A 46,800-nucleotide genomic window follows, 5' to 3' on the forward strand; every position below is an offset into this window, starting at 1 on the left:
TGTGTGGCGGATCCCTCGGTCGCTGCGGTGTCTGGGGCACGCTGCGGGTACTCCGTGGCCGCTCCGTCGGGATGACTGGTGGCGCATCGGCAGGCGGGGCGCGCGTGCAGGTGAAGCCCCGGGCGGGTCGCGACAGCGGCCCGAGCCGGGGCTTTCCGCTTTCCGAGCGGCGGGTTCACCCGCTCTCGGGCGTCGGGGCATTCTGATACTCCGGTGCGCTTCGAGTGGTGTGTGGCGGATCCCTCGGTCGCTGCGGTGTCTGGGGCACGCTGCGGGTACTCCGTGGCCGCTCCGTCGGGATGACTGGTGGCGCATCGGCAGGCGGGGCGCGCGTGCAGGTGAAGCCCCGGGCGGGACGCGACAGCGGCCCGAGCCGGGGCTTTCCGCTTTCCGAGCGGCGGGTTCACCCGCTCTCGGGCGTCGGGGCTCCTGATACTCCGGTGCGCTTCGAGTGGTGTGTGGCGGATCCCTCGGTCGCTGCGGTGTCTGGGGCACGCTGAGGGTACTCCGTGGCCGCTCCGTCGGGATGACATCGTACTTCGGCAGGTGCGGCGTGCGTGCAGGTGAAGCCTTCCCGCAGTTTGGTAGGCTTTCCGCCCTTGTGTGGCGGGTTCACCCGCTCCTGACCCCTCAGTCGCTGATCGCGCGCCAGACGGCTTCCGTGTCCGACAGGTCGGCGAACAGGTGGTCGGGGCCGCAGGCGGCCAGTTCCTCCATCGTGTGCCCGCCCGTGGCCACCGCCACGGTGCGCACGCCCAGGTGCGCGCCGCAGGAGATGTCGAACGGCGTGTCGCCCACGATCACCACCTCCTTGCCCTGGTAGCCGATGCCCGTCAACTCGCGGGCGCGCTGGATGGCGATGGCGGGGAGCTCCGGCCGCTGCCAGTGGTCCGAGCCGTACGCCCCCACCCGAAAGCGGCCGAAGGGAAGCCCCGCCGCCTCTACCTTTAGCCGCGCGCCCTCCACCACGTTCCCCGTCAGCAGCCCCAGCACGGTTTCCGGGTGGTACGCGTGGATGCGGTCCAGCAGCGCGGGAACGCCGGGCAGCGCCTTCACCCGGCCGGTGATGTCGTGGCGCAGGCCCTCGACGTACATGGGCCACAGCGCCTCCAACCCGGCCTCGATCTCCGCCTCGCCCACCCCCACGCCGCCCAGCAGCTCGCGGACGATCTGCGGATCGGTGCGCCCGCCCATCCGGTATCCGTCCAGCCGCCCCGTCTGGCCGTACACCTTCACCATGGCGGTGGCGATGGCACGGCGGCCCGCGCCGCCCGCGTCGAGCAGGGTCCCGTCGATGTCGAAAAGAATCAGCCGCCGCATCCGTATCCCGTGAAAAAGGTTGCGGCGCCCGCCACGCACGCCCCGCGCCGCGCCCGCGGCACGTATCTTTCCACACTTCTGTCGCTTGTGCCGGACCCCATCGATGCATGGACGACAATGGACCAGGACCGCCGCCAGAAGCAGCACGGCCTTGCCCTCGCCACCAGCGGCCTGGCGCTGGCGCTGGCGGTGATCGCCATGCTCGATGTCATGGAGTACGCCCACATCGCGACGACCGAATGGGCGCTGCTGGTGGCCGTGGCGGGGGTGGTGCTGGGGTCCGTGTGGGTGCTCCTGGAGCGCGGCGGGCGGCTGTGGCGCGGGTGGGATCCCCACTTCGTGCTGGTTCCCTCGCTGGCCACCGCCCTGCTGCTGAGCGCCATGGTCCGCACGGCGCCCGAGGTGCGGATGCTGGTGCTGGTGGTGTGGCCGGTGGTGCTGATCTTTTGCGCCGGGTACATCGGCTTTCGCGCGGCCGCGCTGCTGAGCGCGCTGATGACGGCCGGCTACCTGGGCGCCGTGGTGTGGGCCGGGCTCCCCGGCACGCGGCTGGGGGTGGAGGCGCTGGTGGGCGGCGTGTTCCTGGTGACGTCGCTGTACGCCTGCGTGGTGCTGTCGCGCATCCGCAAGCAGCGGCTGGAGCTGGCGGCCGCCCGCGCCGAGCTGTCGCGGCTGGCGCTGACCGACTCGCTGACGGGGCTGGCCAACCGGCGCCACTTCGACCACGTGGTGGCCGCCGAAACGTCGCGGCGCGAGCGGCACGGCGGCGCGCTGAGCCTGGCCATCCTGGACGTGGACCACTTCAAGCACTTCAACGACCGCTTCGGCCACCCCGCGGGCGACACGGCGCTGCAGGAGTTCGCCCGCATGCTGCGCGAGCACGTGCGCGTGCACGACACCGTGGCGAGGGTGGGGGGCGAGGAGTTCGCCGTGGTGATGGTGGGCGCCGACGCCGACACGGCCTGCGCCGTGGCCGAGCGGCTGCGCCGGTTCATGGCGATGCACCGCTTCAGCGGCGGGGCGCACCTGACGGTGAGCATCGGCGTGGCCACCGCGCCCGACGACGGCTCCGACGCATCGGACCTGGTGCGCTCCGCCGACCGCGCGCTGTACATGGCCAAGGCCGCCGGCCGCGACACCGTGGTAGCCGCGGCCGAAGAAGAGGCGAACGCGCTGGCCTCGCGGCCGGGCTGACCGTCAGGCCGCCGGCGCCACGCCCACGGCCCCGGAGCCCACCCGCTGCATGGCCACGTAGGCCTGCCACAGGATGGTGCCCGGGTCGCCGTTCCCCGCGGGCACCGCCACGCCGATGCTGGCGCTCAGCGGCACGGCCCCGCCCTGCACCGCCGACGCCAGCTCCCGCTGAATGCGCTCGGCGACGGCCTGGGCGTCTTCCGCGGCGTGCAGCCCGTCGAGCAGCACGGTGAACTCGCCGCCTCCCGCGTACCCCACCGTGTCGATCTCCCGCAGGCTCACCCCCAGGCGCCGCGCCAGCTCGGGCACGTGCGCCTCCTTGTCGTCCGACGTCCGCACGTACAGCACCCCGAACAGCAGCTTGTGCCGGCGGTAGCGCGCGGCGGCGTGGCGCAGCCGGTCCCAGAACAGGATGCGGCTGGCCAGCCCGGTGCGCGGGTCCAGCAGCACGTCGGCCAGCTCCGACCACGTCCGCGAGAACGCTTCGCGGGCGGCCGCGGACTCGGGCTCCGTGGGGGCGGGGGGCGCCTGCGCGGCCAGCGCCCGCAGCACCTCGTCCACGTTCTGCTGCGCCTGGCTCACCAGGCGCTGGCGGATTTCGGCGGCCTGCGAGGCGATCGGGTCGTCGGGGCCGGTGGTTGGGTGGGGCTCGGTCACGAGTGCGGCTTGGGACGGGGGAGCAAAACCGGCGCATCCTGTTGCGTGTGCCGTCATACTGGGACGGCGGACCCATCTGCGCAAACTCGTGGGCGTCGGGAAACGATGAGGCCCGGCCGGGAGCATCCCCGGCCGGGCCGTCCGTCTTCCACGTTTACCGCTCAGGGCGTCAGGTACACGTACCCGATGACCCCCTGGTGCTGGTAGCCGTACCAGTTCGCGGCGTAGTTCGCCTCGTTCCAGTCCACCGTCTCCACGTACTTCACGCGGGGATTGCGGCGGATGGCCTCCACCGCGGCGGCCGGCAACGTGGCCGAGAAGCCCTTGAATGGCCGCGAGTGCGTAAGGACAACAACCCCCCCTGCTCTATTGTGAGGCACGATGCTGAACAATGTTTCACCAAAACAGGGCAACAACCTGTCCCCGGCGCAAAGGGCAAATTCGTAAGTCTATGCAAAAGGGTTGTTTGCGCCTGTGCCCCCATTCGGTACACGCCATGCCTTACTGGATGCCAGCCGCGGCGCACGGCGCGCCGCCGATGGTCCCCCAACCCCTCCAGGAGTACGCATGCGCAGGACTTTCGCTTTCGCCGCCTTTGCCGCCACTCTCGCGGCCTGCGGTGACCAGACCAGCCCGGTGGCCCCCGCCGGCCCCGTGAACCTGTTGCAGGACAACAGCATCATCCCCGGACGCTACATCGTCACCGTCAGCGACGACGTCGATCCGCTTCCCATCGCGCAGCAGTACGGCATTCGCCCCGACTACGTGTACGAGAGCGTGCTCACGGGCTTCGCGGGCAACATCAGCAGCGTGGCGCTTCAGGCGCTGAAGCTGGACGGCCGCGTGCGCATGATCGAGCCCGACGGCCGGACCACCGCGTACAGCACCACGCAGACGGGCGCCACCTGGGGGCTGGACCGCATCGACCAGCGGGCGCTTCCCCTGAGCACCACGTACAGCTACACCAGCACCGGCGCGGGCGTCACGGCGTACATCGTGGACACCGGCATCCGCTACGACCACGCCGAGTTCGGCGGCCGCGCCACCTTCGGCGTGGACGTGATGGCGGACAGTGCCACCATGCGCGGCGGCGACTGCAACGGGCACGGAACCCACGTGGCCGGCACGGTGGGCGGCTCCACCTACGGCGTCGCCAAGAACGTGTCGCTGGTGGCGGTTCGGGTGCTCGACTGCGCCGGCAGCGGCTCGTTCTCGGGCATCATCGCCGGCATGGACTGGATTGCGCAGAACGGGCGGCTTCCGGCGGTGGCCAACATGTCCATCGGCGGGCTGGTTCCGCAGCGCAGCGCCTCGGTCGACCAGGCCACCAGCAACCTGATCGCCGCCGGCGTCACGCTGGCGCTGGCCGCGGGCAACGGCGTTCCCAACGGCGGCGTGGGCATCGACGCCTGCAACGGCTCGCCGGGCGGGCACCCGCTGGCCATCACCGTGGGCGCCAGCGACAAGACCGACACCCGCACCGTGTGGAGCAACTTCGGCAGCTGCGTGACCCTCTTCGCCCCGGGCAGCGGCATCATGTCGGCCGACTTCGCCAGCGCGACGGGCGCCAAGTCGCTGAGCGGCACCTCGATGGCGTCGCCGCACGTGGCGGGCGTGGCGGCCCTGTACCTTCAGGGTGCGCCGGGTGCCTCGCCGGCGACCGTCAAGCAGGCGCTGTTCGACGCCAGCACCAAGACGGTCGTGCAGCTTTCGCTGAGCACCAACAACCACGTGGCGTACAGCCTGGTGCCCACCCCGGTGATTCCGCCCACCGAAACGGGCTCCACCCCCTGCACGCCCAAGAACAAGAACAAGGGCACCTGCAAGTAGGCCTCTGGCCGGTTGCGGGATGAGCGAAAGGGGCCGGCGCGATGCGCCGGCCCCTCGTTCGTGCGCGAGTGCGTGAGTGCGTCAGTGCGTCAGTGCGTCAGTGCGGAACGGCTACAGCGCGTTCAGCTCGGTGAAGAGCTTGCGGGCCACGCTGCGCCAGTCGTAGTGGTCGCGGGCCACGCGGTACAGCACGTCCTTGTGGCGCTCGCCCATCTCCAGCGCCAAGGGCACGTGGCGGACGATGTCGGCCACCGTGCGCTCCGGGGCCGCGTCCAGCTTCATCGCCTCGGCGTCCTCCGCCGGAAGCGCCTGGGCCACCGAGTCGATGCTGGCCTTCATCCCCGCGAAGTAGGTGCCAAGGGGAAACGCGCCCGACGCCAGCGCTTCCAGGAACACCAGCGGCCCGGCCTCCTTGACCACGGAGGGGAAGACGGCCGCGTCGCAGCAGGGAAAGAGGTGGTGCAGCTCGCGGTGCGTCAGGTAGCCCGTGAACAGCACCGTATCCGGCCGCAGGTGCTTTTTTGCGGCGGCGTAGTACGCGTCCAGCTCCCCGCGCTCGCGCAGCTGCTCCAGGTACAGCGCCACCTGCGTCAGCTCTTCGCCCTCCGACTCCCCCTCCGGCGACCCCTCCAGCAAGCGGCCGTGCGCCACGATCAGGTCCACCAGGGCGCGCTCTCCCTCGCGCAGGGCCCAGAGCAACGCCTCCAGCACCTCGCGCAGAGGGCCGTGGCCCACGACGATCACCCGCAGGTCCGGGCGCTTTTCCAGGATCAGCGGCAGGGCGGCGACCACGCTTTGGATCCCCTTGCTGCTGATCAGCCGGCCGACGAAGAGCAGCGTGGGGTCGCGCGCCCAGTCCACCGCGTTCAGCCTGGCCTCCAGCCCCTCGTCCGGCGTCTTGCCCTCGTACCGCTGCGCATCCGCCATCACGGCGCGCAGCTCGTCCACCGTCATGTCGCCGCGCAGCCGGCCCAGCATTTCCGTTTCCTGCGCGGGAACGCGGCCGTGCTTCATCCCGGCCAGCGCCTCCGCCAGCCGGGCGACGTTGCCGGGGCGCTCCGACCGCCCGATGGGCTCGAACTGGCTGGTGTCCACGCCCAGGTGAAGCTCGGAGAACTTCGCTTCGAGGTCCGGTACCGCGCCCAGGATGCCGCGCACCCGGTCGCGCATCTCGCCGCCGATGGCGAACACGCGCCGCGCGGAGGTGAACGCGCCCAGCGCCAGCCGGTGGAACCGCTCGTCGCGCTTCACGGCGAACTCCAGCGCGCTTCCGTGCGGCATCACCGCGAAGGGAACGCCCGTCTCCTCGCTCACCCTTTGCGCCACCACCGACATCAGCACCGCGTGGTTGGCGTGGATGGCCGTGATGCCGTTCTCGGCGACGATGCGGCGCAGCGCGCGGACGTTGCGGTCCACGTACGCCTCCACCGCCTCGTCGTCCAGGTCCACCATGGGCACCACGTTGGGGAACTCCTCGTACTTGTCCCACACGTACACCGGCAGGGTGTCGCCCAGCACCGGCTTGTGAAGCACGCAGCACCCCGGGTGCTCCGCGTCCGCCCGGTAGAACGTCTCACCGGGCTCGTCGCCCCGGTAGCGGCGCGCCTCGGTGATGAACGGGTAGCGCTCGGGGTGGTTCTCCTGCGCCATCAGGTGAACGTTGTGCCCCTCCCGGCACAGCGACTCCACGATGGAGCGCGTCCACAGGTTGCTTCCCGAGCCTTCCAGCAGGTATCCGTGAAGGATGCAGATCATCGTAAGCCTCGTGCAGGGTGGGATGGAACGCGGCGCACGGTCGCAAGGACGCGGCCAGAGCCCGAACCCCGGGACCGCTGGCGGCGCACGCCTTGCTTGTGGGGCGGTGCAAACCCTGGAAAGGAGCGATGATGCTGCAACGGTGGATCGGAACGACGCTGGCCGTAGCGCTGCTGGCGACGGCGGGATGCACGGTCAAGGACGGCTCGGACGACAATGCCTCGGGCGACGCGGCGGCGTCCGCGCCCGCGCAGCCACAGGCGCAGGCACCGGCCCAGCCGGCGCCCCCGCCCATGCCGCCGCCAGACCTGCGGCTGGAGGTGAACGTCGGCGAGCGCAAGCTGTACGTGTACCGCAGCGACCAGGTGGTCGGCACCTACTCCATCGCCGTGGGCACCGAGGAGTGGCCCACGCGCACGGGTGAGTGGACCGTCGGCCAGGTGGTGTTCAACCCGCGCTGGACGCCGCCCACGGACGAGGAGTGGGCCAAGGACGAAGAGGTGGCGGAGCCGGGCGACGCCGACAACCCTCTCGGCCGCATTCAGATGGTGTACGATCCGCCGCGCTCCATCCACGGCACCAACGAGCCGGAATCGCTGGGGACGGCGGCGTCGCACGGCTCCATCCGCATCTCCAACGCCGACGGGCTGCGGGTGGCGCGCATGGTCATGCAGTCCGGCGGCGCGGCCAAGGACGACGCCTGGATCGAGCGCGTCCAGGCCAATCGCACGGAGCGGGTGGAGGTGGCCATCCCCAACCCCATCCCCATCCGCGTGATCTCCGGCGGCGACACGGAGAGCTCGTACCGGCCGGGGGAGAGCAGCAAGGGAAAGAGCGGGTCGGGCGAGCGGGAGAAGGACGACAGCGGCTCGCGTGAGAAGGAGAAGGAAAAGAGCGGCTCCGGCGAAAAGTCGGACGCGGCCTGACGCACGACTGGGGGGCGTGGGTGGAGGGCGCTTCCGCGACGGCGGAGGCGCCCTTCTTCGTTTCCCCCTTCTGGTATGCGTCGTGCCCCGGCCGGCGGGCGTGGCGCTGGGCGGATGGCAACCGGGAGGGGTGGATGGCTGGTCCGGACGCGGTGGTGGTGGGATCGGGCCCCAACGGGCTGGCGGCGGCCATCGCACTGGCGCAGGCGGGGCGGCGCGTGGTGGTGCGCGAGGCGGCGGATACCATCGGCGGGGGGATGCGCACCGAGGAGCTGACGCTTCCCGGCTTTCACCACGACGTGTGCTCCACCGTGCACCCGCTGGGCGTGTCGTCGCCCTTCTTCCGCGCGCTGCCGCTGGCCGAGCACGGGCTGGAGTGGGTGCACTCGCCAGCCTGCCTGGCGCACCCGCAGGACGACGGCACGGTGGCCATGCTCGAGCGGTCGATGGAGGAGACCGGCGCCACGCTGGGACCCGACGCGCGCGCGTGGAAGAAGCTGATGAACCCGTGGGTGCGCCGCTGGCTGGTGCTGGCGGAAGACGTGCTGGGGCCGCTGGAGTTTCCGGACCACCCGCTGCTGCTGGCGCGCTTTGGCGTGTACGGCATCCGGCCGGCGTACGGGCTGGCGAAGCGCCGGTTCCAGGGCGAGCTGGCGCGCGCGCTGTTCGCGGGAAACGCCGCGCACAGCATGGTGCCGCTCACCCGCTCGCCCACGGCCGCCTTCGGGCTGACCCTCGTTGCCGCGGGGCATGCGGTGGGGTGGCCCATCGCGCGCGGCGGCTCGCGGAGCATCGCGAACGCACTGGCCTCGTACCTCCGCTCGCTCGGCGGAGAAATCGTCACGGGCGCGCCGGTGGACAACGTCGACGAGTTCCAAGGGGTGCCGCTGGTGCTGCTGGACCTGACGCCCCGGCAGGTGCTGCGGGTGGCGGGGCACCGCCTGTCGGGGCGCTACCGGCGGGCGCTGGAGCGGTTTCGCTACGGCGCGGGTTCGTTCAAGATCGACTGGGCGCTCAGCGCGCCCATCCCCTGGCGCAACCCGGAGTGCGCGCGCGCGGCCACGGTGCACCTGGGGGGCACGCTCGACGAGATCGCAGCCTCGGAGCACGCGCCGCTGGAGGGAAAGGTTCCCGAAAAGCCGTTCGTGCTGCTGGTGCAGCCGACGCTGTTCGACCCGTCGCGCGCGCCGGAGGGAAAGCAGATCGCCTGGGCGTACTGCCACGTGCCGTTCGGCTGCGACGTCGACATGACCGAGGCCATCGAAGACCAGGTGGAGCGCTACGCACCCGGGTTCCGCGACGTGGTGCTGCGCCGGAACGTGATGCCGCCCTCCGCGCTGGAGCGGCACAACCCCAACCTGGTGGGCGGCGACATCAGCGCGGGCGCCATGACGCTGCGCCAGGTGTTCTTCCGCCCGGCGCCGCGAAAGATCCCGTATTCCACGCCGGTGCCCGGGCTGTACCTGTGCTCGGCCTCCACGCCGCCGGGCGGAGCGGTCCACGGGATGTGCGGCTACTACGCCGCCGAGGCCGCGCTGAAGCACCCCATCACCGCGCCCGACCACCCGTAGAGGCCCCTCCCCCGCCCCTCCCCGCACAAACTGCGTGCGGAGAGGGGATAACTTCGATCGGGGTTCGATTGGATCGGCGCAGACCTGGCCGCAACGCCGGGGCGTCTCGAACGAGGCCGGCGCATGCCCCGGCTGCCCTCTCCCCCGGCCCCTCTCCCGCAAGCGGGAGAGGGGAGAATCCGATCGCGCTTCGGCAGGCGCGGCGCGCGCCGCGGCGCCGTTTGCGGGCACTCCGCTTCTCGTCTACCTTCCGCACCCGACACACGCTCTCCTCGGCGCCCCCCTCGGTGTCCTCGGTGCCCTCCGTGTGCGGCCATCGTCTCCATCTCCCGATGAGCAAGAAGAAGCGAGCCCCCGCGCCGCCGAAAGCACCGCCCGCAGCCGAACCGCCGCCTCTCTCGCCGGGGATGCGGCGGCTGTTCACCGCCATCACCCTCGCGCTGCCGATTCTCCTGCTCCTGCTGCTGGAGTTGGGGCTGCGCGTGGCGGGATATGGGGAAAGCCATCCCCTCTTCGTACCGGCGGAGGGGCGCCCGGAGTTCATGCACCCCAACCCCGACGTCGCCAGGCGCTACTTTCCCAAGGGCACCATCGTCCCACTGCCGCACCTGGACTTCTTTCGCGCGGAGCGCCGGCCGGAAACGTTCCGCATCATCTTCCAGGGCGAGTCGTCCGCGGCCGGGTTTCCGTACCGGCACGGCGGGGCGCCCTCGCGGATGCTTCAGCAGCGGCTGCAAGCCACCTTTCCCGACCGCGACATCGAGGTGGTGAACACCGCGCTCACCGCCGTCAACTCGTACACGCTGCTGGACCTGGCCGGGGAGGTCATCGCCCAGCGCCCCGACGCGGTGATGATCTACACCGGGCACAACGAGTACTACGGCGTGTTCGGCGTGGGATCGTCGCAGTCCGCCGGGCGCGCGCGGTGGCTGACGAAGGCGTACCTGCGGCTGCGGCACCTGCGCATCGCCCAATGGATGGGGAGCCTGTTCGGCCGGGGCGCCGCGCCCGCGGGGGAGGGCGGCGAGCCGCGCACGGTCATGGAGCTGATGGCCGGCGACCAGCGCATTCCCCTGGGCTCCGCGCGCTATCGGGAGGGCGTCGAGCAGTTCCGCGCCAACCTGCGCGAACTGCTGGGCCGCTACCGGGCCGCGGACATCCCCGTGTTCATCGGCACCGTGGCGAGCAACGAGCGCGACCAGCCGCCCTTCGTCAGCGGCCTGGCGCCGGGCACGGACTCGGCCGCATGGGGACGCGCGTACCGGGCCGGGCTACAGGCGATGCGGCGGGGCGACCCTGCGGGGGCGGAGCGGGCGCTCCGCGAGGCGGTTCGGATGGACAGCACCGCCGCGGACGCGTTGTACGCGCTGGGGCGGGTCTACGACGGCCGGGGCGATGCCGCCCGGGCGCGCGCTCACTACCGCGCCGCCAAGGAAGCCGACCAGCTCCGCTTCCGCGCGCCGGAAGCGCTGAACCAGGTGATTCGCGAGGAGGCCGCCCGCCACGGGGCGACGGTGGTGGAAACGCAGCGCGCGCTGGAGCGGGCCGCGCCCGGGGGATCCATCGGAGGCACGCTGATGCTGGAGCACCTTCACCCTAACGTGGACGGCTACTTCCTGATCGCCGATGCGTTCTACGAGGCGTTGAGGGCGCGGCGGATGATCGGGCCGTGGACCCGCCCCGTTCCGGCGGCGGAAGCGCGGCGCGCCGTTCCGGTGACGGCGGCGGACTCGCTGGTGGGGGTGTTCCGGGCAGACCGCGTGCGCTCGGGATGGCCGTTCCGTCCACGGGGCACCCGGGCGACGCCGATTGTCGACACGCTGCACCCGCGCACGCCCGAAGAGCAGCTGGCGCAGGCGATGGTGCGCGGTACGCTTCCCTGGCCGGAAGCGATGGACCGCCTGCGGGGCCACTACGAGCAGACCGGCCAGTGGGAGCAGGCCCTGCACGTGGCCCGCGCGCTGGCGCAGGAGTACCGCACCGAGCCGCGTCCGCTGCTGGACGGCGGGCGCATCGCCTACACGCTGGGCCGCTACGACGAGGCGCTGGGCTGGTTCCAGGACGCCAACGCCCGCGAGGAGAGCCCGGAAAGCCTGCGGCTGATCGGCATCATCCTGCTGCGGAAGAACGACCACGCGGCCGCGCTGGCTCACCTTCGCCGCGCGGCCATGCTGGATCCCGGCGACCCGCGCCTTGCGCAGGCGCTCCGCGCCGCCGAAGCCCTGCGCCGCCTGGAGCAGCAGCGCACCCGCACCCCCGGCGACGCCGGTCTACTGTACAACCTCGCCACCGCCTACGCGCTCACTTACCAGTACGAAAAGGCGAAGTCCACCCTCGCCGACCTCCGCCGCGTCAGCCCGGCGCATCCAGGCGCGGACCGGCTCCAGGCTCAGCTCCCGCCCTGACTATCCCCCTGGAGCGTGGCGCGGTATGCCTGCCGAGGTGCCGTGGGCCGGCCAGGGATCGTGTACGCCAGCTCTCCATCCCTCACCATTGGCGCGAGGTACTGTTCCACGATGTACGCCTGCTCGCGCTGCAGCAGCTTCGCGAGTGCTTCGGAGGTCAGCGGACGCCACACGCAAAGCCGGTAGATCAGCGACCGCATCTCCGGTTGCGCAGTCCGCCGCTTCAAGGTGCTGATTTCCGCCGCCAGTTCCCGGGGAAGCTCTCCGGATTCCGCTCCAGCTCTCCGGACTCCGCTCCCAGCCCCCCGGATTCCGCTCTCGCCCAGGTGGTAGACCGGCTCTGCTTCCTCCAGAGTTCCGGCCCTCGCGACCTGGACCCAGTGCGTTCACCCAGGCGCCTTGGACAGCCAGTCGTGGGCCCAGGTGCCCAGCGCGTCCACGGCCGCCGCCAGCGCGCGGCCCTTGTCGGTCAGCGCATACTCCACCCGCACCGGCGTGTCGGGGATCACGCTGCGCTCCACGATTCCCTCTGCCTCCAGCTCGCGCAGCCGCTCCGAGAGCATCCGGTCGGTGATCTCGGGTATGGCCGCGCGCAGCCCCGCGAACCGGCAGCGCTGGTTCAGCAGGACGTAGACGATGGCGCCCGTCCAGCGCCGGCCGACCAGCTCGACGGCGCGGTGAAAGTGCGGGCATAGACGAGTGGCGTCGCTCATGGCTGCCAGGATAGACGAAGGGCGCAGTTGACGCAATCAACTTCTTTTTGTATAGTTACTACGGGAAAGATATCACACGAGTTCCACCGGGAGCAAGCCATGAGCACCACCACCGACCTGTTGAACGTGCGAGACGCGGCCGTGCAGCGCCGCTCCATCCGCGCGTTCGAACCGCTGCCCATTCCGCGCGAGGACCTCGACGGCATCCTGGACGTGGTTCGCCTGGCGCCCTCGGCGTTCAACGTGCAGCCCTGGCGCTTCGTCATCGTCGAAGCACCCGAGCTCAAGGCGCAGCTCGCGGCGGCGGCCTTCAACCAGCGGCAGGTGCATTCCGCCCCCGCGGTGATCGTGCTGTACAGCGACATGCAGGACGCGCTGGCCACGCTCGACGAGACGATCCACCCCGGGATGAACGCCGTGCAGCGGGCCACCACGCGGCAGACCATCCTGCGCTCGTTCCAGGCACAGAGCCCGGACGAGCGCGAGGCGTGGGGAGCAGCGCAGGCGCACATCGCCCTGGGCTACCTGCTGCTGGCGGCCGAGGCGCACGGCTACCAGACCTCGCCCATGGCCGGGTTCGACGCCGAAGCGGTCAAGCGCCTGCTGAACCTGCCGGAAAACGCGCGCGTCCCGGCGCTGGTCGCCATCGGCCGCGGCACCGAGGAAGGCTTCCCTCACCACCGGCACGCGCTGGAGCGCATCGCCCGCGCCGCCTGACGCGCGGAACGAGCACCGACGAACAAGGAACCGTGATGAAGGTCGAGATCTATTCGGACGTGGCGTGCCCCTGGTGCTACATCGGCAAGCGGCGCTTCGAGCGCGCGCTGGCGGCGTTTCACGGGGCCGACGAGGTGGAGGTCGTCTACCGGCCCTACCAGCTGAACCCCGATGCCCCCGCCACCGCCTTTCCGCTGCAGCAGTACCTGGCGCAGCGGTTCGGGCCGCAGGGCGCGCAGATGGCGCGGCAGGTGACGGAGACGGCGCGCGGCGAAGGCATCGTCATGGACTTCGATGCCGCGATGGCCGCAAACACGCTGGATGCGCACCGGCTGCTTCGCTTGGCGGAGCGCGAATACGGCGGCGGCGTGCAGCAGGCGCTCAAGGAAGCGCTCCTGGAGGCGCACTTCGGCCAGGGCGCCGACATCGGCGACGCCGGCGTGCTGGAGACGCTGGCCACGGGCGCGGGGATGGACGGCGGGCGGGTGCGGGGCTACCTGGCGAGCGGCGAGGGCCGGCGCGAGGTGAAGGACGAGATCGCGCAGGCCCAGCGCCTGGGGATCACCGCCGTCCCCACCTTCGTCATCGACGGCCGCTACGCCGTGCAGGGCGCGCAGCCGGCGTCGGCGTTCCTGCAGGTGCTGGAGCAGGTGGCCGGCGAGGCGAAGGAGGCCGGCGCGGGTGCCGGGGGCGAGCGCTGCGCCGAGGGGAGCTGCGCGCCCTAGAAACGACGCGAACCTTCCCTTCTCGGGTCCCGGGGCTGGCCGCAGCCCCGGGACACGCGCGTGCAGGCGCTCCCCAAGGGCCCTGGCGGTTGCGAAATTGGGCTGCACCCGATTATGTTGGACGGTCCACCTCCTTAACGAGCGTTCGAACCAGCCTTCTACACCACCACCCCCGTCCACGAAAGGAGCTTCCGTCGTGCCTCACCCCCGCGCGGCGCTTCGCCGCGCAAAACGTTTTTCACGTTGTCCAGGAGAATCCCTGAGATGAGAACCATTCGTTGGCTGCTGGCATTGGTGGCGCTGTGCGCCTCACCGATGCTCGCGCTTGCGCAGGACGCAACGACCGTGTCGGGGCGCGTCACCGACACCGACGGCGACCCGCAGGCCGGAGTCCTCGTGCGTATCGCCGAACTGAACGTCGGCAACACCTCGGGCCCCGACGGCTCGTACCGCATCACCATTCCGGGCTCCGCCGTGCGCGCGGGGCAGAGCGTGACCATCACCGCCACCCGCCAGGGCCTTTCCACGGTTTCGCGCAGCCTTACGCTGGCGCCCGGGGGCAACCTGACGCAGAACTTCCAGATGGCCTCGTCGGTCCTGGAGCTCGACGCCCTGGTGGTTACCGCGCTCGGCATCACCCGCGAGGAGCGGGCGGTCACGACCTCCACCGCCACGCTCGACGCCTCGCAGATCACCGACGCGCCCGAGACGAACATCGTCAACGCGCTGGCGGGCGAAGTGGCGGGCGTGCAGACCACCAACGCCGGCCCCGCCGGCGGCTCGGCCCGCATCGTCATCCGCGGCGCCACCTCGCTTTCGGGCGACAACCAGCCGCTGTTCGTCATCGACGGCGTGCCCATCGACAACTCGGCGCCCTCGCTCGGCGGGTACGGCGGGTTCGACTACGGCAACGCCGCGCAGGACATCAACCCGAACGACATCGCCAACGTCACGGTGCTGAAGGGTCCCAACGCCGCGGCCCTCTACGGGTCGCGCGCCGCCAACGGCGTGATCCTGATCACCACCAAGTCGGGCCGCGGCATCGACGGCACCCAGCTCAGCTACACCAGCAACGTCACCTGGGAAGACCCGCTTCGCCTGCCCTCGTACCAGAACCAGTACGGCCAGGGCTCGCAGGGCGCGTTCGAGTTCGTAGACGGCGCGGGCGCCGGCACGGCCGACGGCGTCGACGAGAGCTGGGGCCCGGCCTGCGACGGCCGCCAGATCACCCAGTTCTTCAGCAACGGACAGCCGGCTCCCTTCGTCTGCCATCCCGACAACGTGGCGAACTTCTTCCGCACCGGCATGACGGTGCAGAACAACCTGGCCCTGTCGGCCGCCAGCGAGCGCGCGAACGTGCGCCTGTCGATCGGCCACATGAACCAGCAGGCCATGTACCCCGGCCAGGAGCTGAGCCGCTACACCATCGGCCTGAACGGCGGCACCCAGATCAACAACCGCCTGCGCGCCGAGGCCTCGGCCAACTACATCCGGGGCGAGGGCGCCAACCGCCCGGGCACCGGCTACGCGGCCACCAACCCCATGCAGCAGTTCGTGTGGTTCGGCCGTACGGTGGACACCCGCCTCCTTCGCGACTACATGACGGAGGACGGCGAGATGTACAACTGGAACTACAACTACCACACCAATCCGTACTGGCTGGCGCTGCACAACCGCAACGAGGACGACCGCAACCGCCTCATCGGCAACGTGTCGCTCAGCTACGGCCTCACCGACTGGCTGACGGCCACGGCCCGCACCGGCACCGACTGGTACCAGGACCACCGCAAGCGGATGTTCCACGCGGACAACATCAACTTCCCGGACGACACGTACGGCGAAGACGTGATCACCCGCAATGAAACGAACACCGACGCCTTCCTGACCGCCGACCGCGACCTGAGCAGCACCTTCTCGCTGGCGGCCACCCTGGGCGGCAACTACCGGTCGTCCGCCGACGAGTTCAACCTCGTCACCGTGGAGCGGCTGACCATTCCGGGGCTGTTCAAGGCCACCAACGCGGCGTCGCCCGTCGACGCGCAGAACCTGGTGTACCGCGTGGGCACCCGCTCGGTGTACGGCTCGGCCCAGCTGGGCTTCCGCGACCTGGCCTTCCTGGAAGTCACCGGGCGCAACGACTGGTCGTCGACCCTTCCCGACGGGAACAACTCGTACTTCTACCCGTCGGTTTCGGCCAGCCTGATCGTGTCGGACGCGGTGGACCTTTCCCGGACCCCGGTGAACCTCTTCAAGGTGCGCGCGGGATGGGCGCAGGTGGGCGACGACGCCGAACCCTATCAGCTGCAGGGAACCTACTCGGCTGAAACCCCGTTCAGCGGCACGCCGGCGTACTCGATGGGCAACTTCATCCCCAACGCCGGCCTGATGCCCGAGCTCACCGAGGCGTGGGAAGTGGGCGCGGACCTGAAGTTCTTCGACAACCGCCTGGGCTTCGAGGCCACGTACTACGACCAGGTCACCCGCAACCAGATCCTGCGGGCCGACATCTCGGGCGCCAGCGGCTTCCTGCAGCAGGCGGTGAACGCCGGCGCCATCTCCAACAAGGGCTTCGAGCTCCGCGCGACGGCCACCCCCATCAACGGGTCGAACGGCTTCCGCTGGTCGATGGCCGCCAACTACTCGCGCAACCGCAGCAAGGTCGAGACCCTGTTCGGCGACCTGGCCACGTACCAGCTGGGTTCGTACTGGGGCGTGACCACCGAGGCGCGCGTGGGCGACCCGTACGGCTCGATGTACGGCGAGGGCTACAAGCGCAACGCCGAAGGCAAGATCGTCGTCGGCGAAGACGGCATTCCCCTGGAAGCCGACGAGCGCGTGTACCTGGGCAACTACTCGCCCGACTGGCTGGGCTCGCTCACCAACACGTTCAGCTTCCGCGGCATGGAGCTGAGCTTCATGTTCGACACCCGCGTCGGCGGCGAGATCTTCTCGGTGACGAACATGTTCGGCAACTTCGCCGGCGTGCTCGACACCTCGCTCCCGGGCCGCGAGCAGGGGCCCTGCGAGCCGGGCCTCGTCTTCGACGGCGTGACCGAATCCGACGCGCCGAACACCACCCCGGTGTGCCCGGAGGATTTCTGGCTCATGGCGTACTTCATGGACGAGCCGCACATCTTCGACGCCAGCTACACCAAGCTGCGCGAGGCTCGGTTCAGCTTCAACGTTCCGCAGTCGCTGGTGTCGCGCACGCCGCTGGGCAAGGTGAACGTGGGCATCGTGGGCCGCAACCTGTGGCTGTGGACCAAGACGCCGCACATCGACCCGGAGACCGCGTTCGACGCCGGCAACTCGCAGGGCTTCGAGTTCGGCCAGCTGCCGACCGGCCGGAGCATCGGTCTGAACATCACCATCACTCCGTGACCGGCCCCCGACCTGAAAGAGCGAAGACCATGAAGAATTCCATCCTGGTCCGCCTCGCCCCCATGCTCGCCCTGACCCTGGGCGCCGCGGCGTGCGACGGCCTGACCGACCTGAACCAAGATCCGAACGCCCCGACCGAGGTTCCCGCCAGGTTCCTGCTGACCGACGGCCAGCAGGACGCGGCGGACCGGCTGCTCGGGTCCAGCTTCAACTTCGGCTACGGCGAGGTGCTGGTGCAGCACCTGGCCCAGATCCAGTACGCCGAGGAAGACCTGTACCTGTATCGCTCCTCGGACACCGACTTCCTGTTCCGCGAGGCGTATTCCGGCTACCTGATGGACTTCCACAGGGCCGCCGAGCTGGGCGCGGAAGAAGGCGAGCCCAACGTGCAGGCCGCCGGCCTGATCATGAAGTCGTGGGCGATGCAGAACCTGACGGACATGTGGGGCGACCTGCCGTACTCCGAGGCCTTCCAGGGGATCGCGGGCGGGGTGATCACGCCCAAGTACGACACGCAGGCGCAGATCTACGACAAGATGCTCGCCGACGTGACCACGGCGGCCGGGCTGATCAAGACGGGTGAGAACCCGCTGGGGGCCCAGGACCTGATCTACGGCGGGAACGGGGCCAAGTGGCAGAAGTTCGCCAACTCCCTGCGGCTGCGCATGGCCATGCGCATCGCGGACGCGAACCCCACCAAGGCCCGCGCCGAGTTCGTGGCGGCGCTGGCCGGACCGGGCGGGGTGTTCACCGACGCGGCCGACAACGCGCAGATCTGCTACACCTCGACCACCCGCAACCCGTGGTTCACCTACTGGCAGACCCGGCCCGGTGACTACCGGGCGGGCCGCGTGCTGGTCGACACCATGAAGTCGCTTTCCGACCCGCGGCTTTCCGCGTACGCGCAGCCGATCACCGCCGAAAAGACGTACGGCGGCCGGACGCTCGCCGCGGGCGAAAAGCACTTCGAGGGGCTGCCGGCCGGGCTGGCCGCGAACGACTACGGCTTCACCCAGGTTTCGCAGCCGGGCGCGGCGCTGCTTGCCCAGACCGCCTGCCTGCCGGTGATGACGTACGAGGAGGTGCTCTTCCTGCGGGCCGAAGCGGCGGCTCGCGGCTTCACCGCCGACAACGCCAAGACGATGTACGACGCCGCGGTCACCGCGTCGATGGTCCGCTGGGGTGCCACCACCGCCGAGGCCCAGGCCTACCTGGCTCAGCCCCGGGTGATGTGGAACGCCACCAACTCGCGCGCGCTGATCGGCCTGCAGAAGTGGCTCGCGCTCTACGGGCAGGGCCTCGAGGCCTACGCCGAAGTGCGGCGCCTGGACAACCCGGTGCTCCGTCCGGGACCCAACGCCGTGCTTACGACCAGCATTCCCGCACGGTACCCGTATCCGTACTCGGAGGAGACGTTCAACGCCACGAACCTGCAGGAGGCGATGACGCGCCAGGGCATCACGGGCGCGGCCAACGAGCAGACCGCCAAGCTGTGGTGGGACAAGAACTGATGTGACCGGCCGGCCGGGGACTTCCGCCAGGAAGGCCCCGCGCCGAGTCTTTCTCCAGGGGCGCGCGCGGTTTCGCGCGCGCCCTTCTACCTTCCCCCCGAAGGGAGTCATCCATGCGCATTCTCGCGTTCTCCGCGCTGCTCCTGGCCGCCTGCGGCCCGGCGTCGTCCAATGGACGGACCGTCACCGTGGAGTCGAGCGTTCCCGTAACGACGCGCGTTTCCACCGCGGGCGGCGACTTCAGCATCTCGACCAACACCGAAATCCGCGTTTCGTCGCAAGTGGTCGCGCTGCCCCTGGAGGCGGCCTGGGGGGCGCTGCCGGCCGTGTACCGCGAGCTGGGAATTCGCGGCGAGGTCATGGACACCGGCGGCCGCCTGTTCGGGGTTCGGTCGCAAACCGAGAGCGGCCGGCTGGCCGGCGTGCGGATGTCGACGTACTTCGACTGCGGCAGCGGGGCCGGCGGGCTGCCGATCGCGAACACCTACCGGGTGGAGTTCGCCGCCGTCAGCCACGTTCGGGCGGTGGGCGACCGCAGCGAGGTTTCGACCACCGTGTCGGCCGAGGCGACGTCGCAGACGGTGAGCGGGCCTTCGACCCGGTGCAGGACCACCGGCGAGCTGGAAAAGCGCATCGCCGGGCTCGTGGCCCAGCGCGCCGCGGGCGGCTCCGGCGGGCGGTAGCTCGCCGCCGCACGCCCCGCACGTACGTAGAACCGCCGCCCGGCCTCGATGGCCGGGCGGCGGTTTCCGTTCAGGTGGCGGCGGTTGCCCGCAGGGGTCAGCGCTGGGCGATTTCGGAGGACCCCACCAGGAACACCAGGATCAGGCCGTCGGCCGAGTTCACGTACCCCGGACGGCTGGTGACGCCCGAGGGATAGATCTCTACCCGGCTCACGTCGACCGCGAGGAAATCGTTGAGGACGCAGGTGTTGGTGGCGTGCATCCCGTTGACGTAGATGCTGGGTGTGGCCGCGCCGTGGAACCGCTTCTTCCCCCGCATGGTGATTTCGGGGCAGCCCGGCGTTTCCCGGATTTCCATGGGGCCGGCGGCGGACTGCATGACGCTGAGCAGCGTTCCGGCGCGGCGGGTGAGCTGCGCCTCCTCGATGACCAGCATGCGGCGGGAGTGGGACGCCGGCCGGCCGGCGTCCCTCCCGGACGCGTTGTGGGCACAACCGTAGAGCAGCGGGAATGCGACGAGGCAGCCGAACAACGTTCTGAACCTCATGGTACCACCTCCTCATCCGGGGGACAGGGGCGACGCCCCGGCTTGAACGGCACTTCGCGGGCCAGGGCGGGCGGTTTTGCAATGTGCGTTCGGCGCGGCGCCCGGGGCAAGCTTCGTGTTCGGCGGGGAGCCGGGCGCCGAAACAGGACCGGGGCGGCTTTCGTACGGATTGCGGGGGATGGGCGCGGGATGGGTCAAATGACCGGCGCGCGTCCGCCCCTGGTGCCGCAGCTTTGGAGCACGACACGCGGCACCACGTACCCTGATCCGGAAGCCGAACCATGTTCTCGATTCGCCGGGCCGTCCCCGGGCTGCTGATTTCGCTGCTGGCCACCGTCCCTGCCCGCGCGCAGGGAGCCATGGACATCGTGGTCAACATCCCCGCCGGCCGGCTGGAGGTGTTCCAGGGCGGGGAGCGCATCCGCTCGTACCCCGTGTCGGTGGGCACGCCGCGGCACGCCACGCCCACGGGCGAGGCGGCGATCCGGCGGATGGTGTGGAACCCGTCGTGGACCCCGCCCGACGCGGCGTGGGCGCGCGACGAGCGGCCCGCGGCACCCGGATGGAGCAACCCGATGGGCCGGGTGAAGATCCACCTGTTCCGCGACTACTACGTGCACGGCACGCCGGCGCGCAACGAGCACGCGCTGGGCCGGCCGGCCTCGCACGGCTGCATCCGCATGCGCAACGCCGACGTGATGGAGCTGGCGCGCCTGGTGCTGCGGGCCGACGGGGCGCCGGTGAGCGACCAGGCCGTGCAGCGCCTGGCCGACAACCCGCGCCAGACGCGCGAGATCGCCCTGTCCGGCCGCGTTCGGGTGCGCATCGAGTACCGGCTGAACGAAGTGCGGGGTGGCGCGCTGACCCTGCACCCCGACGTGTACCGCCGCGGCGGCGCGCTGCCGCCCCTGCTTCCCGTGCCGCCCCTTGCCGGTGTGCGCGCCGAGGAGCGGGTCGCGCTGATGCGCTGACGGAACGGCATCACGCAGAGGGGGCGGAGGTGAAAAGAGAGGACGCAGAGGAATGATCCCTCTGCGTCCTCTCCGTTTTCTCTGCGCCCTCTGCGTGATGCTTTTCTATCGCAGGCCCAGGACGTCGGTGCCCTGTTCGAAGACCACGTCCACCGGGATTCCCGCGGTGGCCAGGCGGTCCAGGTCGGACTGCAGCTCGGGGCCGATCTGCCCGTACCGCGCCATGAAGGCCTGCACGCCCGCGTAGTCGCCGTCGCCCTGGAAGCGCAGGATCTGCTCGGAGAGCGCGTTCATCGCCTGGCGCATGCGGACGGGGTCTACGCGGTAGGTGCCCGTGGCCGCGTCGCGCGCAAAGGCGCCGCGCTCCTTGAAGTAGTTGAAGCGCGCCACGTTGGCCCGCCCGTGCGCGCTGGCCGCGCCGAAGCGCACCGAACGGAAGATGCTGGCCAGGAAGGTGGTGTAGCTGTCCATGGCGTCGCCCTGCAGCTCGCCCATCTCCTGCAGCTGCACCTGCATGTACAGCCCCAGCACGTCGGCCTTGCCCTCCTCGAGCGCGCTGGCCTGCTCCTTCAGCGCCTCGCGCACGGTGCCGCGGCCATCGATGGTGTTCTTGATCCCCAGGCCGTGCGCCACCTCGTGGAACATGGTGTTCCCGAAGAAGGCGTCGAAGGTGATGTGCCGCCGCTGGTCCGGCGCGATCAGCATGGTGGCGATGGGCACCAGGATGCGGTCGAACTTGGCGCGCATGGCGTTCTTCAGCTGAAGCCGCCGCGTGCCCTTCTGCAGCTGCACCTGCTCGTCGTTGGGCAGGTTGATGGCGATGGTCTTGGAGCCCGCGTTGGCCTCGCCCGCGTAGTACAGCACGTCGTACGCGTTCAGGTCGCTGTCCGTCCCCGGGGTTTCGCGCTTGTACGCATCGGGTACGGGAAGGCCGCGCTGCAGGGCCGGCAGCAGCGCCGCATAGCGCGACAGCCGCTGGCTCCACTCCAGGTCCTTCACCAGCACGTACGCCTCGTACGAGGCCTTGTATCCATACAGCGCGTCCTCGTACGTCTCGATGGGCCCGATCACCACGTCGAGCGTGTTGTTCTTCATGTCCAGCCAGGCCAGGTCGCTGGGCTGGTAGTCGTCCGTCAGCAGCGCGGCGGCGCGAAGCTCCAGGTAGCGCCGGAAGCCCGGGTCCTCGGCCAGGGCGGCGGCCTGCCGCAGCCGGGCCGCCGCGCGCTCCATGTTCGCCCGGAAGGCCCGACTGTAGGGCACCGCCGTCAGCCGCCCGCCCGCGTCGCGCCGCACCAGCGTGTACAGCCCGCGCAGCGAGTCGGCCCGGGCGCCGCCCCCCGCCACGGCCGCTTCGAACTGCTCCTTGGTCATGTCCGCCGGATACACGTTGGCGCCCTCGGGCTTGGGGCCCACGCCGGGGAGGAACGGCGCGTTCCCCGCCAGCCGGTCCCACGGCCCGTAGTTGATCTCCGCGTAGCGCCGCACCCGCGGGTCCCGGATGCTCGCCACCAGCGAGTCCAGGTTGCCGTACGTCTGCTGGCGCCACACGGCGTCCATCTCGCGGGCCGCGTCGATCAGCAGCGGAATGATCTGCCTGTCGCGGGCGCTCAGCGGCAGGTCGGTCGTCAGGCGCACCGACGTGTACTGCGCCAGCTTGCGGTCGATGGAATCGCCGGCGGGGGCGCTGGGTCCCGCCATGTCCCCCGGGGCCGGCGCCGGCGGGGTCTGCACCGCCGCGGGAGCGCAGGCCGCTGCGGCCATCAGCGCCAGCGCGGCGGTTGGATTGCGGATCTGCATGATGATGCCTCGATCGGTGGATGTTCGGAGCGGTCCGGATTTTCCGCCGTACGACCAACTCCGGGCAAAATCGTCTGGTGGAACGGGATCGGCAACGGCCGGCTACGCCACACCGTCACGGAGAGGCTGGCCGTCGCGGCCGAAGTTGTCGGCGTTTTCCTCGATCTTGTCCAGCACCGCCTCGGGGTGCACGTCCTGGGCAAGCTCGTGGAGCTCGGGGTCGGCCGCCTCTTCGATCCCCAGCTTTTCCGCCATCCGATGGACCAGCGCCAGCATCCGCGAGATCTCGTGCTCGGCCAGCAGGCTCACCTGCAGGTCCAGGTCGGCGCGCTGGTCGGCCAGCTCGGCCATGCGGTTCTGGCTGATCAGCACGAAGGTGGAAAGGAAGATGGCTTCCACCGAGGCCACCATCGCCAGGATGACGAACGACGGGTCGAACCGCGGCAGCCCCGGCACCAGCCCCACGTTCACGACGATCCACGTGCCGAACAGCAGCAGGTGGATGTACACGAACCGCATGCTGCCCGTGAAGCCCGTGATGCGGTCGGCCACGCGTTCCGAGGTGCTCTTGCGGCGGTCTTCGGCGGCGCGGCGGGCCACCAGCGCCCGCACGTTGCGGTCTACCACCCGCGCCAGGCCGCGCTGCCGTTCCAGACGCGCGGCCGCGTCGTCCTGCTCTGCCTGATCCACCATCCGATTGCCTCTCGTTCGCGGGTTTTCCGGGCCGCGGGGGGAGGGCAAATCGCGAACCAACTCTGGATTCAGGGCTTCACCGCGCCCGTCCCGCCGCCGCACCCACGGCCGCGCCGAGGAGGGCACCCGCGACCATCGACCAGTGCACGGCGACGGCGCGCCATCCCTGCGTCCACAGCACCGGGGGATAGTGGACGGCGGCGAGCGTGGCGAGGATCCCGAGGGAATGCCCGATGGTGGCGCCCCAGAAGACGGCCCGCGCGCCGGGCGTCCGCCGGCGCAGGCGGTGGCCCAGCCACAGCAGGGCGACGGGAACGAGGAACAGGCCCGCCAGCAGTCCCGCGATCATCCGCGGCTCCGGGGATAGAGCCAGAGCCAGTAGCCGCTGATCACCAGGATGGCCAGCCCCACGGCGGCCAGGTCGCTCAGCAATATCCCCTGGTCGCCGAATATCTCTCCCGAGTGCAGCTTCTCCAGGAACACGTCGTTGCGCTCGCCCGCGTGCAGCACCCGCCCGGTCGCCAGGTCCACCGTCACCTCGTGCACGGCGCGGTCGTCGAAGCGCACCTTCACGAAGCCGTCGCCCGGCCGCACGTCCATGCGGTCGATCCCCGCCGCCGCCACCTCCGCGGGAACGGCGCCCTCCGCGCGCCGCGCCAGCTCGGCGATGGGGAGCGAGGCGCCCAGCTCGCCCGCCTGCGGGTTCTGCACCTCGGGCATCAGCCCCAGCGGGCGCTTGTGGTTCAGCAGCACGCCGGTGATGCAGATGATCAGCACGATGCCCGTGGTGGCGACGCCCAGCCACAGGTGCGAGTAGAACATCCACCGGGCCCACCCCCGCCTTCCGCCCTTGGGCCGGGGCTCGGCGGGCCCCGTCCTCGCCGTCTTCGTCGTTTGCATCCGCGATGTTCCACTGAACGAGTATACGGAATACGCGCCGTGCGCGATGGCAAGAAAGCTGCGGCGGCGCGGGCACCCCCCGGCGCCGCGCCGGGGGGCCTTCTCCGCAGTCCGGCACCGAACCCCCTGGATCCATGCACCGACTTCGCAGTGCAGTCGTCGCGCTCGCCCTGCTGGCCGCTCCCGAGCTCGCGGCGCAGGTGGAGCGCAACACGCCCCCCCCCACCGACACCGTGCGCTACCGCGGGGTGGCGTGGCGCAACCTGGGCCCCAACCGCGGCGGCCGCTCCATCGCCGTGGCCGGCAGCACCGCCCGGCCGCTGGAATACTACTTCGGCGCCACGGGCGGCGGCCTGTGGAAGACCACCGACGCCGGCACCACCTGGAGCCCCGTCACCGACGGAAAGCTGGGCAGCAGCAGCATCGGCGCGGTAGAAGTGTGCCAGCAGAACCCCGACGTGGTGTACCTGGGTACGGGCGAGACGCAGCTGCGCGGCAACATCCAGGCGGGCGACGGCGTGTACAGGAGCACCGACGCCGGCAAGACGTGGACGCACGTGGGGCTGCGCGAGTCGCGGAACATCGGCCGCATCCGCATCCATCCCACCAACTGCGACATCGCGTACGCGGCGGCGTTCGGCCACTACAGCGGGCCCAACGCCGAGCGCGGCATCTACCGCACCACGGACGGCGGACAGACCTGGACGCGCGTGCTGCACCGCGACGAGCGCACGGGCGGCGTCGACATCTCCATCGACGTCCAGAACCCCGACGTCGTGTACGCCGCCCTCTGGGAAGCGTGGCGAAACCAGTGGGGAATGTCCAGCGGCGGTCCCGGCAGCGGCCTCTTCCGCAGCGACGACGGCGGCGCCAACTGGACGGAGCTCACCCGCACGCCCGGCATGCCCCGGGAGGGCCTCGTCGGCAAGATCGGCGTCTCCGTGTCCCCGGCGGACCCCACCCGCGTGTACGCCATCGTGGAGCACGACTCGGGCGGCGTGTTCCGCTCCGACGACCGGGGTGCCACCTGGGAGCGGGTGAACACCGAGCGCAAGCTGCGGCAGCGCGCCTTCTACTACACCCGCCTGCTGGCCGACCCCAAGGACAAGGACCGCGTGTACGTGATGAACGTGGGCTTCTTCCGCTCGGACGACGGCGGCAAGACGTTCCCCACCACCATCCGCACTCCGCACAGCGACAACCACGACCTGTGGATCGCCGCCGACGACAACCAGCGGATGGTGCAGGGCAACGACGGCGGCGGCAACGTCAGCGTCAACGGCGGCAAGACGTGGACGGAGCAGGACTACCCCACGGCGCAGATCTATCGCATCGCCCTTACGTCGCACCAGCCCGCGATGGCGTGCGGCGGCCAGCAGGACAACAGCACCGTCTGCGTGCCCATCCGCGGGTGGAACCACCTGAACGCGGGCGGGCGCAACTTCTTCGCGGCGGGCGGGTGCGAGTCAGGCTACGTGGCCCCGCATCCCACCAACACCAACGTCTACTACGCCGGGTGCTACGGCGGCTCGCTGGACCGCTTCGACCAATCCACCGGCGCCAGCCGCCCCGTGAACGTGTGGCCCGAGAACCCCATGGGCCAGTCGGCGTCGGACCTGCGCGAGCGGGTGCAGTGGACCTTTCCCATCGTCTTCGACCCGCACGATCCCAGCACGCTGTACACCGGCACGCAGCACGTGTGGCGGACGACCAACGAGGGGCAGAGCTGGCAGCGCATTTCGCCGGACCTCACCCGGGCGGACCCGGCCACGCTGGGGCCCTCGGGCGGGCCCATCACCCGCGACCAGACGGGGGTGGAAACGTACGCCACCGTGTTCACCATCGGCCCGAGCCCGCGGGAGCGCGGGGTGATCTGGACGGGCTCGGACGACGGCAAGGCGTACGTGACCCGCGACGGGGGCGCCAACTGGGCCGACGTGACGCCGGCCGCGCTGCCGGAGCAGACCAAGATCCACACGATGGAACCGTCGCCGCACCGGGCGGGAACGGCGTACCTGGCGGGCAACCGCTTTCTGCTGGGCGACTTCCGGCCGTACCTGTTCCGCACCGACGACTACGGGCGGACGTGGACGTCCATCGCCTCGAATCTGCCGGAGGGCGACTTCCTGCGCTCGGTGCGCGAAGACCCGTCGCGCCCCGGGCTGCTGTACGCGGCGACGGAGCGGGGGATCTGGGTGTCGTGGAACGACGGCCGTGAGTGGGAGTCGCTGCGGCTGAACCTGCCAGTCGTGCAGGTGTCGGACATCGCGGTGCGCGGCCCCGACGTCGTGATCAGCACGCACGGCCGCTCGTTCTACGCGCTGGATGGCGGCGCGCACCTGCTGCGCCAGATGAACGACGTGCCGGCGCAGGCGTCCACTCCGCCGGCCCGGCGCACGGCGGCGGCGGGGCAGGCGGGAACGCGGCTCTTCCGGCCGGCGGAAGCCATCCTGGGCGTGGACCGCGGCGTCACCGTCTACTACTCGCTGGCACAGCCGGCGCGCCGGGTGGCGCTGGACTTCCTGGATGCGCAGGGGCGGGTGATCCGCTCGTACACCCACGACACGCGGCCCGACTCGGCGCCGCGGGCGGGCGCGGCGGGCGGCGCGGGCGAGGACGACGAGGGTCCGCGCGCGCAGCGGTTCGCGCCCAACCAGGTGGGGATGAACCGCTTCACGTGGAACCTTCGCCATCCGGGGCCCACCTCGTTCCCGGGGATGATCCTGTGGGCGGCCGACACGGCGACGGGGCCGCGGGTGGTGCCGGGCAACTACACCGTGCGGCTGACGGCGGATGGCCGCGAGCTGCGCCAGGACTTCGCCGTGCGCACGGACCCGCGCCTCCCCGGCGTGTCGCTGGCGGACCTGCAGCGCCGCTTCGACTTCGCCATGCAGATCCGCAACCGGGTGAGCGAGGCCAACGACGCCGTGCTGCTGATCCGCGGCGTGCGCCAGCAGGTGCAGGACCGGCTGGGCCGCACGCAGGACGCGGGGATCAAGACGGCGGGCGAGGCCCTGCTGGCGCGCACGGCCGAGATCGAGGAGCGGCTGTACCAGGTGCGCAACCAGAGCAACCAGGACCCGCTGAACTACCCGATCCGGCTGAACAACAAGCTGGCGGCGCTGATGAGCCACGTGGAAGAGGCCGACGCCGCGCCCACGGCGCAGTCGTACGAGGTGTTCACGGCGCTCTCGGCGCAGCTGGACCGCGAGCTGTCGGCGCTGAACCAGGTGTGGGCGCAGGACCTGGAGGCCTTCAACCGCCTGCTGCGCGCCCGTCGGCTGCCGCCGGTGACCCGCACGCCGCTTCGGGTGGAAGAGGGTGCCGCCGGGACCTCGCGGTCCGGCGGCGACGAGGAGGAGGAGGAAGGAGAAGCCCGGCGCTGGTGACGGGCGGGAGCTACGGTTGAGAGAGGGGCGCGCAGACAGGAATCTGCGCGCCCCTCTCTCATCGTATCATGTGATGGCCGAACGGCCCGACCTCTGCATTTACGAGAAACGTCCGTTCCGCTCCGTCCTGAACCGGCCGACCATGAACGTCATCGCCTCGCGCTACCTGTCCGTCGCCCGCAATGCCCTGGGGATGGACCTGGCGTGGCTCTCGGAGCACAACGGGCCCGAGCAGGTGCTGCAGGCGGTGGATGGAAACGCCGCGCCCTTCAACGTGGCCGCGGGCGACGCGCTTTCGTGGGAGGGATCGTTCTGCACCCGGGTGCTGGACCATCGCCTTCCCCCCGCCATCCCCGACACCCGCGCCAACCCGGTGACGGCCGGGCTGGCGGTGACGGAGCAGGTGGGGATCGGCTCGTACATCGGCAGCCCCGTGCGCCTGCCCGACGGCACGCTGTACGGAATGCTCTGCTGCATCAGCCGGGGGCCTCACGCCGAGCTGCAGGACCACCACGTCCGCCTGCTGGAGGCGCTGGCCGGCTCGCTGGGCGCCGAGATGGCCGACGAGGCGCATCGCCGCGGCACCCCCGAGTCGCCGCACTTCCGGATCCCGCGCGCCATCGGGGGCGAAGGGCTGCGCGTGGTCGTTCAGCCCATCGTGGAGCTGGCGACCATGTGCCCGGTGGGGGTGGAGGCGCTGACGCGCTTCGACGTGGCGCCCGCGCGGCCCGACGTGTGGTTCGCCGAGGCCGCGGAGCTGGGGCTGGGGCTGCTGCTGGAGATGGCGTCCGTGCGCGCGGCCCTGGCGCTGCTGCCGGAGCTGCCGGAGCCCCTGTACGTGTCGGTGAACGTGTCGCCTGCCACGCTTTCCAGCCGCGAGCTGCTGCAGGCGCTCTCGGGGGTGGACGCGAGCCGCGTGCTGGTGGAGGTGACGGAGCACAGCTCCGTCGCGGACTACGACACGCTGCTGGCCGGCGCCGACGTGCTGCGGCGGATGGGCGCGCGCATCGCCGTGGACGACGCCGGCGCGGGATACGCCAGCTTCCGCCACATCCTGGCGCTGCGACCCGACGTCATCAAGTTCGACCGCGAGATGGTGACCCAGCTGGACGTGGACCCCGCGCGGCGGGCGCTGGTGGGCGCGCTGGTGTCGTTCGCGGCGCAGATGGGCGCCACGCTGGTGGCCGAGGGCGTGGAGACGCCGGGCGAGCTGGACGTGCTTGCGCAGCTGGGCGTTTCGTGCGGGCAGGGCTACTACCTGGCGCGCCCCGGGCCGCTGCCGCTTCCCGAAATTTCGGCGCGCCCCGCCTCGCTGCGGCGGGCGTTGGCCGCGGAACGTGCGGGTGACGAGCCGCCGCTGGACGAATCCGTGCAGGCCGTCCTGCGTGAGGTGGTTGCGCGAACCGGGCTGGAGGTGAGCTACCTGGCCGTGTGGGATCCGGACCGCGAAACGCTGGAGCACCGGATCGTCTACGACCCGCAGGAGCTCGGCGTACGGGTGGGGGTGAGCCTGCCGTTCAGCGACACCCCGTGCTTCCGCTGCCAGCAGGCGGGAATCCTGTGGACGGCCGACGTGCAGAACGACCTCGCGGGAACGCTGCTGGACGGCACGGACCTGCGCACCTTCGTTTCGGTTCCCGTGCTGGGCCCCGCCGGCACCATGGTGGGAACCCTGTGCGCCGTCGGGCGCCGGCGCCGGTACCTGAGCGACCCCGTTCTGCGGCACGTGGAGCAGCTCGGCGGCCGGATTGCCGAGCTGCTGGCGCGGGCGGAGGCGGCGCGGCTGCGATAGCGGTGCGTCATCCAGTCAAGATCTCGTCTCGTTGCGCCACCTGACCCTGAAGCCAAGTCCAGTGGCCGTTCAACTGGTTCAGCTTCTCGAACGAAAGAAACTCCCGACGTGAGGGATGCATTACGATATTTCGCATACTACTCACTTCGTGGATCCACTCGGTGCGCTTATCCTTTCCTCCCTTGCCCCTGCCGAGGAGATCACCCAGTAGCTGGTACTGGTGATGAATGATCGCGCGGTAATGGATTAGGTCGAAGTTTTGCTCGCGCGTCCCTGCACGCCCGTCTGTCTCGTTAATTCGCTGGTCTATTTTCGCCCGGACCTGCTGGGGGACGCCCTCAAACCACCACTGATTAGAGTCCTGCTGAAACTCGGACTTGAGTGTCTCAAGAATGACTTCTTGGAGCGTCTTCTCAATTTTGTCTATGATACTCCGCGCCTGCTCGTTTGTATTCGCTTTCCGGCGCTCCATCCAATCCGACAGACCGGCGGGCACAAATTCCGGGAAGTCTCCGTGCAGCGCGGCTTGGCACATCCGAGTACCGGTAGTCTGTCCGTCAACGCCTTGCAACTGTCGGAATGCGAGGCGATCATCAGCGGACATGCTGGCAAAGTAGCCTCCAAGAGCAGCGGCGTACGGGCTGATCAACTTAGAGATCTCGGGATCGGAGAGCTCGAGTAAGGCGTGCTGCTGACTCAGATGCTCGAACACGCTGCGAAGCACGTTCAGAGATACCGTCACTCCGTTGTTCATGGCGAGACCACCGCCCTCTCCAGCACCCAAATCCCACCAAGCACTCGCTCTTGACGCAATCGGCGTTAGCCACGCGTTGACCACACGTGCAGTCCGCCGAAGCGCCTCGCTTGGATCCTCCCGCCAGAGCGGGCCATGTTCCAAGACACCCTTGCGCTTGGCAGAGAGGAAGAATCCCGACTTGTCCAAAGCATTCGCGAATGCAGTTAGCGAGATACACCGGATATCTGTTCTCGCTACGTCAGCCGGCAGCAATCTGCCGTGCAGCGGAGACTCTCGATCCTCATCCAGTACCATACCAGCTTTAGAGATCACAGCACTGATGCGCTTTTCATCATCTTCCGAATCCCACTTCAGCACGGCATCTAGTTCGACAAGCAGGCTGCGCTTCATCCGTCTTTGCTCGCTATTGATGTCTACGAACATCTGAGCTTGTCGGCTCGCGCTCAGCCCCGCGAATGCGAGCACATTAAGATAGCTGCTGGTTGCCCGAGGGTGCCCCGAATATGCGAATAAGCGGTGCTGACCGTCGATAATCCAAGCCGCGCCGTACGAGGGATGAAGAGTAAGCCATCCAAAGAGCGCCCCATCGGTGTCTCCCTCTTGCTTTCCTCTCTCAAACTGAACAACGCGATCCTTTTCGAGGTTCACAACTATGTTGGTAGGGAATACTCCTTCTTCTGAGATATACTGGCCGATCGCACGCAGGCGGCTCTTTGAGATCATCCTCTGATATGCATCGAGGTCGATCGCTTTACCTTTGGCACGATGGGCTACGTAGGCGATCTTGAGCAAGTAGTCCGGGCGGATCGCGAAAGTGTAACAGGTGAGTGTTCCTACGCGTGCACGTAGAGCGGGCACGCGAACCTCAAGGCCAGCAATTTCTCTCCCGCGAAAAACTTCCGCGAGAAACTGGTACCGAGCCGCAGGTCCCAATAGTTTGACGAGTTGTTCAAAGTAGTCTAGGTCCGCTTCATCGAACACACTAATATCCGCCTCGGCCGCCCGATCCCGCTCATGGTCCGTGATGATGACGTTCTGCACGAATACTACACTGCCTACGTGCCGCTTGTGCTCGACTGGATAGATATGGGATGTGGCCACGGTGAACGGCTTCCTCACGCTTACCAACGCTTCCAAGCGAGCAACGAAGCCAGAATCCTTCTGAGCTGAATCAAACGACACACACGTTATATCAACAGCCACTTCCTTATCTATCGCAACGACATCACTCTCGTGCTGCGCTCCCTCGGTCTTCGGAAGGTCCAACTGCGTCCCCCCTTTGCCCGACAGAAAGTCGAAGCCCATGCGGTACATCAGGCTCCAGACGCGCGACCTGAGTTGGGCGTCGTGGCGCTTAGCCCGCTTGACACTTACAGAATTCTTGTTTCGCTTCCGGACGGTCCATCCGTCGGCTTCCGCCTCGGTCAGATGCTCGGCCCTAATGGTTTGGCGGTCCTCGTCTAACGCTTGCTGGCGGGCGAAGCCGATTAACTCCGGACGTTTGTGGACATTGTGGATCATGTGGTGACTCGCGCGTTTGTAGGATAGTTCGTAATCACTACTTCATCGACCCGGTGCTTGTGCGCCTTACACGTGATGAAACGCGTGACGGAGATTCCCGTGATGGAGTAGTCCGAATACAGTTCCCGAATCAGTGGAGTATCGGCGTTTGTCATTAGGAACATGGCGCTCCTCCGATCTACTTCTTTGACCGATTCCGCGAGACGCCTTTGGTCCTGTTCGCCAAAACGATCAGCCGTGTAGTGTGTGAAGTACGCGGTACCGTTCAGCGGCGGATACGGCGGGTCGAGGTAGAAGAAGTCATTAGGTTCAGCAATCGCGACAGAATCCTCAAAGGTCGCGGTCTTGATCTCGGCTTTTCTCATCACCGAGGATGCCAGTTTCAGCTGCTCAAGGGTGGGGAAGACCGGAGAGGCCTTCCACCCGTATGGCACGTTGAACTGACCTCGCGTGTTTACTCGGAAAATTCCATTGAAGCAGGTGTTGTTGAGATAAATGAAGCGCGCTGCCCGTTCTGCTGATGGTCCATCATTGTTGTAGGCTTGACGTGTCGAGTAGTAATGATGGTCGGAGTTGCGCTCGACGTGCTCCATGAGACAGGCATACACGTGTTCAGGAGCTGCGCGCACGTGCTCGTAGCAACTCATCAAATGTCCATTCGCATCCGATATGACGGCTGTCTCAGGTTGGAGCGCAAAGTAGACCGAGCCCGCGCCAATAAACGGTTCGATATATCGTCGCCTGAGGTAGTCTTCCGGAAGGTGCGAGAGGAGCCTGTTTACGAGACGCCGCTTACCACCAGCCCAACGCAAAAACGGTTGAAGTCGAGTGCTAACGCGCTGTGAGGCCAAGCGAATTTTATATGAGAGGTTGCCGGAGGATACAAGGGCTCTCGGAATTGAATGTTTCGAGCAACGAATGTCAAGTTGCAACCGCACCGCAACGTGCGCTCAGGTGCTTGATTCGATGCAAGTTGGCCGAGTCGTCTTCGAACACTTCGATTCAACCGCCTCCGCATGGGGGTCCGGCTCACTGGTTTATCTTACCCTCTGCACTTCGTCCGCGGGTAAGAGCGGCGAGGTGGACGTATTGGGCATCGCAGCGAAGAACGCGCGCCGGGAGGGGATCGAGGTGGGATCGTGCGCCATGTGCGTGGAACTGCACTCAGGCTGGCCCGACGCACTCGACTGGCTCCCTTCCCCGCGCAGTTGCGGGAGAAGGGCTGGGGATGGGGGGCGCCCGCCCGAGCACCCCACCTGCCGAAGCGCGCCCAACCACGCGTGCAGTCCGCGAAGGCGGACTTCGTGCAGTCGGAGCCGCGACTTCAGTCGCCCCAGCAGGGCCGAGGCCTCGGGATGGGTGACCGCTGCCGCGCCCGGGTTGTTACGTGTCCGCGGCTGGATCCTTCGGCCCGCGCGAATTTGTGTGCGGGCAGCCGCGGTGCGCCTGGGCCTCAGGATGACAGGGTGTGGCGCGGTAACGACTTACATTCTCTCTCGAGGACGTGGATGACGGTACGGACCTACGGATTCGGGGCCTTGGCGCTTATGGTCGGCGCGGGATGCTCCGTGGCGCCTGCTACGCGGGGAGGCGGGGGGGACATCGCATCACCCGCCGCCGAAAGGGCCGCGGCGGCGATCAGCGGCGAGGTGCTGCTGCGCGACATCCGCGAGCTGGCGTCGGACCGGTTCCTGGGGCGCGCGGTTGCGACCGCGGGCGAAGACTCCACCATCGAGTACATCGCCCGGCGCTTCCGCGAGGTGGGGCTGGAGCCGGGAATGCCCGGCGGAAGCTACCTGCAGCGCGTTCCCCTGGTGGCCACCACGTCGCGCGTGGAGGCGCGGGTGCAGGCGGGCGGACGCACCCTCCCGTGGCGGCAGCTGGACGACATGGTCACCTGGTCGCTCCGCCCCGACACGCTGGTAAGGGTGGACGATGCCGAGGTGGTGTTCGTGGGCTACGGCGTGGTGGCGCCCGAGCTGGGCTGGGACGACTTCAAGGGCGTGGACGTGCGCGGCAAGACGGTGGTGATGCTGGTCGGCGATCCGCCCGTTCCCGACCCGCGCGACACCACCCGCCTGGACCCCCAGGTGTTCCGCGGCCCCGCGATGACGTACTACGGCCGCTGGACCTACAAGTACGACATCGCCGCCGAACGCGGCGCCGCCGCCGTGCTGCTGGTGCACCAGACCGAGCCCGCCGGCTACCCGTGGAGCGTGGTGCAGGGCAACGTGCGCGAGCGCTTCGAGGTGGAGGGCGCCTCGCCGCACGTGCCGGTGGAGGGATGGATCCAGCTGGAGGCCGCGCGCGCCCTGTTCGGCGCGGGGGGCCACGACTTCGCCGCGCTGGAGCGGGCGGCGCGGACGCGCGAGTTCCGTCCCGTGTCCCTCGGCGCGCGGGCCAGCTTCCACGTCCGCAACACGGTCCGCCGCGTGGCCTCGCACAACGTGGTGGCGCGCATCCCCGGCTCCGATCCGCAGGTGCGCGGGCAGGGCGTGCTGTTCACCTCGCACTGGGACAGCTTCGGCATCGGCCGGGCGATCGGCGGCGACTCCATCTACAACGGCGCGCTGGACGATGCGACGGGCGTGGCGTGGATGCTGTCGCTGGCGAACGCCTACAAGTCCATGAATCCCGCGCCGCGCCGGTCGCTGGTGTTCGTGGCCTTCACCGCCGAGGAGGCGGGGCTGCTGGGCGCCCGCTACTACGCATCGCATCCCGTGATTCCGCTGGACAGCACGCTGGCCAACATCAACATGGACGCGATGAACCCGTGGGGGCGCACGCGGTCGCTCGTGAGCCTGGGCTACGGGCAGACCTCGCTGGAAGACCTGCTTGCCCGCTACGCCGCGCGGCAGGGGCGCACCGTGGTGCCCGATCCGGAGCCGGAGAAAGGCTACTTCTATCGCGCCGACCACCTGGAGCTGGCGCGCGGCGGCGTTCCCGCGCTCTCGTTCCTCTTTCCGGGCACGAACTACGTGCACCCGGACCCGGCCTACGGCGCGCGCGTACGCGGCGCGTACATCCGCGACGACTACCACAAGCCCAGCGACGAGGTGAAGGCCGACTGGGACATGGCGGGAATCGTCGACGACACGCAGCTTACCTTCTGGGTGGGGCTGCACGTGGCGAACGGGCGCGAGTGGCCCACGTGGATGCCGGGCTCCGAGTTCCGCGCGGTGCGCGAATCGCGGTAGGGTGAATCCGCGCGGAAGCGTGAGACCGTACACGGAGTGTGGATGCCGCCCATGACCAGTTTCCCGGGTTCCCCAACGATGCTCGCGCCCGACCGTCCGCCGCCCCTGGCGGGGTACAAGCTTCAGCAGCCCACCGAGTCCGACGCGGTGGCGGCGCTTCACCGCGTGTTCGGCGCCGAGCGCGCCGCGGAGCGGTGGGGCACGGCCTGCCGCGCCGCGGGTCTGGTTCCCGGGATGGTGTTCGGCGCGCCGCAGCTGGAGCAGGTGGTGAAAGCCCTTTCGGCGCAGGGCGGCGCCACCGCCACCGTGGCCCGTTCCATCGAGATCCGCATGCGCACCTACGCGCGGCTCGCCAGCCAGGCCACGCTCATGGCCGGAGGACAGCGATGATCCCCGATCCGCTCTTCGACGAGCAGCGCCTCCAGGAGATCCACGACCTGGACCTGCTCTCGTCCGACGTAGACCCCATCCTGCAGGACGTCGCCGCCGAGGCCGCGTCGCGCCTGGGGCTCCCCGTGTCGCTGATCAGCGTGGTGCTCGACGAGGCGCTGCACGTGGCGGGAATGCACGGGCCGGAGGGGCTGTGGCTGGCCGAAACACGCGGACACCCGGTGGAGTGGTCGTTCTGCGCCACCTCGGTGCGCACCCGCGACGCCTTCGTGGTGGAGAACGCCGAGACGCACCCCGACCATCACGACAACCCGCTGGTCACGCAGGACGGCGTGCGGTGCTACGCGGGCGTTCCGCTGATCTCGTCGCGCGGGTTCGTGCTGGGCAACCTGTGCGTGGTGGGGCTCGAGCAGCGCTCCTTCAGCGAGGCTGACGTGGCCGTACTCCGCGAGCTGGCGGACGAGGCCGTCCGCCGTATCGAGGCCCGCCGCGTCGCCTGACGCACCCCATTGGAAAAACGAGCACGCCCGCCCGGCGACCTGCCGGGCGGGCGTGTTGCGCGTTCAGTCGCGTTCCTCAGCCCAGGAGCGCGGTACCCGCGAGGTGGCCCAGGAGGGCCAGCGCCCAGCCGGCCACCACGTCGCCGGGATAGTGCACGCCCAGGTAGCACCGGGAGATCCCCACCACCAGCGCGAGCGCGATCACCGCCACGCCCACCGGAACGGAGACGATGGAGAGCAGCCCCAGCGCCACGGAAAGCGAGGCCGCCGCATGGCCCGAGGGAAAGCTGAAGCGGTCGGGCGCGTGCACCAGCGCGCTGCACCCCACGGGCATGGAGGGCCGCGCCCGCGAGACGGTGCGCTTGAGCACGTGCACGCCCAGATGCGAAAGCACGAGCGCCCACGCGGCCAGGGCGCCCGCCGCGCGCACCCTGCCATCCGGGGCCAGCAGCAGCACCACGGTCAGCGCGATGGTGGCCCACGCGTCGCCGGCATGCGTCACAGCACGCATGGCAGTATCGAGCGGCCGGCGCCGGCGGAGCACCAGGGCGTGAAGCGCCCGTTCGTCGTGCGAGTGAAGCCTGATGATCCACGCGGTCATCGATTCCTCTCCGGTTGTGGTACGGAGGTGAATCTGGGCGCTTGGGGCAACGGGCAGGGCACCCCCGCGTAACGGCCGCGCACCGGGTCGCCCGCGGTTTGGCGTCTAGCGGTGGCTCCACAGGTACAGGGCGGCCGCGATGGGGGTGAACACCCAGTAGTCGCGCGGCATGATCCACACCCAGGTGGGCGCGTGCCACCAGATGTGCTCCCGCCGGAACTTCCGCAGGCCGAAGGCGGGGTTCATGACGAACCACAGGAAGTCTTCCGCCACCCAGAACAGGATCAGCCAGGCCACGATGCGCGCCTCGCCCTTCCACGTGGGCGCGGCGAAGCCCAGCGCGAACGGCAGGTGAACCACCAGGGTGACGAAGACGTGCACGTAGAAGTGGTACCCCGTCAGCGGCCGCGAGCTGAAGAACAGGCGCGTCCAGCGGTTCTCCACGCGCCAGGTGGGGAGGGCGGCGGCCCACCCCGCGGTTCCCTCGATCTGGATTTCCAGCTGCGCGAACGCGGCCCCCGCGGCCAGGACCATCGCGAAAAAGGACAGGTGCTCCAACGGCGCGTCTCCGGTGGGTTGCAGGGCGGGGTGGGCGTCAGGGCATCGTCAGCCCGCCGTCCAGCGCCACGTACTGGCCCGTGGCGAAGCCCATCAGCTCCGACGCCAGCGCCACGACCGCCCGGCCGATGTCGTGCGGCTCGCCCAGGCGTCGCAGGGGCGTGGCGCCGCGCACGATCTCCTGCACCTCGGGGGTGGTGGGCTCCGACGCCGCCGTGGTCATGATCAGCCCGCCCGCGATCATGTTCACCGTGACGTTCTCCGGCCCCAGCTCTGCCGCCAGGTTGCGGCTGAAGCCCAGCAGGGCGCTCTTGGCTGTGGTGTAGGCGTGGTACTGCACCACCGGATGCGTGATCAGGTTGGTGAGGATGTTCACGATGCGCCCGCCGCCGCGCGTCCGGAAGTGGGGAAGCACCGCCTGGCAGGTGTTCACGGCGGCGCGCACGGTTCCATCGATCTGCTCCTGGAAGCCGCCCCACTCCATCGTCTCGAAGCGGGGATTGGCGACGGGATCGAAGCGGTAGTTGAACAACGCGTTGTTGACGAGCACGTCCACGCCCCCGAACTCCTCCGCCAGCCGGTCCGCCATCGCCCGCACGGCCGCCGGATCGCGCACGTCGGCCGCCAGCGCCACGGCCCGGCCGCCCGCGCCCTGGATGGACGACACCACCTCGGCCGCCGCGCCGGGGCTCTGGAAGTAGTTGACGCCCACGGCCGCCCCGTGCGCCGCCAATTCCCGCGCGATCGCCGCGCCGATCCCCCGCGAGGCGCCGGTCACCAGCGCCACCTTTCCGTTCAGCAGCATCCCGTCGTTCTCCCTGTCGTCATGGCGGATGAGCGCCCGCGGCGTGGCAATCACCGGGCCGGGCGCGGCCGGAGTCGGCGTTCCGGGGTCAGACCGGCTCCTCGGCGTTCAGCCGGATCCACCCGTGCACCACGCGGTACAGCAGCCAGACGACCGAGGGCAGGTAGATCAGCACGAACATGAAGGCGGACCCCGCGACGATGCCCAGGATGACGGCGCCGATCCACCAGAGCAGCAGCCCCCAGAAGGTGGCGATCTGCCAATCGAAGTGCGTGTTCACGTAGGTGCCGCGCACGCTGTCGCGCCCCGCGTAGTTCACCACCAGGGCGATGAACAGCGTGACGCCTGTGATGAAGCTGGCGGCCTGCAGGGCATAGACGACGTGCCCCAGCGTTCGCGCGGACCGCTGGGCCTGCTGGTCCGCGGGTGATGGCTGCGCGTACGCCGGCCGATGGCGCGGCGGCGGCATGGTACGCCGCAGCCGGGCCTGGTACTCGGCGCCATCCGGCACATGGGGCGGATGGTCGGCGCCCAGCCCGGGGACGCCGCTGATGGGCAGCCAGTAGAGCCCGCCATCACTCTTTACGGGCGTATCCAGCGGGATTTCGCCCCGATGGAGCATCGCGCGCAGCTCGGCCTGGCTGACCGGGCCGTGGCGCACGCCGTTCCTGATGTAGTGCCACGCCTGCGCGTCGGCCGCGTCGGGCTCGGGCGGGGCCGGCTGGGCCGGGGCGTGGGGCGGGGGAGAGCCGGGCGCTTCCGCGGGGGCGGGCTGGCCTGCGCGCGTAGGCTGCGGAACACCGCAGCGCGGGCAGAACACCGCCTCGGTGCTGACGCTCGTCCCGCATTCGCGGCAGGGTTGCAGTGCCATTGAGGAGGGGGAACGATGAATGGGCGGGTGACGCTCAGAGGCTGGCCGTCACCTTCATCTCGTATGCCTGCTGGTCCAGAGGGCAGTCGACGAGATCCAGAAACTCATTCCGGGAAACTCCGCACTGCTTCGCCATCTGCGCAAGAAGCGACGCGTCGAGATCCCGCCCACCGTGGCTCGTCTTGGTCCGGATCCTGGACTTGAGCCCTGATCGGGTGTGATATACGAAGTAGCGGTGGTGCGTGTCTACCTGGCGAAATCCCTTCCGCCGGAGAGCCGCCTCCACGTCGATCTGCTTACGCATCGTCACCCTGCACGGCCAGCCGTTCGCGAAGCAGTCTGGCGAGCGACGCGGCGCCCGCGGTAAGCTGCGCCTCGTCTGCTTCCGCGTATTCCATCCACATCATCTCGATCTGCTCAACGAGGTCGGTGAGCACGTCCGCGCAGGTCTGGCCATAGGCGTGGATATCCAGCTCGGCGTCGTGAACCACCAGCAGCTGACCGTCTGACTGGGCGACGGGAAACGCCCGGGCTCCGTCCCGGAAGCGCAGACGCCGCTTCGTCCCCGAAATCTCATTCAGAATGATCGGTGACACGGTCCTCCCCCCGGTTTGAACGATACCGCCGCAGTCCGGCTCCCGACCGTGCTCTACAGCATAGCCGGTGTCCGGCACCGGCGGAAGTCCTTTGTGGAGCTACACTTGACGCCAACGCGCGGATCGTGGCTCCGGCCATGCCGGCGTGACCCGTTCTCCAGCGGAATCTCTCGTCTATGGCCGTATTCACCCGCTCTTGAGTGCCCATGCGCCGTCCGCGGCGGCCGGACGGAACCCCGGGATCGCACCCGCACGCGTTCTCCCTACGTGGCGGTATTGTGTCGGGAGCATCGGGGCGTCTTGCCATTCAGGTTGATTGAGGTACAGTCTCCTGTGTTCCGGGAATTACAGATCTCGACTTGCGGGAACCTGGGGCCGGACCAGAGCGCAGGCCTACGGATGGTTTTGTCCAGACGTGCACACCTCCGTGAGAGGGGAGGTATCTGGACAAGACATCTTCGCGCCGGACCACTACAGACCGGTTTGGAGATGAACGAACACGGTGAGAACCAGATGAGACTCGTCCGGAGAAGCACGCATGTCCGCAGCCTCTGAGCCGCCGTTCCCGCCCGACATTGTCGACGCGGACGCTGACGCGCCCCGCGGCGAGGTGGTGCTGTACGTCGCAGACGATGGCCGGGCACGCGTGGAATGCCGGTTTCACGACGAGACGCTGTGGCTGAGCCAGGCGCTGATGGCAGAGCTGTTTCAGGTGACCGTTCCCACGATCAACGAGCACCTGAAAGCGCTGTACTCCGAGAGCGAGTTGGCGGAAAACGCAACTGTTCGGAAATTCCGAATAGTTCGAACGGAAGGGCGACGCCGCGTTACGCGGTCCATCGAGCACTGGAGGCCGCCGCCCGCCGCCTGCCGCCCCGAACGCGGTGAAGGTCTACGCCAACCTCCTTCGCTGGCCGACGGAAAGGCGCGGGAACGCAAACCGCCCTCCCGGCACGTGGCCGGGGAGGGCGGTTTCATGATCCGGCGAGCTCCGCCGCCGCGAAGGCCTAGCCCAGCCGCTCCACGGCCGCGTCGCGCACGGACAGCAGCTCGTCGGCGTTGGTCGCGGTCGTGTTCAGGTCGCGGATGACGCCGTCCTGCAGGCGGTAGATCCAGCCGTGCACCGCCAGCTCCTGCCCGCGCGCCCACGCGTCCTGCACGATGGTCGTCTGGCCGACGTTGGAGGCCTGCTCGATCACGTTCAGCTCGCAGAGGCGGTCCAGGCGCGCGTCGTCGGGCAGGGGCATCAGGCGCTCCCAGTGCTTGTCGCGCACGTCCTGCACGTGCCGAAGCCAGTTGTTGATCAGGCCCAGCTTCATGTTCTCCAGCGCGGCCCGCACGCCGCCGCACCCGTAGTGGCCGGTGACGATCACGTGCTTCACCTGGAGCACGTCGACGGCGAACTGCAGCACCGACAGGCAGTTGAGGTCGGTGTGCACCACCACGTTGGCCACGTTCCGGTGAACGAACAGCTCGCCCGGAAGCAGGTTGACGATCTGGTTGGCCGGCACGCGGCTGTCGGCGCACCCGATCCACAGGTACTCGGGCGACTGCGTGTTCGACAGCCGCGAAAAGAACTCCGGGTCGCGGTCCGTCATCGACTGCGCCCATTCGCGGTTCTGCGTAAGAAGGCGATTCAGCACGCGCACCCCTGTCTGCTGTCTGTCGGTGATTCCCTCGCGGTCGGAAGACAACATAGCGCGTGCTCCATCCCGCATCCACTCCGGCCCCGCCGCCCGCGAGGGTGGTACGCTCCCTGCCTGCCCACACGCCCGCACCCGCGACCCGGACCACGTTGATCATCGACTGCCACACGCACCTCAACCGCTACGTCGAAAGCCAGCCCGTTTCGCTGGCCGAACGGTACGCGCAGCTCCACGCCGACATGGACGCCAACGGCGTGCGGCACGCGGTGGTGCTCTCGTCGTACACCGTGAACGCCGACCGGCCCAGCACCGACGAGCTGCTGGCGGTGATGGAGGGCGACCCGCGCGTCAGCGTGGTGGCCGGCGTGAGCGTGCCGCACCTGGGGAGCGACCAGGTGATGCACCTGCGCCGGCTGCTGGAGTCGCGGCGCATCGCGGGGCTCAAGCTGTATCCCGGCTACCAGCCCTTTCACCTGTACGACCGCGCGGTGCACCCCGTGTACGAGCTGGCGGGCGACTTCGACGTTCCGGTGATGGTGCACACGGGCGACACCTTCAACCCCAAGGCCAAGGTCCGCTACACGCACCCGATGGAGGTGGACGACGTGGCCGTGGACTTTCGCGAGGTGACCTTCGTCCTCTGCCACATGGGCAATCCCTGGTTCGTCGACGCCATGGAAGTGGTGTACAAGAACGAGAACGTGCTGGGCGACATCTCGGGGCTCACCCTGGGCACCTTCGAGCCGCGGTACGAGCGGATGGTGACGGGAAAGATCGACGAGGCCCTGGCCTTCATCAACAATCCATCGAAGCTGATGTTCGGCACCGACTGGCCCATCTCCGACATGGGCAGCTACCTGGCGTTCGCCGCCAAGCTCGAAACCACGGACGACGAGCGCGAGGGGATGATGTGGCGCAACGCCGCCCGGGTCTTCCGCATCCCGGTGCAGGAGCGGGCCGATGGATGACCTGGACGGGCGCCTGGTGGTGCTGGACGACGAGCGGAAGCCGCTGGCGCGCCAGGCGCTGGAGCTGATCGCCCACGCCATCGGCGACGTGCAGCCCGTGGGCGAGCTGCTGGCGGAGCTGGAGGAAGCGCGCCTGGGGATGCCGTCCGGCGGCGACTACCACCTGCTGACGTATCTGGACGACGACGGCAAGCCGATGGCCGCCGCCGCGGGCGTGTACCTGAAGGGCGTCAACGCGGGGTTCATCACCTACCTGGCCGTGCGCAAGGACCAGCGCGGCGCGCACCTGGGCCGCCGCCTGCGCGCGCACGTGGTGCAGGCCATGCGCGACGAGGCGCTGCGCACCACCGGGCAGGACCTGGCGTGGATCGTGGGCGAGGTGCGGCAGGAGAGCCCGTGGCTGAAGACGCTGGTGCGCGACGGCGAGGCGATTCCCTTCGACATGCCGTACTTCCATCCCTGGCAGTCGCGCCGCGGCCACGCGCGCTACGTGCTGTACCGCGAGCCCGTTACCGATCCGCGCACGGAGCTGGGGGCGGACGAGGTGCTGCGGCTGCTGTACAACATCTACCGCCGCGCCTACCGCCTGCGCTTTCCGCTGCACAGCGACAACTTCTGCTTCATGCTTGGAGACCTGGAGGGGCGGGAGACCGTGGGGGTGCACGCCAACTTCGAGGAGGTCCTGGGCGAGGGCGACTAGCCCCGGGCGGACGGGTAAGGTCACACGGAGGGCACGGGGGACACGGGGGGAGGATCGAGGCGGTTCGACTGGCGGCCGTGCATGCCGCGGGAGGCCCCTCCCCCGGCCCCTCCCCGCACGCTGCGCGTGCGGAGAGGGGAGAACTTCGATTGCGGTTCGACGGGCTGCCGATGCATGCTGCGGGAGCCCCCTCCCCCCGGCCCCCTTCCCCCGCTGCGCAGGGGAGGGGGAGACCTGAACCGCGCTGCGGCTGGGCTCGTGCACTCGACTACGCGTGCAGTCCGCGAAGGCGGACTTCGGGCCGTCGTTGCCGCGACTTCAGTCGCCCCAGCAGGGCCGAGGCCTCGGGATGGGTGACCGCTGCCGCGCCCGGGGTGGTACGTGTCCGCGGCTGGATCCTTCGGCCCGCGTGGTTATGTGTGCGGGCAGCTGCGGTGCGCTTGGGCCTCAGGATGACAAGGTGTGGCGCTACAACGGCTTGCAAGCGCTCCCAGGTCTGAAGTGTACCCCCTCTCCCACGCTGTTTGTGGGAGAGGGTGGACGAGCCTAAGCGAGGACGGGTGAGGGCCCCGCGGAGCCGAGGACTCGCCTCGAACTCCGGACCCCCACCCGTCCATCCACCTGCGCTCACCCGAGCGGCGCCAGCGCCGCGCCGATCTCGTCGCGGTTGGGCTCCAGCCAGGCCGGCAGCTTCAGCTCCGTCCCCAGCGCCTCCTCGTCCACCCCGAAGCCGGGGCCGTCGGTAGCGATCTCCAACAGCAGCCCGTCCGGTGCGCGGAAGTAGATGCTGTTGAAGTAGGTGCGGTCCATCACCGGCGACGGCTGCACGCCCAGTGACCGCAGGTGGTCCACCCAGGCCCCCTGCTCCTGATCGTCGCGCGCCCGGAAGGCCACGTGGTGCGTCTGCCCCACGCCGCCCCGCGCGCGGTTGTAGCTCGCCGGCCAGCCGAAGAGCGTCCACGAGCTGTGAGGCGCCACCGTCTGCCCGTCGTAGCTGCCCCAGAAGTAATGCAGCATGTCCGGCGCGTCGCGGTTGGTGGTCTTCTTGATCATCTTCAGCCCCAGTGCGGCCTCGTAGAACTCGCCCGCGCGCTCCAGGCTGTCGGTGATGCCGCTGATGTGGTGAATCCCCTGCAGCGCCATGTCGGGAGTGATCGCCGGCACCGGCTCCGGGTGCGTCAGCGCGGCGATGGACGCCTCGTCGCGGTAGCCGCGGACGATGCGCTGCGGGGGAAGCAACAGCGTTTGGCCCAGCGCGTCGGCTGGCTCGTCGATGTCGTAGCCCGGCCCCTTGCTGGCGATCTCCAGGATCTGCCCGTCGGGATCGCGAAAGTACAGGCTGGTGAAGTAGCCGCGGTCGTACGGCCCGCTGACGTGCACCCCGTGGTCCGTCAGCCGGCGCTTCCACTTCAGCAGCGCCTCGTCGCTCTCCGCCCCCAGCGCCAGGTGGTGCACCCCGCCAATGCCCGGGCGGCCCGCGGGCGCGTCGCCCCACTCGAAGAAGGTGAGGATGGTGCCCGGCCGCCCGCCCTCGTCGCCGAAGTACAGGTGGTAGGCGCCCGGATCGTCGAAGTTCACCGTCTTCTTCACCAGCCCCAGCCCCAGAACGCCGCGGTAGAACTCCAGCGTCCGCCGCGCGTTGGAGGAGACCATGGTGATGTGGTGAAAGCCCTGCGTCTCCAGCTTCATCGTCGCCTCCTCCCCGGTCCGGCGCCCCTCCCCGGGCTGGGGAGGGGCGAAAGCTCCGCGCTCGCTCCTGGTCAGTCCGCCTGCTTCACGGCCTGCACCTCGAGCGTGATCTTGATGTCGTTGCTCACCAGCACCCCACCCGTCTCCAGCGCCTGGTTCCAGGTGAGGCCGAAGTCGCGCCGGTCGATCCTGGTCGTCGCGCTGAACGCCGCGCGCTCGCCGCCCCACGGGTCGCCGCCGCGGCCCTCGTCCGTCACGTGAAGCACCACGCGCCGGGTGCAGTCGCGGATGGTCAGGTCGCCCGCCACGTCGAAGCCGTCGCCCGCCGGCGTCACGCTCACGCTGCGGAAGCTGAGCGTGGGATGGTTCTCGACGTCGAAGAAGTCGGCCGAGCGCAGGTGCGCGTCGCGCTGCTCCTGGCGCGTATCGATGCTGGTGGTGTCGATCTCGGCCGTGACGGTCGACGCGGCCGGGTTGGCTTCGTCGAGCACGATGGTCCCGGTGACGGCGCCGAACCGCCCGCGCACGGTGCTGATCATCAGGTGCTTCAGCGAGAACTCGACGTTCGTGTGCGCCGGGTCGATCTGCCACGTGGTGGTGGTGCTGGTGCTCTCGGTCGTGATGCTCATGGTGGCGTCCTCGTGCGTTGGTTGTTCGCTTGGGCCCTCTCTCTTCGTCGCGGCGGCCGGGCCGTCGACCCGCCGCGATACTTCACTACTTTGAATCTTAGAACTAAGATAATCGTTCGAACGAATTTTGTCTAGGCCGGCTTCTCGGCCTCCGCCGCGTGGCGCCCCAGCTTGCGGAGCAGCTCCGTGGCGGTCTCCTTTTCCTCCGGCGTCAGCCCGCCGAGCGCCGCCTCGAGCGCGGCCGCGTGGGCGGGAAAGATCTCGGTGATCAGCGCCTCGCCCTCGGAGGTCAGCGCGGCGTAGTAGGCGCGCCGGTCGTGCTCGCACCGCCGCCGCTCCGCCAGCCCCTTGGCCGCCAGGCGGTCCAGCAGGTAGGTGACGCCGCCGCTGGTCACCAGGATCTTCTTCTGCAGCTCTCCCAGCAGCAGCGGACCCCTGTGGTGCAGCGCTTCCATGATGCCGAACTCCATCAGCGTCAGGCCATGCCGCGCGATGTCGGCCTGGGCGTGCGCCGCCACGGCGTTGTGGGCGCGTGAAAGCACCACGAACAGTTTCAGCGCCTGCTCCGTCGTCTCCTTCGATCCCGAGTTGCTCATCGTCGTCGCCTCTTCCAATTATCTTAGCACTAAGATAACGTCGGGACGTCCCAAGATCAAGGGTCGCGGGGGGCCCCGGCGCGTGGTACAATGACGCCCGTCCGCCCGACGCACAACCGTCCTGGGGTCCGAAAATCGATGACCGATCCGCAGATACCAATTCTCGCGCACACCCGCGTTGTGGGGAAGGATGCCACGCCCACGCGGTGGCTGCTGGTGCTGCACGGCATCTACGGCAGCGGCCGCAACTGGGGCACCATCGCGCGGCGGCTGGTGGAGGCGCGGCCGGAGTGGGGCGTGCTGCTGGTGGACCTGCGCAACCACGGCGGCTCCCGGGGCTTTCCCGGGCCCCACACCCTGGCCGCCACCGCCGAGGACGTCGACCGCCTGGTGGAGCACCTGGGGATCGACGCCACCGCGGTGATGGGGCACTCGTTCGGCGGCAAGGTGGCGCTGGTCTACGCGGCGCACCACGGGGGCGCGGGCCAGCTGCGGCAGGTGTGGGTGATGGACAGCACCCTCTCCGTCCGCGAGCCCGAGGGGAGCGCCTGGCGGATGATCGAGGTGATCCGCGCCCTTCCCTCCGAGTTCGCTTCGCGCGCGGAGGCGGTGGAGGGGATCGCGCGGGCCGGGTACGACGAGGCGCTGGGGCAGTGGATGGCCATCAACCTGGAGCTGGTGGAGGGAGTGTACCGCTGGCGCCTGGATTGGGAGGTGATCGAGGAGATGCTGCGCGACTACTTCCGCACCGACCTGTGGGAGACCGTCGTGCGCCCGCCGGGGGAGGTGGAGATCCACATCGTGAAGGCGACGGACAGCAACTCGCTGGACGACGAGGCGATCCGCCGCGTGGAGGCGGCGTCCACCGCCAACCCGCGCGTGCACTTTCACCAGTTGCAGGGTGGGCACTGGATCAACACCGACAATCCCCAGGGCGTGCTGGACCTGCTGGCGGGCAGCCTGCCGTAGGCCGAGCCCCGCCCCCGGCCCTTCCCCCGCGCGATACTGCTGTGCGGAGAGGAGGGAACTTCGGGTGAGATCCGACGGGACCCGGCGCATGCTGCGGGCGCCCCCCCCATCCCCAGCCCTTCCCCCGCAAACCCCGCGGGGGAAGGGAGCCAGTATGGCGCGCCACCCAAGCCTTCGCCGCGCATCGAGGCCTGTCATCCTGAGAGGGTGTTGAGATAACCGAACAAAGTACGAACATGCACAAGTAGACGGTGTATGCGGCTGGCATGACTAGCCACAGATATCCGACAGACTTGACCGATTCGCAGTGGGAGCTGCTGCGCCCGCTCA

The 46,800-nt window shown here is 69.3% G+C and carries 42 protein-coding genes; 19 read left to right on the top strand and 23 right to left on the bottom strand.

Annotated elements, in window-relative coordinates; translation table 11 throughout:
- Nucleotides 1–630 precede the first annotated feature (630 nt).
- On the bottom strand, nt 631–1,320 hold the full coding sequence (locus VGB24_RS21655; protein ID WP_331075002.1) for an HAD family hydrolase: 690 nt from the start codon (nt 1,318–1,320) through the stop codon (nt 631–633).
- 117 nt (nt 1,321–1,437) lie between these two features.
- Here VGB24_RS21655 and VGB24_RS21660 point away from each other — a divergent pair, with 117 nt between their 5' ends.
- Nucleotides 1,438–2,514 carry a GGDEF domain-containing protein gene (locus VGB24_RS21660; RefSeq protein WP_331075003.1) on the top strand — a complete coding sequence of 359 codons (1,077 nt, stop codon included), beginning with the start codon at nt 1,438–1,440 and terminating at the stop codon, nt 2,512–2,514.
- Between the two features lie 3 nt (nt 2,515–2,517).
- Here VGB24_RS21660 and VGB24_RS21665 read toward each other — a convergent pair whose 3' ends face one another.
- A complete protein-coding gene (locus VGB24_RS21665; protein ID WP_331075004.1) occupies nt 2,518–3,171 on the bottom strand; it encodes a diguanylate cyclase domain-containing protein in 654 nt (217 codons plus the stop codon).
- Nucleotides 3,172–3,332: 161 nt separating this feature from the next.
- Nucleotides 3,333–3,551, bottom strand: a complete 219-nt coding sequence (locus VGB24_RS21670) for a protease inhibitor I9 family protein (protein WP_331075005.1) — start codon at nt 3,549–3,551, stop codon at nt 3,333–3,335.
- A 187-nt stretch (nt 3,552–3,738) separates the two neighbouring features.
- On the opposite strand from VGB24_RS21670, the gene VGB24_RS21675 reads away from it, so the two are divergent.
- On the top strand, nt 3,739–5,001 hold the full coding sequence (locus VGB24_RS21675; RefSeq protein WP_331075006.1) for a S8 family peptidase: 1,263 nt from the start codon (nt 3,739–3,741) through the stop codon (nt 4,999–5,001).
- Between the two features lie 111 nt (nt 5,002–5,112).
- Here VGB24_RS21675 and VGB24_RS21680 read toward each other — a convergent pair whose 3' ends face one another.
- Nucleotides 5,113–6,756: a glycosyltransferase gene (locus VGB24_RS21680; protein WP_331075007.1), complete on the bottom strand. Its 1,644-nt coding sequence runs from the start codon at nt 6,754–6,756 to the stop codon at nt 5,113–5,115.
- Between the two features lie 128 nt (nt 6,757–6,884).
- On the opposite strand from VGB24_RS21680, the gene VGB24_RS21685 reads away from it, so the two are divergent.
- The 3 genes from VGB24_RS21685 to VGB24_RS21695 all read left to right on the top strand — a co-directional run bounded on the left by VGB24_RS21685 (nt 6,885) and on the right by VGB24_RS21695 (nt 11,658).
- The gene (locus VGB24_RS21685) at nt 6,885–7,682 is read left to right on the top strand and encodes a L,D-transpeptidase (RefSeq protein ID WP_331075008.1); all 798 of its coding nucleotides are present in this window, start codon (nt 6,885–6,887) and stop codon (nt 7,680–7,682) included.
- Nucleotides 7,683–7,816: 134 nt separating this feature from the next.
- Nucleotides 7,817–9,253 (top strand): NAD(P)/FAD-dependent oxidoreductase, encoded by a 1,437-nt coding sequence (locus VGB24_RS21690; RefSeq protein WP_331075009.1) that lies wholly within the window; start codon nt 7,817–7,819, stop codon nt 9,251–9,253.
- Nucleotides 9,254–9,585: 332 nt separating this feature from the next.
- Nucleotides 9,586–11,658 (top strand): tetratricopeptide repeat protein, encoded by a 2,073-nt coding sequence (locus VGB24_RS21695; protein WP_331075010.1) that lies wholly within the window; start codon nt 9,586–9,588, stop codon nt 11,656–11,658.
- On the opposite strand, the gene VGB24_RS21700 is transcribed toward VGB24_RS21695, so the two are convergent.
- Both VGB24_RS21700 and VGB24_RS21705 read right to left on the bottom strand, forming a co-directional pair.
- Nucleotides 11,643–11,858, bottom strand: a complete 216-nt coding sequence (locus VGB24_RS21700) for a hypothetical protein (protein WP_331075011.1) — start codon at nt 11,856–11,858, stop codon at nt 11,643–11,645. The two genes, VGB24_RS21695 and VGB24_RS21700, sit on opposite strands and share 16 nt — an antisense overlap.
- A gap of 186 nt (nt 11,859–12,044) precedes the next feature.
- A complete protein-coding gene (locus VGB24_RS21705) occupies nt 12,045–12,371 on the bottom strand; it encodes a helix-turn-helix domain-containing protein (RefSeq protein ID WP_331075012.1) in 327 nt (108 codons plus the stop codon).
- 99 nt (nt 12,372–12,470) lie between these two features.
- On the opposite strand from VGB24_RS21705, the gene VGB24_RS21710 reads away from it, so the two are divergent.
- The 5 genes from VGB24_RS21710 to VGB24_RS21730 all read left to right on the top strand — a co-directional run bounded on the left by VGB24_RS21710 (nt 12,471) and on the right by VGB24_RS21730 (nt 19,388).
- A complete protein-coding gene (locus VGB24_RS21710) occupies nt 12,471–13,088 on the top strand; it encodes a nitroreductase family protein (protein ID WP_331075013.1) in 618 nt (205 codons plus the stop codon).
- 35 nt (nt 13,089–13,123) lie between these two features.
- Nucleotides 13,124–13,813, top strand: a complete 690-nt coding sequence (locus VGB24_RS21715) for a DsbA family oxidoreductase (protein ID WP_331075014.1) — start codon at nt 13,124–13,126, stop codon at nt 13,811–13,813.
- Between the two features lie 264 nt (nt 13,814–14,077).
- Nucleotides 14,078–17,194, top strand: coding sequence for a SusC/RagA family TonB-linked outer membrane protein (locus VGB24_RS21720; RefSeq protein WP_331075015.1), 3,117 nt, complete (start codon nt 14,078–14,080; stop codon nt 17,192–17,194).
- 29 nt (nt 17,195–17,223) lie between these two features.
- Nucleotides 17,224–18,705, top strand: a complete 1,482-nt coding sequence (locus VGB24_RS21725) for a SusD/RagB family nutrient-binding outer membrane lipoprotein (protein WP_331075016.1) — start codon at nt 17,224–17,226, stop codon at nt 18,703–18,705.
- A gap of 113 nt (nt 18,706–18,818) precedes the next feature.
- A complete protein-coding gene (locus tag VGB24_RS21730; RefSeq protein ID WP_331075017.1) occupies nt 18,819–19,388 on the top strand; it encodes a hypothetical protein in 570 nt (189 codons plus the stop codon).
- Between the two features lie 97 nt (nt 19,389–19,485).
- Here VGB24_RS21730 and VGB24_RS21735 read toward each other — a convergent pair whose 3' ends face one another.
- Complete coding sequence (locus VGB24_RS21735) at nt 19,486–19,824, bottom strand: hypothetical protein (RefSeq protein ID WP_331075018.1); 339 nt, start codon at nt 19,822–19,824, stop codon at nt 19,486–19,488.
- A 392-nt stretch (nt 19,825–20,216) separates the two neighbouring features.
- On the opposite strand from VGB24_RS21735, the gene VGB24_RS21740 reads away from it, so the two are divergent.
- The gene (locus VGB24_RS21740) at nt 20,217–20,906 is read left to right on the top strand and encodes a L,D-transpeptidase (RefSeq protein ID WP_331075019.1); all 690 of its coding nucleotides are present in this window, start codon (nt 20,217–20,219) and stop codon (nt 20,904–20,906) included.
- A gap of 105 nt (nt 20,907–21,011) precedes the next feature.
- Here VGB24_RS21740 and VGB24_RS21745 read toward each other — a convergent pair whose 3' ends face one another.
- The 4 genes from VGB24_RS21745 to VGB24_RS21760 all read right to left on the bottom strand — a co-directional run bounded on the left by VGB24_RS21745 (nt 21,012) and on the right by VGB24_RS21760 (nt 24,296).
- A complete protein-coding gene (locus tag VGB24_RS21745; protein WP_331075020.1) occupies nt 21,012–22,703 on the bottom strand; it encodes a dipeptidyl-peptidase 3 family protein in 1,692 nt (563 codons plus the stop codon).
- Between the two features lie 102 nt (nt 22,704–22,805).
- Nucleotides 22,806–23,396, bottom strand: a complete 591-nt coding sequence (locus VGB24_RS21750; protein ID WP_331075021.1) for a DUF1003 domain-containing protein — start codon at nt 23,394–23,396, stop codon at nt 22,806–22,808.
- Nucleotides 23,397–23,472: 76 nt separating this feature from the next.
- Nucleotides 23,473–23,745 carry a hypothetical protein gene (locus VGB24_RS21755; RefSeq protein ID WP_331075022.1) on the bottom strand — a complete coding sequence of 91 codons (273 nt, stop codon included), beginning with the start codon at nt 23,743–23,745 and terminating at the stop codon, nt 23,473–23,475.
- Nucleotides 23,742–24,296: a PepSY-associated TM helix domain-containing protein gene (locus tag VGB24_RS21760; protein ID WP_331075023.1), complete on the bottom strand. Its 555-nt coding sequence runs from the start codon at nt 24,294–24,296 to the stop codon at nt 23,742–23,744. The genes VGB24_RS21755 and VGB24_RS21760 overlap by 4 nt, the downstream gene beginning before the upstream one ends.
- Before the next feature lie 134 nt (nt 24,297–24,430).
- Here VGB24_RS21760 and VGB24_RS21765 point away from each other — a divergent pair, with 134 nt between their 5' ends.
- Nucleotides 24,431–27,685 carry a WD40/YVTN/BNR-like repeat-containing protein gene (locus tag VGB24_RS21765; protein ID WP_331075024.1) on the top strand — a complete coding sequence of 1,085 codons (3,255 nt, stop codon included), beginning with the start codon at nt 24,431–24,433 and terminating at the stop codon, nt 27,683–27,685.
- Between the two features lie 142 nt (nt 27,686–27,827).
- Entirely contained in the window at nt 27,828–29,477 is a 1,650-nt protein-coding gene (locus VGB24_RS21770; RefSeq protein ID WP_331075025.1) for an EAL domain-containing protein, read from the top strand.
- A 7-nt stretch (nt 29,478–29,484) separates the two neighbouring features.
- Here VGB24_RS21770 and VGB24_RS21775 read toward each other — a convergent pair whose 3' ends face one another.
- Nucleotides 29,485–31,755, bottom strand: coding sequence for a DGQHR domain-containing protein (locus VGB24_RS21775; RefSeq protein ID WP_331075026.1), 2,271 nt, complete (start codon nt 31,753–31,755; stop codon nt 29,485–29,487).
- On the bottom strand, nt 31,752–32,693 hold the full coding sequence (locus tag VGB24_RS21780) for a Dam family site-specific DNA-(adenine-N6)-methyltransferase (RefSeq protein ID WP_331075027.1): 942 nt from the start codon (nt 32,691–32,693) through the stop codon (nt 31,752–31,754). The genes VGB24_RS21775 and VGB24_RS21780 overlap by 4 nt, the downstream gene beginning before the upstream one ends.
- 630 nt (nt 32,694–33,323) lie before the next feature.
- Here VGB24_RS21780 and VGB24_RS21785 point away from each other — a divergent pair.
- The 3 genes from VGB24_RS21785 (at nt 33,324) to VGB24_RS21795 (ending at nt 35,842) form a co-directional block, all read left to right on the top strand.
- The gene (locus VGB24_RS21785; protein ID WP_331075028.1) at nt 33,324–34,952 is read left to right on the top strand and encodes a M28 family peptidase; all 1,629 of its coding nucleotides are present in this window, start codon (nt 33,324–33,326) and stop codon (nt 34,950–34,952) included.
- 78 nt (nt 34,953–35,030) lie between these two features.
- On the top strand, nt 35,031–35,342 hold the full coding sequence (locus VGB24_RS21790; RefSeq protein WP_331075029.1) for a hypothetical protein: 312 nt from the start codon (nt 35,031–35,033) through the stop codon (nt 35,340–35,342).
- Nucleotides 35,339–35,842 (top strand): GAF domain-containing protein, encoded by a 504-nt coding sequence (locus VGB24_RS21795; RefSeq protein ID WP_331075030.1) that lies wholly within the window; start codon nt 35,339–35,341, stop codon nt 35,840–35,842. Before VGB24_RS21790 ends, VGB24_RS21795 begins: the two co-directional genes overlap by 4 nt.
- Nucleotides 35,843–35,918: 76 nt before the next feature.
- Here the strand turns inward: VGB24_RS21795 and VGB24_RS21800 are convergent, their stop codons facing one another.
- The 7 genes from VGB24_RS21800 to can all read right to left on the bottom strand — a co-directional run bounded on the left by VGB24_RS21800 (nt 35,919) and on the right by can (nt 40,922).
- Nucleotides 35,919–36,443, bottom strand: a complete 525-nt coding sequence (locus VGB24_RS21800) for a phosphatase PAP2 family protein (RefSeq protein WP_331075031.1) — start codon at nt 36,441–36,443, stop codon at nt 35,919–35,921.
- Nucleotides 36,444–36,548: 105 nt separating this feature from the next.
- The gene (locus tag VGB24_RS21805) at nt 36,549–37,001 is read right to left on the bottom strand and encodes a hypothetical protein (protein ID WP_331075032.1); all 453 of its coding nucleotides are present in this window, start codon (nt 36,999–37,001) and stop codon (nt 36,549–36,551) included.
- Between the two features lie 37 nt (nt 37,002–37,038).
- Nucleotides 37,039–37,806 carry an SDR family oxidoreductase gene (locus VGB24_RS21810; RefSeq protein WP_331075033.1) on the bottom strand — a complete coding sequence of 256 codons (768 nt, stop codon included), beginning with the start codon at nt 37,804–37,806 and terminating at the stop codon, nt 37,039–37,041.
- Nucleotides 37,807–37,894: 88 nt separating this feature from the next.
- Nucleotides 37,895–38,677 carry a GYF domain-containing protein gene (locus tag VGB24_RS21815; protein ID WP_331075034.1) on the bottom strand — a complete coding sequence of 261 codons (783 nt, stop codon included), beginning with the start codon at nt 38,675–38,677 and terminating at the stop codon, nt 37,895–37,897.
- A 34-nt stretch (nt 38,678–38,711) separates the two neighbouring features.
- Nucleotides 38,712–38,981: a type II toxin-antitoxin system HicA family toxin gene (locus tag VGB24_RS21820; RefSeq protein ID WP_331075035.1), complete on the bottom strand. Its 270-nt coding sequence runs from the start codon at nt 38,979–38,981 to the stop codon at nt 38,712–38,714.
- Nucleotides 38,974–39,351: a hypothetical protein gene (locus VGB24_RS21825; RefSeq protein WP_331075036.1), complete on the bottom strand. Its 378-nt coding sequence runs from the start codon at nt 39,349–39,351 to the stop codon at nt 38,974–38,976. The genes VGB24_RS21820 and VGB24_RS21825 overlap by 8 nt, the downstream gene beginning before the upstream one ends.
- 929 nt (nt 39,352–40,280) lie before the next feature.
- Complete coding sequence (gene can, locus VGB24_RS21830) at nt 40,281–40,922, bottom strand: carbonate dehydratase (protein WP_331075037.1); 642 nt, start codon at nt 40,920–40,922, stop codon at nt 40,281–40,283.
- A 146-nt stretch (nt 40,923–41,068) separates the two neighbouring features.
- Between can and VGB24_RS21835 the strand changes: the two genes are divergently transcribed.
- Both VGB24_RS21835 and VGB24_RS21840 read left to right on the top strand, forming a co-directional pair.
- Nucleotides 41,069–41,887 (top strand): amidohydrolase family protein, encoded by an 819-nt coding sequence (locus VGB24_RS21835; RefSeq protein WP_331075038.1) that lies wholly within the window; start codon nt 41,069–41,071, stop codon nt 41,885–41,887.
- Nucleotides 41,880–42,587 (top strand): GNAT family N-acetyltransferase, encoded by a 708-nt coding sequence (locus VGB24_RS21840; protein WP_331075039.1) that lies wholly within the window; start codon nt 41,880–41,882, stop codon nt 42,585–42,587. The genes VGB24_RS21835 and VGB24_RS21840 overlap by 8 nt, the downstream gene beginning before the upstream one ends.
- A 627-nt stretch (nt 42,588–43,214) precedes the next feature.
- Here VGB24_RS21840 and VGB24_RS21845 read toward each other — a convergent pair.
- The 3 genes from VGB24_RS21845 to VGB24_RS21855 all read right to left on the bottom strand — a co-directional run bounded on the left by VGB24_RS21845 (nt 43,215) and on the right by VGB24_RS21855 (nt 45,501).
- A complete protein-coding gene (locus VGB24_RS21845) occupies nt 43,215–44,276 on the bottom strand; it encodes a VOC family protein (RefSeq protein ID WP_331075040.1) in 1,062 nt (353 codons plus the stop codon).
- 71 nt (nt 44,277–44,347) lie between these two features.
- Nucleotides 44,348–44,905, bottom strand: a complete 558-nt coding sequence (locus VGB24_RS21850; protein ID WP_331075041.1) for a YceI family protein — start codon at nt 44,903–44,905, stop codon at nt 44,348–44,350.
- A gap of 131 nt (nt 44,906–45,036) precedes the next feature.
- Nucleotides 45,037–45,501, bottom strand: coding sequence for a MarR family winged helix-turn-helix transcriptional regulator (locus tag VGB24_RS21855; RefSeq protein WP_331075042.1), 465 nt, complete (start codon nt 45,499–45,501; stop codon nt 45,037–45,039).
- Between the two features lie 138 nt (nt 45,502–45,639).
- On the opposite strand from VGB24_RS21855, the gene VGB24_RS21860 reads away from it, so the two are divergent.
- Nucleotides 45,640–46,470 carry an alpha/beta hydrolase gene (locus VGB24_RS21860; RefSeq protein WP_331075043.1) on the top strand — a complete coding sequence of 277 codons (831 nt, stop codon included), beginning with the start codon at nt 45,640–45,642 and terminating at the stop codon, nt 46,468–46,470.
- The last annotated feature ends 330 nt before the right edge of the window (nt 46,471–46,800 follow it).

The sequence above is a fragment of the Longimicrobium sp. genome (assembly GCF_036399935.1).
GTDB lineage: Bacteria > Gemmatimonadota > Gemmatimonadetes > Longimicrobiales > Longimicrobiaceae > Longimicrobium.

Bases quoted from the DNA above. Each gene is read 5' to 3' on its own strand.
- VGB24_RS21655 (WP_331075002.1), bottom strand. From the start codon at position 1,320: ATGCGGCGGCTGATTCTTTTCGACATCGACGGGACCCTGCTCGACGCG.
- VGB24_RS21660 (WP_331075003.1), top strand. From the start codon at position 1,438: ATGGACCAGGACCGCCGCCAGAAGCAGCACGGCCTTGCCCTCGCCACC.
- VGB24_RS21675 (WP_331075006.1), top strand. From the start codon at position 3,739: ATGCGCAGGACTTTCGCTTTCGCCGCCTTTGCCGCCACTCTCGCGGCC.
- VGB24_RS21680 (WP_331075007.1), bottom strand. From the start codon at position 6,756: ATGATCTGCATCCTTCACGGATACCTGCTGGAAGGCTCGGGAAGCAAC.
- VGB24_RS21685 (WP_331075008.1), top strand. From the start codon at position 6,885: ATGATGCTGCAACGGTGGATCGGAACGACGCTGGCCGTAGCGCTGCTG.
- VGB24_RS21690 (WP_331075009.1), top strand. From the start codon at position 7,817: ATGGCTGGTCCGGACGCGGTGGTGGTGGGATCGGGCCCCAACGGGCTG.
- VGB24_RS21695 (WP_331075010.1), top strand. From the start codon at position 9,586: ATGAGCAAGAAGAAGCGAGCCCCCGCGCCGCCGAAAGCACCGCCCGCA.
- VGB24_RS21700 (WP_331075011.1), bottom strand. From the start codon at position 11,858: ATGCGGTCGCTGATCTACCGGCTTTGCGTGTGGCGTCCGCTGACCTCC.
- VGB24_RS21705 (WP_331075012.1), bottom strand. From the start codon at position 12,371: ATGAGCGACGCCACTCGTCTATGCCCGCACTTTCACCGCGCCGTCGAG.
- VGB24_RS21710 (WP_331075013.1), top strand. From the start codon at position 12,471: ATGAGCACCACCACCGACCTGTTGAACGTGCGAGACGCGGCCGTGCAG.
- VGB24_RS21715 (WP_331075014.1), top strand. From the start codon at position 13,124: ATGAAGGTCGAGATCTATTCGGACGTGGCGTGCCCCTGGTGCTACATC.
- VGB24_RS21720 (WP_331075015.1), top strand. From the start codon at position 14,078: ATGAGAACCATTCGTTGGCTGCTGGCATTGGTGGCGCTGTGCGCCTCA.
- VGB24_RS21725 (WP_331075016.1), top strand. From the start codon at position 17,224: ATGAAGAATTCCATCCTGGTCCGCCTCGCCCCCATGCTCGCCCTGACC.
- VGB24_RS21730 (WP_331075017.1), top strand. From the start codon at position 18,819: ATGCGCATTCTCGCGTTCTCCGCGCTGCTCCTGGCCGCCTGCGGCCCG.
- VGB24_RS21735 (WP_331075018.1), bottom strand. From the start codon at position 19,824: ATGCTGGTCATCGAGGAGGCGCAGCTCACCCGCCGCGCCGGAACGCTG.
- VGB24_RS21740 (WP_331075019.1), top strand. From the start codon at position 20,217: ATGTTCTCGATTCGCCGGGCCGTCCCCGGGCTGCTGATTTCGCTGCTG.
- VGB24_RS21745 (WP_331075020.1), bottom strand. From the start codon at position 22,703: ATGCAGATCCGCAATCCAACCGCCGCGCTGGCGCTGATGGCCGCAGCG.
- VGB24_RS21750 (WP_331075021.1), bottom strand. From the start codon at position 23,396: ATGGTGGATCAGGCAGAGCAGGACGACGCGGCCGCGCGTCTGGAACGG.
- VGB24_RS21755 (WP_331075022.1), bottom strand. From the start codon at position 23,745: ATGATCGCGGGACTGCTGGCGGGCCTGTTCCTCGTTCCCGTCGCCCTG.
- VGB24_RS21760 (WP_331075023.1), bottom strand. From the start codon at position 24,296: ATGCAAACGACGAAGACGGCGAGGACGGGGCCCGCCGAGCCCCGGCCC.
- VGB24_RS21765 (WP_331075024.1), top strand. From the start codon at position 24,431: ATGCACCGACTTCGCAGTGCAGTCGTCGCGCTCGCCCTGCTGGCCGCT.
- VGB24_RS21770 (WP_331075025.1), top strand. From the start codon at position 27,828: ATGAACGTCATCGCCTCGCGCTACCTGTCCGTCGCCCGCAATGCCCTG.
- VGB24_RS21775 (WP_331075026.1), bottom strand. From the start codon at position 31,755: ATGATCCACAATGTCCACAAACGTCCGGAGTTAATCGGCTTCGCCCGC.
- VGB24_RS21790 (WP_331075029.1), top strand. From the start codon at position 35,031: ATGCTCGCGCCCGACCGTCCGCCGCCCCTGGCGGGGTACAAGCTTCAG.
- VGB24_RS21795 (WP_331075030.1), top strand. From the start codon at position 35,339: ATGATCCCCGATCCGCTCTTCGACGAGCAGCGCCTCCAGGAGATCCAC.
- VGB24_RS21800 (WP_331075031.1), bottom strand. From the start codon at position 36,443: ATGACCGCGTGGATCATCAGGCTTCACTCGCACGACGAACGGGCGCTT.
- VGB24_RS21810 (WP_331075033.1), bottom strand. From the start codon at position 37,806: ATGCTGCTGAACGGAAAGGTGGCGCTGGTGACCGGCGCCTCGCGGGGG.
- VGB24_RS21815 (WP_331075034.1), bottom strand. From the start codon at position 38,677: ATGGCACTGCAACCCTGCCGCGAATGCGGGACGAGCGTCAGCACCGAG.
- VGB24_RS21820 (WP_331075035.1), bottom strand. From the start codon at position 38,981: ATGCGTAAGCAGATCGACGTGGAGGCGGCTCTCCGGCGGAAGGGATTT.
- VGB24_RS21840 (WP_331075039.1), top strand. From the start codon at position 41,880: ATGGATGACCTGGACGGGCGCCTGGTGGTGCTGGACGACGAGCGGAAG.
- VGB24_RS21845 (WP_331075040.1), bottom strand. From the start codon at position 44,276: ATGAAGCTGGAGACGCAGGGCTTTCACCACATCACCATGGTCTCCTCC.
- VGB24_RS21850 (WP_331075041.1), bottom strand. From the start codon at position 44,905: ATGAGCATCACGACCGAGAGCACCAGCACCACCACCACGTGGCAGATC.
- VGB24_RS21855 (WP_331075042.1), bottom strand. From the start codon at position 45,501: ATGAGCAACTCGGGATCGAAGGAGACGACGGAGCAGGCGCTGAAACTG.
- VGB24_RS21860 (WP_331075043.1), top strand. From the start codon at position 45,640: ATGACCGATCCGCAGATACCAATTCTCGCGCACACCCGCGTTGTGGGG.